At 38.2% G+C, this 57,671-nt stretch carries 55 protein-coding genes and 1 other RNA gene (1 of these 56 running past the window's edge); 28 read left to right on the top strand and 28 right to left on the bottom strand.

All coding sequences use genetic code 11. The annotated features are described in order from the left end of the window. On the bottom strand, window positions 1–406 hold the beginning of the coding sequence (locus ACFSR3_RS14845; protein WP_379822077.1) for a glutaminyl-peptide cyclotransferase. It extends 692 nt beyond the left edge of the window; the window shows 406 of its 1,098 coding nt (coding positions 1–406); the start codon lies at window positions 404–406; its stop codon lies off the left edge, out of view. A gap of 88 nt (window positions 407–494) precedes the next feature. Here ACFSR3_RS14845 and ffs point away from each other — a divergent pair. The 3 genes from ffs to ACFSR3_RS14830 all read left to right on the top strand — a co-directional run bounded on the left by ffs (window position 495) and on the right by ACFSR3_RS14830 (window position 2,163). Beyond that, window positions 495–593: signal recognition particle sRNA small type (gene ffs / locus ACFSR3_RS14840), an RNA gene on the top strand. Window positions 594–695: 102 nt separating this feature from the next. Beyond that, window positions 696–1,673, top strand: coding sequence for a polysaccharide deacetylase family protein (locus tag ACFSR3_RS14835; RefSeq protein ID WP_379822075.1), 978 nt, complete (start codon window positions 696–698; stop codon window positions 1,671–1,673). A gap of 316 nt (window positions 1,674–1,989) precedes the next feature. After that, a complete protein-coding gene (locus ACFSR3_RS14830; protein ID WP_379822074.1) occupies window positions 1,990–2,163 on the top strand; it encodes a DUF1737 domain-containing protein in 174 nt (57 codons plus the stop codon). Between the two features lie 6 nt (window positions 2,164–2,169). Here the strand turns inward: ACFSR3_RS14830 and ACFSR3_RS14825 are convergent, their stop codons facing one another. Beyond that, window positions 2,170–3,072, bottom strand: a complete 903-nt coding sequence (locus ACFSR3_RS14825; RefSeq protein WP_379822073.1) for an alpha/beta hydrolase — start codon at window positions 3,070–3,072, stop codon at window positions 2,170–2,172. A 23-nt stretch (window positions 3,073–3,095) separates the two neighbouring features. Further along, complete coding sequence (locus tag ACFSR3_RS14820) at window positions 3,096–4,808, bottom strand: family 43 glycosylhydrolase (RefSeq protein WP_379822071.1); 1,713 nt, start codon at window positions 4,806–4,808, stop codon at window positions 3,096–3,098. Window positions 4,809–4,934: 126 nt separating this feature from the next. Between ACFSR3_RS14820 and ACFSR3_RS14815 the strand changes: the two genes are divergently transcribed. After that, window positions 4,935–5,738, top strand: coding sequence for an SDR family oxidoreductase (locus ACFSR3_RS14815; protein ID WP_379822070.1), 804 nt, complete (start codon window positions 4,935–4,937; stop codon window positions 5,736–5,738). A gap of 143 nt (window positions 5,739–5,881) precedes the next feature. After that, window positions 5,882–6,538, top strand: coding sequence for a fructose-6-phosphate aldolase (gene fsa, locus ACFSR3_RS14810; RefSeq protein WP_114759291.1), 657 nt, complete (start codon window positions 5,882–5,884; stop codon window positions 6,536–6,538). Window positions 6,539–6,663: 125 nt separating this feature from the next. Here fsa and ACFSR3_RS14805 read toward each other — a convergent pair whose 3' ends face one another. Further along, on the bottom strand, window positions 6,664–8,481 hold the full coding sequence (locus ACFSR3_RS14805) for a chloride channel protein (protein ID WP_379822068.1): 1,818 nt from the start codon (window positions 8,479–8,481) through the stop codon (window positions 6,664–6,666). A gap of 125 nt (window positions 8,482–8,606) precedes the next feature. Beyond that, window positions 8,607–9,194: an acyl carrier protein phosphodiesterase gene (locus ACFSR3_RS14800; RefSeq protein ID WP_379822066.1), complete on the bottom strand. Its 588-nt coding sequence runs from the start codon at window positions 9,192–9,194 to the stop codon at window positions 8,607–8,609. A gap of 138 nt (window positions 9,195–9,332) precedes the next feature. Here ACFSR3_RS14800 and glmM point away from each other — a divergent pair, with 138 nt between their 5' ends. From glmM to ACFSR3_RS14785, 3 genes are all read left to right on the top strand, one after another. After that, the gene (gene glmM, locus ACFSR3_RS14795; RefSeq protein ID WP_379822114.1) at window positions 9,333–10,721 is read left to right on the top strand and encodes a phosphoglucosamine mutase; all 1,389 of its coding nucleotides are present in this window, start codon (window positions 9,333–9,335) and stop codon (window positions 10,719–10,721) included. Between the two features lie 2 nt (window positions 10,722–10,723). Beyond that, window positions 10,724–11,374: a peptide deformylase gene (def, locus tag ACFSR3_RS14790; RefSeq protein ID WP_379822065.1), complete on the top strand. Its 651-nt coding sequence runs from the start codon at window positions 10,724–10,726 to the stop codon at window positions 11,372–11,374. 87 nt (window positions 11,375–11,461) lie between these two features. Beyond that, a complete protein-coding gene (locus tag ACFSR3_RS14785; RefSeq protein ID WP_379822063.1) occupies window positions 11,462–12,064 on the top strand; it encodes a hypothetical protein in 603 nt (200 codons plus the stop codon). 4 nt (window positions 12,065–12,068) lie between these two features. On the opposite strand, the gene ACFSR3_RS14780 is transcribed toward ACFSR3_RS14785, so the two are convergent. Then, a complete protein-coding gene (locus ACFSR3_RS14780; RefSeq protein ID WP_379822060.1) occupies window positions 12,069–12,797 on the bottom strand; it encodes a YdcF family protein in 729 nt (242 codons plus the stop codon). 127 nt (window positions 12,798–12,924) lie between these two features. Beyond that, complete coding sequence (locus ACFSR3_RS14775) at window positions 12,925–16,857, bottom strand: choice-of-anchor I family protein (RefSeq protein ID WP_379822058.1); 3,933 nt, start codon at window positions 16,855–16,857, stop codon at window positions 12,925–12,927. 250 nt (window positions 16,858–17,107) lie between these two features. Between ACFSR3_RS14775 and ACFSR3_RS14770 the strand changes: the two genes are divergently transcribed. Next, window positions 17,108–17,662, top strand: coding sequence for a Crp/Fnr family transcriptional regulator (locus ACFSR3_RS14770; RefSeq protein ID WP_379822056.1), 555 nt, complete (start codon window positions 17,108–17,110; stop codon window positions 17,660–17,662). Window positions 17,663–17,701: 39 nt separating this feature from the next. Here the strand turns inward: ACFSR3_RS14770 and ACFSR3_RS14765 are convergent, their stop codons facing one another. Beyond that, window positions 17,702–18,034, bottom strand: a complete 333-nt coding sequence (locus ACFSR3_RS14765) for a winged helix-turn-helix transcriptional regulator (protein ID WP_379822054.1) — start codon at window positions 18,032–18,034, stop codon at window positions 17,702–17,704. 117 nt (window positions 18,035–18,151) lie between these two features. On the opposite strand from ACFSR3_RS14765, the gene ACFSR3_RS14760 reads away from it, so the two are divergent. Further along, window positions 18,152–18,517 carry a hypothetical protein gene (locus tag ACFSR3_RS14760; RefSeq protein ID WP_379822052.1) on the top strand — a complete coding sequence of 122 codons (366 nt, stop codon included), beginning with the start codon at window positions 18,152–18,154 and terminating at the stop codon, window positions 18,515–18,517. A 48-nt stretch (window positions 18,518–18,565) separates the two neighbouring features. Here the strand turns inward: ACFSR3_RS14760 and tpiA are convergent, their stop codons facing one another. The 5 genes from tpiA to ACFSR3_RS14735 form a co-directional block, all read right to left on the bottom strand. Continuing rightward, on the bottom strand, window positions 18,566–19,318 hold the full coding sequence (gene tpiA, locus ACFSR3_RS14755; RefSeq protein WP_379822051.1) for a triose-phosphate isomerase: 753 nt from the start codon (window positions 19,316–19,318) through the stop codon (window positions 18,566–18,568). Next, window positions 19,318–19,818, bottom strand: coding sequence for a TlpA family protein disulfide reductase (locus tag ACFSR3_RS14750; RefSeq protein WP_379822049.1), 501 nt, complete (start codon window positions 19,816–19,818; stop codon window positions 19,318–19,320). Before ACFSR3_RS14750 ends, tpiA begins: the two co-directional genes overlap by 1 nt. A gap of 219 nt (window positions 19,819–20,037) precedes the next feature. Continuing rightward, on the bottom strand, window positions 20,038–21,114 hold the full coding sequence (locus tag ACFSR3_RS14745) for an ABC transporter permease (protein WP_379822048.1): 1,077 nt from the start codon (window positions 21,112–21,114) through the stop codon (window positions 20,038–20,040). A 93-nt stretch (window positions 21,115–21,207) separates the two neighbouring features. Continuing rightward, window positions 21,208–22,299: a MauE/DoxX family redox-associated membrane protein gene (locus tag ACFSR3_RS14740; RefSeq protein WP_379822047.1), complete on the bottom strand. Its 1,092-nt coding sequence runs from the start codon at window positions 22,297–22,299 to the stop codon at window positions 21,208–21,210. Window positions 22,300–22,357: 58 nt separating this feature from the next. Beyond that, window positions 22,358–22,900 (bottom strand): DUF1599 domain-containing protein, encoded by a 543-nt coding sequence (locus ACFSR3_RS14735; RefSeq protein ID WP_169522043.1) that lies wholly within the window; start codon window positions 22,898–22,900, stop codon window positions 22,358–22,360. Between the two features lie 84 nt (window positions 22,901–22,984). On the opposite strand from ACFSR3_RS14735, the gene folP reads away from it, so the two are divergent. Then, the gene (gene folP, locus ACFSR3_RS14730; protein WP_379822045.1) at window positions 22,985–23,809 is read left to right on the top strand and encodes a dihydropteroate synthase; all 825 of its coding nucleotides are present in this window, start codon (window positions 22,985–22,987) and stop codon (window positions 23,807–23,809) included. A gap of 55 nt (window positions 23,810–23,864) precedes the next feature. Here the strand turns inward: folP and rlmH are convergent, their stop codons facing one another. The 9 genes from rlmH to rpsF all read right to left on the bottom strand — a co-directional run bounded on the left by rlmH (window position 23,865) and on the right by rpsF (window position 31,171). Continuing rightward, a complete protein-coding gene (gene rlmH / locus ACFSR3_RS14725; RefSeq protein ID WP_379822044.1) occupies window positions 23,865–24,338 on the bottom strand; it encodes a 23S rRNA (pseudouridine(1915)-N(3))-methyltransferase RlmH in 474 nt (157 codons plus the stop codon). A gap of 46 nt (window positions 24,339–24,384) precedes the next feature. Then, window positions 24,385–25,392, bottom strand: coding sequence for a hypothetical protein (locus tag ACFSR3_RS14720; protein WP_379822042.1), 1,008 nt, complete (start codon window positions 25,390–25,392; stop codon window positions 24,385–24,387). A gap of 2 nt (window positions 25,393–25,394) precedes the next feature. Further along, complete coding sequence (locus ACFSR3_RS14715; RefSeq protein WP_379822041.1) at window positions 25,395–26,843, bottom strand: MBOAT family O-acyltransferase; 1,449 nt, start codon at window positions 26,841–26,843, stop codon at window positions 25,395–25,397. Window positions 26,844–26,890: 47 nt separating this feature from the next. Further along, window positions 26,891–27,349 (bottom strand): hypothetical protein, encoded by a 459-nt coding sequence (locus tag ACFSR3_RS14710; protein WP_379822040.1) that lies wholly within the window; start codon window positions 27,347–27,349, stop codon window positions 26,891–26,893. Between the two features lie 34 nt (window positions 27,350–27,383). Further along, window positions 27,384–29,387 (bottom strand): NAD-dependent DNA ligase LigA, encoded by a 2,004-nt coding sequence (ligA, locus tag ACFSR3_RS14705; protein WP_379822038.1) that lies wholly within the window; start codon window positions 29,385–29,387, stop codon window positions 27,384–27,386. A gap of 100 nt (window positions 29,388–29,487) precedes the next feature. Beyond that, window positions 29,488–29,955 carry a DUF6495 family protein gene (locus ACFSR3_RS14700; protein WP_379822036.1) on the bottom strand — a complete coding sequence of 156 codons (468 nt, stop codon included), beginning with the start codon at window positions 29,953–29,955 and terminating at the stop codon, window positions 29,488–29,490. Between the two features lie 113 nt (window positions 29,956–30,068). Then, window positions 30,069–30,515, bottom strand: a complete 447-nt coding sequence (gene rplI, locus ACFSR3_RS14695; protein ID WP_114759311.1) for a 50S ribosomal protein L9 — start codon at window positions 30,513–30,515, stop codon at window positions 30,069–30,071. A gap of 15 nt (window positions 30,516–30,530) precedes the next feature. Beyond that, window positions 30,531–30,827, bottom strand: coding sequence for a 30S ribosomal protein S18 (rpsR, locus tag ACFSR3_RS14690; protein ID WP_020211613.1), 297 nt, complete (start codon window positions 30,825–30,827; stop codon window positions 30,531–30,533). Between the two features lie 2 nt (window positions 30,828–30,829). Continuing rightward, window positions 30,830–31,171, bottom strand: a complete 342-nt coding sequence (rpsF, locus tag ACFSR3_RS14685; RefSeq protein WP_114759312.1) for a 30S ribosomal protein S6 — start codon at window positions 31,169–31,171, stop codon at window positions 30,830–30,832. 175 nt (window positions 31,172–31,346) lie between these two features. Between rpsF and ACFSR3_RS14680 the strand changes: the two genes are divergently transcribed. Beyond that, window positions 31,347–32,039, top strand: coding sequence for a LytR/AlgR family response regulator transcription factor (locus tag ACFSR3_RS14680; protein WP_114759313.1), 693 nt, complete (start codon window positions 31,347–31,349; stop codon window positions 32,037–32,039). Window positions 32,040–32,083: 44 nt separating this feature from the next. Here ACFSR3_RS14680 and priA read toward each other — a convergent pair whose 3' ends face one another. The 4 genes from priA to nadC all read right to left on the bottom strand — a co-directional run bounded on the left by priA (window position 32,084) and on the right by nadC (window position 37,049). After that, on the bottom strand, window positions 32,084–34,531 hold the full coding sequence (priA, locus tag ACFSR3_RS14675) for a replication restart helicase PriA (RefSeq protein ID WP_379822033.1): 2,448 nt from the start codon (window positions 34,529–34,531) through the stop codon (window positions 32,084–32,086). A 284-nt stretch (window positions 34,532–34,815) separates the two neighbouring features. Further along, window positions 34,816–35,244, bottom strand: coding sequence for a DUF2147 domain-containing protein (locus ACFSR3_RS14670; RefSeq protein ID WP_114759315.1), 429 nt, complete (start codon window positions 35,242–35,244; stop codon window positions 34,816–34,818). 21 nt (window positions 35,245–35,265) lie between these two features. Next, entirely contained in the window at window positions 35,266–36,192 is a 927-nt protein-coding gene (locus tag ACFSR3_RS14665; protein ID WP_379822032.1) for a YihY/virulence factor BrkB family protein, read from the bottom strand. Continuing rightward, on the bottom strand, window positions 36,192–37,049 hold the full coding sequence (gene nadC / locus ACFSR3_RS14660) for a carboxylating nicotinate-nucleotide diphosphorylase (protein WP_379822029.1): 858 nt from the start codon (window positions 37,047–37,049) through the stop codon (window positions 36,192–36,194). Before nadC ends, ACFSR3_RS14665 begins: the two co-directional genes overlap by 1 nt. Window positions 37,050–37,228: 179 nt before the next feature. On the opposite strand from nadC, the gene ACFSR3_RS14655 reads away from it, so the two are divergent. The 6 genes from ACFSR3_RS14655 to ACFSR3_RS14630 all read left to right on the top strand — a co-directional run bounded on the left by ACFSR3_RS14655 (window position 37,229) and on the right by ACFSR3_RS14630 (window position 40,940). Beyond that, the gene (locus ACFSR3_RS14655; RefSeq protein WP_379822028.1) at window positions 37,229–38,650 is read left to right on the top strand and encodes a hypothetical protein; all 1,422 of its coding nucleotides are present in this window, start codon (window positions 37,229–37,231) and stop codon (window positions 38,648–38,650) included. 222 nt (window positions 38,651–38,872) lie between these two features. Then, window positions 38,873–39,220 (top strand): hypothetical protein, encoded by a 348-nt coding sequence (locus tag ACFSR3_RS14650; RefSeq protein ID WP_379822026.1) that lies wholly within the window; start codon window positions 38,873–38,875, stop codon window positions 39,218–39,220. A gap of 2 nt (window positions 39,221–39,222) precedes the next feature. After that, a complete protein-coding gene (locus ACFSR3_RS14645; protein ID WP_379822023.1) occupies window positions 39,223–39,423 on the top strand; it encodes an ArsR family transcriptional regulator in 201 nt (66 codons plus the stop codon). 44 nt (window positions 39,424–39,467) lie between these two features. Next, entirely contained in the window at window positions 39,468–39,935 is a 468-nt protein-coding gene (locus tag ACFSR3_RS14640; RefSeq protein ID WP_379822021.1) for a hypothetical protein, read from the top strand. Between the two features lie 117 nt (window positions 39,936–40,052). Continuing rightward, window positions 40,053–40,406 carry a hypothetical protein gene (locus tag ACFSR3_RS14635; protein WP_379822019.1) on the top strand — a complete coding sequence of 118 codons (354 nt, stop codon included), beginning with the start codon at window positions 40,053–40,055 and terminating at the stop codon, window positions 40,404–40,406. A 45-nt stretch (window positions 40,407–40,451) separates the two neighbouring features. Beyond that, complete coding sequence (locus ACFSR3_RS14630) at window positions 40,452–40,940, top strand: hypothetical protein (protein WP_379822017.1); 489 nt, start codon at window positions 40,452–40,454, stop codon at window positions 40,938–40,940. Here the strand turns inward: ACFSR3_RS14630 and ACFSR3_RS14625 are convergent. Then, entirely contained in the window at window positions 40,937–41,845 is a 909-nt protein-coding gene (locus ACFSR3_RS14625; RefSeq protein WP_379822016.1) for a bifunctional metallophosphatase/5'-nucleotidase, read from the bottom strand. The two genes, ACFSR3_RS14630 and ACFSR3_RS14625, sit on opposite strands and share 4 nt — an antisense overlap. 2 nt (window positions 41,846–41,847) lie before the next feature. Continuing rightward, complete coding sequence (locus tag ACFSR3_RS14620) at window positions 41,848–42,627, bottom strand: 5'-nucleotidase C-terminal domain-containing protein (protein ID WP_379822014.1); 780 nt, start codon at window positions 42,625–42,627, stop codon at window positions 41,848–41,850. Between the two features lie 50 nt (window positions 42,628–42,677). Between ACFSR3_RS14620 and ACFSR3_RS14615 the strand changes: the two genes are divergently transcribed. The 10 genes from ACFSR3_RS14615 to ACFSR3_RS14570 form a co-directional block, all read left to right on the top strand. After that, window positions 42,678–43,196: a DUF6913 domain-containing protein gene (locus tag ACFSR3_RS14615; RefSeq protein ID WP_379822013.1), complete on the top strand. Its 519-nt coding sequence runs from the start codon at window positions 42,678–42,680 to the stop codon at window positions 43,194–43,196. A 1-nt stretch (window position 43,197) separates the two neighbouring features. Then, the gene (gene dapA / locus ACFSR3_RS14610) at window positions 43,198–44,076 is read left to right on the top strand and encodes a 4-hydroxy-tetrahydrodipicolinate synthase (protein ID WP_114759325.1); all 879 of its coding nucleotides are present in this window, start codon (window positions 43,198–43,200) and stop codon (window positions 44,074–44,076) included. A 33-nt stretch (window positions 44,077–44,109) separates the two neighbouring features. Beyond that, entirely contained in the window at window positions 44,110–44,622 is a 513-nt protein-coding gene (locus ACFSR3_RS14605; protein ID WP_114759326.1) for a ferritin, read from the top strand. A 153-nt stretch (window positions 44,623–44,775) separates the two neighbouring features. Then, entirely contained in the window at window positions 44,776–45,582 is an 807-nt protein-coding gene (locus tag ACFSR3_RS14600) for an outer membrane protein assembly factor BamD (protein ID WP_114759327.1), read from the top strand. Window positions 45,583–45,589: 7 nt separating this feature from the next. Continuing rightward, window positions 45,590–45,907: a DNA-directed RNA polymerase subunit omega gene (locus tag ACFSR3_RS14595; protein ID WP_114759328.1), complete on the top strand. Its 318-nt coding sequence runs from the start codon at window positions 45,590–45,592 to the stop codon at window positions 45,905–45,907. Between the two features lie 7 nt (window positions 45,908–45,914). Continuing rightward, window positions 45,915–47,126, top strand: a complete 1,212-nt coding sequence (gene coaBC, locus ACFSR3_RS14590; RefSeq protein WP_379822012.1) for a bifunctional phosphopantothenoylcysteine decarboxylase/phosphopantothenate--cysteine ligase CoaBC — start codon at window positions 45,915–45,917, stop codon at window positions 47,124–47,126. Next, window positions 47,119–48,009 (top strand): type IX secretion system protein PorD, encoded by an 891-nt coding sequence (gene porD / locus ACFSR3_RS14585; RefSeq protein WP_379822010.1) that lies wholly within the window; start codon window positions 47,119–47,121, stop codon window positions 48,007–48,009. The genes coaBC and porD overlap by 8 nt, the downstream gene beginning before the upstream one ends. Before the next feature lie 120 nt (window positions 48,010–48,129). Further along, the gene (gene recN, locus ACFSR3_RS14580) at window positions 48,130–49,782 is read left to right on the top strand and encodes a DNA repair protein RecN (RefSeq protein ID WP_379822008.1); all 1,653 of its coding nucleotides are present in this window, start codon (window positions 48,130–48,132) and stop codon (window positions 49,780–49,782) included. Between the two features lie 64 nt (window positions 49,783–49,846). Further along, window positions 49,847–51,037, top strand: a complete 1,191-nt coding sequence (gene fabV, locus ACFSR3_RS14575) for an enoyl-ACP reductase FabV (protein WP_379822006.1) — start codon at window positions 49,847–49,849, stop codon at window positions 51,035–51,037. 302 nt (window positions 51,038–51,339) lie between these two features. Then, the coding region (locus tag ACFSR3_RS14570) for an Ig-like domain-containing protein (RefSeq protein ID WP_449267421.1) at window positions 51,340–57,671 on the top strand (6,332 nt) is incomplete at its 3' end.

The following is a 57,671-nucleotide window of genomic DNA, read 5'->3' as shown; positions in this document are numbered from 1 at the left end:
TAACAATATCATATTTTAATAATTTGTAGTCAATACCGCTAACAAGTTCTACGCGGTTACTTACTTCAGCAGTTTCACCTCCGTAGTAAACAAGGGCTTTGATGTTAAGGTAACCCAGTTTTTGATTGTTGAGTGCAAAATCAAACTTCTTATTAGCTGCTGAAGCTCCTGCTTTTTTGTCGTTGATAAAATAAACAACAGAGTCGATTGCTTCTTCTTTTGCGTTAGTAATCTGTAAAGCGAGAGTCTCCTGGGGTTGGTATTGCTGCTTTAAATTAGCGGTATCTATAGCAAATAAGTTGTTTTTATCTTCATTTTTGCCTCCACATGATAAAATTGTTGAGCCAAGGAAGGATAATACTAGTGCACCCAATAAAATGAATACGAATATGTTACGTTTTTTCATGGTTAAAAGAATAATAAAGCCAATATACAATTGTATTTTATATCTCACAATTGCCTTGCGAAAATACAAAAAGATTGTATATTTGCAGCGGCAAGTCCTACACGACCAGCTCCTGTTGACTCCTCCAGGGTGGGAACACAGCAAAGGTAAATGGTTGTAGCGGTGCGATGTAGGTCGCTTGCCATTTTTTATTCTTTTTAGTCGTCTCCTTCGGGAGATTTTTTCGTTTTAAGGCTTCTGTTTATCCTGAGCTTATTAACTTAGTAGAGTTAATTATTACGGTTTTACGATGGCAAAAATCAAAACATTATTTCTTTTAGTTATACTATCATTGAATGGTTTGTGTTCTTTTGCTCAGGAAAAGGTTTCCGACTACGTTGCTTACTACGCATCTGCTAATTATAAAGGAAATGACATTGTTATATTCCGTAAGTTCAGGAAGAATGTCAGGCAGTATTACCTTGTGGTAGATTTAAAAACTCTGAAAACTGCTGTTGTTACTGTATCTGAATTAAAGCCTGTTGAATCTCCAATAGAGCAGCTTTCCAAAACCTATTCAGGAACGCCTTATTTCAAGGCATTGAATTTTGTAAGCAAACAGTCTTTTTCTTTGCAGGATGCAGGTATTATTCATGGTTATCCAAAAGAAAAGGGTATAACATTAACGATCGACCTTTGTCCATCACATAAATCGCTTGACAGGGGTATTTTTACGTCTTTGATAACTGAATTCTCTAAAACAGAACAGCCTGTTCCGGTTGCGCTTTCCATATCGGGGAAATTCATGCTGACTCACAAAGAGGATATCGACTGGCTAAAATCGTTGCAGGAGCAAAAGAAGATTGCGATTACATGGGTTAACCATACTTACAATCATTTTTATGAACCCGGGATTCCACTAACGGAGAACTTTTTGCTTAGTCCGGGAACAAATATCGATTTTGAAGTATTAGCCAATGAACGGCTAATGATTGAAAACGGATTAATTCCATCTGTGTTTTTCAGGTTTCCGGGCTTGATATCAGATAATACAGTGGTTAAAGAAATTACATCTTACGGACTAATTCCTATTGGCAGCGATGCCTGGCTGGCGAAAGGGCAGTCATCAGGGCAGGGGAGTATTGTGCTGATTCATGGTAATGGTAACGAACCTATTGGGGTAAAAGATTTCCTGAAACTATTACAGACCCAAAAACAGGCCGTACTGCAAAAGCAATGGCTGCTGTATGATTTGGGTAGTACAGTGGATAATGAGTTTAAGGATTGATTTTCTGACCACTTCCGATAGCTATCGTGACTCCAAAGGAGAGGAAGATACTTTCATTAAATAAAAATATAATTCTTTTAATGATTACTTTATATAAATTTGGTGTGTTTCAGGAGAATTTGTTCGTAGATTTAGTCTATATATCTAAAAGTAACATTCGGTAAAAAAACTTTTTAGGTATAATCCTATTCAAATAGGTTGGATTGATAAAACTCAGATGTCTTTATATTCTTTCTTAATAAAGGATATTGAAAAGTTACTCCATGAAAAATAAACATATAAGATTTTTAATAGAAACTTTAAAACATAAATAATTATGAAAAAAATGGATGGTTATAAACTGTTAAGTGCAGAAACAATTTATGAACTAGAAATGGAGGTCTCTAAGCTTATTTCTCATGGTTGGTCTGCATTTGAAAGTCCAGTTATTAGCAGAACTAATGATGATAATGTATACTTTTATCAAGCTGTTGTGAGATATTTGGAATAAATGATTCTACAACCACTGATTAGCAATCAGCCAGCTTTTTAAATTTTCCATCCATTTTTCAGAAGTGGTAGGGTTGTTCATGCCATAACCATGACCACCCAATGGGTAAATATGCATTTCGCCATAGATTTTATTTTTCAATAATGCCTGATAGTAAACAATACTGTTATCTACAGGTACGGCGCCATCATCTGCCGAATGGACTAAAAAGGCTTTCGGTGTATCAGGAGTAACCAATAGTTCGTTTGAATATTGGGCAACAAGTTCGGGTGAAGCGTTCTTGCCGATTAGATTTTCACGGCTGCCCATGTGTGTAAGTGCATCTGTGAAACTGATTACAGGGTATATAAGTACAGAAAAATCAGGTCTTAGGGATATATGTTTTGGGTTCTCTATAACTTCTCTTTTATATTGTGTCGATGCCGAAGCTGCCAGATGCCCACCTGCCGAAAAGCCCATTACACCAATTTTCGAAGTATCTATATTCCATTTAGCAGCGTTTTCCCTTACCAGCTGAAAAGCACGCTGTACGTCCTGTAACGGACCTATGGTTTTATCCGGCATAATGTCATCGCCGGGCAGACGATATTTTAATACAAAGGCTGTAATACCCATCTCGTTAAAAGCTTTGGCTACATCAGCACCTTCGTGACCTACTGCCAATACGCCATAGCCTCCGCCCGGACAAATAATCACAGCACTCTTTTGAGCAGATTGTTTCTTGGGCTTATAAATTGTCAGGGTAGGAGTTGTAACATTACTAATGCAGTAAAAGCCATCGTTAGTGATTTTCTCTTTTTTATCTGACGGTTTATTGTTTGGGATTGCTCCGTTGTATAAAGGGAGTACTTCCTGAGCTGACAAGTTCATCATAGCAAACAGGGTAAGAAGTATATATGTTTTTTTCATTGTTTTGTCTCGTTGTGCCTAAATTAATCAATTTTCTTAATGTCAGTTCCTTTGGTGATTCCATTTTCGTTGAAGCTATCTACTACAAAATAGTAATCCCACTGGTTAGAAAGCGAGTTGATCTCAAGTGTGTCTGTACCATATACCTGAAAGTTCTGGAACAGTTCGTCAGGAGTCCTGCCAAAACGGATGTTGTAACCTGTTGCTTTTGTATCGCCTTTCCATTTTAATAGTACCGAGCAACGGTCCTGTGCGTTTCTTTCAATAGTAAGTCCGGTTGCCATAGACGGTTTTTTACCGTTGCCTTTGCCAAACACCCTGAAATCGGAAATTGCAAAAGTACCCGAAGGAGTATGTAGGTTAGTCACTTTCAGGTAGCGTGCTTTAACTGCCTTATCCAATATGCTAAGATCGTGAGGGGCATCGACAGTATTTTTTGATTTATCTACAAGTATTTTCCAGTTTTTGCCATCTTCAGAATACTCAACAATATACTGGTAGTATATACCTTCCTTTCTTCCCTGAATTGTAGTTTTGTTTTCGGCTAAGTTCAATTGCAGGGCATTAATCGTACTCTTTTCGGTAAGGTCTATTGACAGCCATTCCCCTTTGTTGCCTGTCGCAGCACTCCAGTATGTTCTGATGTTTTCGTCGGCTGCCAGTTTTGCTTCATAGCCGTCGGAGTTTGAAGATACAGTTACAGGTTTGTTGTAAGAGAGCAACATCCATTGCGGAACAAAATCAGCTTCTGTTATTCCTTTTTTCTGCGGAATTACCATTGGGTAATCGCCATAGCCGGTATAGGTATATATAGCATCGTTAGTATTAAAGAAAGCAGGGAAAAGGCTTAGCCTGCGTTCAAAATTATGTTTTACAGAGATAGTTGTTGTGGTAATGTGCCAGTAGTTACCGTATTTATCCTTAAACGTAGCACTGTGTCCTGTTCCCGTAGCAAAACCACCAGGTCGGTAAGAGAACGGGTTGTTTTTCATTAGTGTAAATGGACCAAGCGGATTATCGGCAACATACATACCGTCGCTATAGCTTCGGTATTCTGTTCCGGGAGTGGCATATTGCAGGTAATATTTATTGTTGAATTTTGTCATCCATGCTCCTTCGGTCCAGGGTTTATCTTTACTTTTATTAGTGTCACCCGGACGCTCCCATCCATTGTGGTCTGTATCCTCGTTCATGCAGGCTACTGGTTTGCTAATGGGGTTAAGGGTTTTACGGTCAAGTTCAACGCCATAAATAGGATTTATGTTAGAGCAGCCATAGTACATATAGAGCCTTCCGTCATCATCAAGAAAAAGATCTGGGTCCGTTAGTGGGATAGGAAATCCTTCGTTTACTACCTGCCATTTTCCTGACTTTGGATTGGACGATTTGAATATTTTACTGCTGGGTGAATCCTGAGTAGAAGCAAGAAAGTAAATCGCATCATCCATTACTACGGCTGCCGGTGCATAATCTTCAAACGGCAGGTCGGGAGAAGTAATAAAATTCCAATCGGCAAGATTTGTCGAATGCCAGTAGCCGCCCGATTTCGAGGCAAAAATATAGTATTCGTCTTTATAGGTAACTATTACCGGATCGGCAGCTTCGCGGCGTGAAGGAGCATCAAGGCAAAAGCGATAGCTAAGGTTAAGCGGGTTACAGATAACGGGTGTTTTTTGCTGGGCAAAAGCAGTAAGCCCGGCCAATAGTAATGCGGCAAGGTATAATTTATTGGTCATGAGTTATTTGTTTGTTGCGGATGCTAATATAGTCATTTTGACAATAAGTGTGGTTTGAAGCTTAAAAAAGACTAACTTGTTATTCTCTTTCATATACCCTATTTTCGCAATCCAAACATTTTCATAATGAGCAAAGTTATTTTAATTACCGGCGGTTCGTCGGGTATAGGCAAAGCAATAGGCGAATTTCTTCATGACAAAGGTTATACAGTATATGGTACAAGCCGAAAGCCCGAACAGGTTATCCGTTCGGTATTTCCTCTTGTAGCGCTTGACGTACGTAATGCCGAAAGCATTAGTGAAGCTGTTGCAGAGGTTATAGCTAAAGCGGGAACCATAGATGTACTTATAAATAATGCAGGAGTGGGTATTACAGGGCCTTTGGAAGAAATTCCGGCTGATGAAATACGCAATAACTTTGAAACGAACCTGTTTGGTCCTGTTGAGGTTATGAAGGCAGTACTTCCGCAAATGAGAGCTCAAAAAAGTGGTCTTATCATTAATGTAACTTCAATAGCAGGTTACATGGGGCTTCCATATCGTAGTGTTTATTCGGCGAGTAAAGGAGCGCTGGAACTTATCAGTGAGGCTTTGCGTATGGAAGTTAAACAGTTTGGCGTAACCATAACTACGGTTGCTCCCGGGGATTTTGCTACTAATATTGCGGCAGGGCGTTACCATGCTCCTGTTGTAAAAGGATCGGCTTATGAAAAGGTATATGGCGATATTCTTGCTACTATGAATGATCATGTTGATGCCGGTAGCGATCCGGTGCAAATGGCAGAGGCGGTATATGCGATAATGAAGACTCCTAACCCTGAAGTACATTACAAAGTAGGCGCTTTTATGCAGAAGTTTTCAATTGTTCTTAAGCGAATTCTTCCGGGTAAAACCTATGAAAAGATGCTAATGAAACACTATAAGCTTTAATTAATATAGTTGTAAGATAATGAACAGCATAGCCTATTGCTATACTGTTTTTTGTTATATAAAAAACGTTTGAAATTATTGCATCGTGGTTTATAAATTGTAGCTTTGTGCAACTTTTATATCCACAAACAAAAGAGAATACGATGAAATTTTTTATTGACACTGCAAACCTTGCACAGATTAAAGAAGCTCAGGAACTTGGTGTTCTTGATGGGGTAACTACAAACCCTTCGCTTATGGCAAAGGAAGGTATTACAGGTAAGGACAACATCCTGAAACATTATGTCGACATATGCAATATTGTGGATGGTGACGTGAGTGCTGAGGTTAATGCCCTTGATTTTGAAGGAATGGTAAAGGAAGGCGAAGAACTTGCTGATCTTCATGAGCAGATTGTTGTAAAACTGCCTATGACCAAAGACGGCGTTAAGGCTGCTAAATATTTTGCAGACAGAGGTATTAAAACCAATGTAACCCTTGTATTCTCTGCCGGTCAGGCTATACTTGCTGCAAAGGCAGGTGCTACGTATGTATCACCATTTGTTGGTCGCCTTGATGATGTTTCTACAGATGGTCTTGGTCTTATCGAAGAGATTCGAATGATCTATGATAATTATGGGTATGAAACACAAATACTTGCTGCTTCTGTACGTCATACAATGCACATTGTTAACTGTGCAAAAATTGGAGCCGATGTTATGACAGGTCCATTATCTGCAATTACCGGTTTATTGAAACATCCACTTACAGATATCGGACTGGCACAATTCGTTGCCGATTTCGAAAAAGGAAATAAATAATATACTGATCGGTATATTATTTCGACAATATAAAAAACGGGCAGTCATTTTTGACTGCCCGTTTTTTTATGCTTCAAAGAAGCGTATTTTATCTTTTTGAAAAACCAAATTCAGGTAATCTGAAATTACTCAATCAGCATTTCTTTTAATTTAGTCCTGTAAGCCTCCAGTATTTTAGTCTTTGAAATGAAACCGTAATAGCGATCCTCTTTTATAAGTGGAAGATAGTCAGTATTTGATATGTCGAATTTATCCATTATCATTTCAATTGAATCTTCCATACAGGCCACCTCGGCAGGTACTGTCATTAGGTCTGCCAATGGAGTGTATTTCACCTGAAACGCATTGAAAAGTATAGGTCTTACCTTTTCAAAATCTATAACGCCAATTAATTTACGCTTATCATCGATAACAGCGAACTGTGCTTGTGGCGTAGTAGCTATGAGGCTTATCAGGTCTTCAGTTTTCTGATTTAGTGTAAGTGGTTGTACTTCAGTATCAATGACTTTAAGAATATCAATTCCGGATAGTATGTTTTTATCCTTATCAGAGGTAAATACCTGACCCTTAGCTGCTAAATGTTTAACGTCCATAGAGTGTTTTTCGAATTGTTTTGATACTGCAAAACTAACCGACGAAACGATCATAAGAGGAACCATAAGCCCATAACCACCTGTAATTTCACCAATCAGGAACATAGCAGTTAATGGTGCATGGAATAGCCCGCTCAATATTCCGGCCATACCAACAATAGTAAAGTTGGCTACCGGTATATTCTCAAACCCTAAGAGAGTGAAGAACTTAGCGACTAAAAAACCAAGGTAAGAGCCTACGAAAAGCGATGGGGCAAAGTTTCCACCGTTACCACCACTGGCCAGGGTAAGTCCTGTTGCATAAGCTTTTACAAGCATCGTAGCGCCAACAAATAGCAATAAAACCCAACCATTATCCCTGAACTGTTCCAGAATGGTATTGTCAAGAAGTTCCTGGGGGGTGTCATTGGCAAGTGTCTTAATGGTTTCATATCCCTCCCCAAAAAGCATAGGGAATACAAATATTAGTCCGGCAAGAGGTAGTGCTCCATAAAGTGCTTTCCGGTAGCCTTTTATGCGGAGCTTTTCAAAATGAGCCTCTACTTTTTGGAAAGTACGTGCATGATATAGTGATACAAATCCTGCCAGCAATCCGATAAGTACATAGTAGGGTATATTGTGGTAATCGAATTCATATTGGTCTTTAAATGATAGTAGTACCTCTTCGTTGATTACAATGTTAGATACAAGAGCACCTGTTGCTGCAGATATCATAATAGGGATAAAAGCTGTAATGGCTACGTCAGTGAGCACTACTTCAATTGCGAATAGCACTCCTGCAATCGGGGCATTAAAGGCAGCTGCAATACCGGCAGCTACTCCACAGGCTAACAACAGGATACGATCTTTTTGTGAGAGTTTATAGTTTTGAGCAAAGTTAGACCCGAATGCCGCTCCCGTAATGGTTATGGGAGACTCAAGTCCTGCAGATCCTCCCAAGCCGACAGTAAGTGAGCTTGTTATGATCTGAGAATACATTTGTTTACGTGGCATGATTCCGCCTTTTTTGGCAACGGCATAAAGTATGCGCGAGCTACCCTTTTCAATTTTGCCATCCAGCAGGCGTTTCACTACCCATACTGTAAGCAAGATACCCACAACAGGCAGTATACTGTTTATGTAAGGTAATTTAAGATATTTGTTTACATAAGTAGCCAACAGAAAAACGTTGTGGGCAAAACTTTTTAGGATAATTACAGCAAATGCCGTAGAAATAGCAACTACTACACACGAAAGGTACATAAAATGCCTTTCAGAAAGTAGATTTTTAAGTATAAAGAACAGGGTTTCAAGGCGGCGCAGGCTATTACGGAAAAATAATCTGACCTTTGAAACTTTACGGTTTTGCATGTTTTGTGACTAAAATGTTGGGGATTTTTTAAAAATGCTAAGTTAAGCCATTCGTTAAAAAATACCTAAGCATTATATGTTTTTTAAGGCTAAAATCGTGATAGGGTAGCTTATAATGCCTATGCTCACTTATTTATTTCATCAAATTTTTCTTTGACATGGACTTTCATATCCTCAAAAAAAGCAGTAAACTCAGTTTCATATTCTTTGTAGAATTCCAGTAACTCATCTACTGAAGTCCGCATACCGGATTTGTTTTTGGTGCGGTTATCCATTTGGGTCAGTATGCGGGCAATACCTTCAACAGTGGCATAGCTGACAAGCCAGTTGTATTGAACCATATACGGCATAAGGCCTTTGGTTTTTTCGGTCAGGATTTCATAATTGTCTTCCAGCGATTTGTAAAATGCTAGTGTATAATCTAAAAGAGGCTGATTATGATAGTCTGACCAGTTCTTTGCCAGAAAATGATCGTAAAAAATATCCATGATAACACCTGCGTAATGGTGGTAGCGGGCATGCAGGCGTTTAGTACCCTGTCTGAAAACAGGGTGAGCGTCGGTATAAGTGTCAATGGCACGGTGCAGCATAATTCCTTTCTGCACATCGGCGGGAAAGTTTTCGGGTTTTCCGTGAATGCCATCAGCCATGAAATTACCAATTTTAATAAGGTCGTTATCGCCTGAAAGGTATATGTGAGCAAGAAAGTTCATAGGTACAATATAGCGAAAAGTTTCGTAGTTTCAAATGCTTTGTAACTTTCATTTTCCCGGTTGATAAATTCCCACGTAAACTAAATGGAAAAAGAAGGGCTATCGCTTATATTTGCCTTACTAAAATTTGTAACCAAAATGACATTAATCAAATCTATATCAGGTATCAGAGGTACAATCGGTGGTCAAACCGGAGATAACCTGACACCACTTGATGCTGTAAAATTTGCCGCTGCTTATGGCACATGGCTGAAAAACCATACTAAAAGAGATAAACTTACCGTAGTTATAGGACGTGATGCACGTATATCGGGGCCAATGATACAAAGCCTTGTAGTTAATACATTAGTTGGTCTGGGTATCGATGTTATCGATCTTGACCTTTCTACAACCCCTACGGTTGAGGTAGCTGTTCCGCTTGAGAAAGCCGATGGAGGTATCATCCTTACAGCAAGTCACAACCCAAAACAATGGAATGCACTGAAGCTGCTTAACGAAAAAGGAGAGTTCCTTAGCGGTGCCGATGGCGCTAAAATATTAGAAATCGCTGAAAGCGAAGCTTTCGATTTTGCCGATGTAGACAGCCTTGGAGAAGTAACCCGCAACGATGCGTATATGGACATCCATATCGATGAGGTGCTGGAACTACCTTTAGTAGATGCTGAAATCGTAAAACAAGCCGGCTTTAAAGTAGTTGTTGATGGTGTTAACTCGTCAGGAGGTATCATTATTCCTAAATTGCTTGAGCAGATGGGAGTTGAGGTAGTACGTTTATATTGTACACCTGACGGACATTTTCCACACAATCCAGAACCACTTAAGGAACACCTTGGCGATATCTGTAAGCTGGTGGTGGAAGAGAAAGCACATTTTGGTATCGTAGTCGATCCGGATGTTGACCGTTTGGCATTTATATCTGACGATGGTGAGATGTTTGGTGAAGAATACACCCTTGTTGCTGTTGCTGATTATGTATTAAGCAAAACACCCGGTAATACAGTTTCTAATATGTCGTCTTCACGTGCACTACGTGATATCACCCAAAAACATGGCGGAACTTACGAAGCCAGTGCAGTAGGGGAGGTGAACGTTGTGGAAATGATGAAAAAGAATAACGCTATCATAGGCGGCGAAGGTAATGGTGGTATCATTTATCCTGAGCTTCACTATGGTCGTGATTCACTGGTGGGAGTGGCTTTGTTCCTGACGTATCTTGCTGAAAAGAAAATGAGCGTGGCTGCTCTTAGAGCATCTTACCCTCAGTACTACATGAGCAAAAATAAGATTGAGCTTACACCACAAATTGATGTAGATTCCATCCTTGTGGCTATGGCAGATAAATATAAAAACGAACAGGTGAGCACTGTTGATGGTGTGAAAGTTGATTTTGCCGAAGATTGGGTGCACCTGAGAAAATCGAATACTGAGCCTATCATCAGGATCTATACTGAAGCTCATACACAGCAAAAAGCCGATGAGCTTGCGGTAAGGATTATCGATGAGATCAAAGCAGTAGCGGGAATCTAATCATGAAAAAAGCGGTATTAACCTCATTATTCCTGATGCTGGTGGTTTCGGTTGAAGCCCAAAAGCTTTCTGAAACCGAGCGTAGCATTATTTCTTCTGGCGGTAAGAAAGATATGATGCGTGTGCTTCAGATTACCGATCCGGCCGATGCTAAGATACTTAAAGGAGCATCTATAGATATCGGACTGAAGGAAGAATTGCTGCCATTGCTACTGGATCGTATGCTGGCAACTGTAAATGACCCTGCCAATACCGGCGTGGGTATTGCTGCGCCACAGATTGGCATTAACCGTAATGTGATATTGGTTCAGCGTTTTGATAAGCCCGGTGAACCGTTTGAGGCATATATCAACCCTAAAATAAAATGGAGGTCGGCATTGCTGCGAAAGGGAACCGAAGGTTGCCTCTCAATAGCAGACATAAGGGGAGATGTGTTACGTCATTATACCGTCGAACTTGCTTACTATGACCGCAATGGGCAGCATCATGAAGAGATAATTGAGGGCTTTACAGCGGTTATCTTTCAGCATGAGACCGATCACCTGATGGGGATTCTGTTTACCGACAGGTTGGAACAGCAAAAAGCTATTGAATATTCCCTGATTAATGGTGAAGTCAATCTTTACCTTGAAAACAGACTGAAAAGACAGTAATTGATTATTTCTGTCGTTATTGATATAATTTACCCCTGACAAAGTCAGGGGTATTTTTTTATATATTTATCAGATAATTCCAACACCATGAAAAACATATTCGGATTATTTTTATTGTTGTTACTGTCATTAGGTCACGGATCATTTGCTCAAACTTATAAATGCGGCTGGTATGGTAAGAAAACCATAGAGGAGAGAAATAAGATATTTCCGTTCGATAAAGCGGTAAAAATTAGTCTCATATCTTTTCACGGAAGGATGCATGGAATTGTAAATGAAGAGGATAATAAAAATTCAAATGTTTCGATAAAAATTTTGAAAACCCAAGGTATTCTTTTAGATACTGTTGACTGGTCATATAAAATAGTAGAAGAGATTCTGCTTGATAAAAAAAGTATAAATGCACTGAGTAATATACTTATTAATTATACGCTTAAGAAAATACCCAGAGGAAATTTTCCTGTAGAAATAGCTAACTGCTATACACCGAGAAACGCAATTCTTTTTTTTGATGAAAAAAATGAAGTACTCTGTTATTATGAAATGTGTTTTGAATGTGGAGGAACTGTTATGAAACCTGATCCTGCAGGTTTGGATAAATATTCTGATATACGTGAATGTCAGGAAAGATTAAATGTCCTTAAAGATTTTTTCAGAAAAAGAGGAATAAAGTATGGTGTTGATTATTGAAAAATCATTTAAACCATTTATAATACAATTGTGCACTATATTCATACATAGCTGCTTCTGTATAAAATAATTTCATAGAGGATGGCCACCAGTTGTATACTGACTCTTTCGTACCTTCTTTTATTAAAAATCCTGTAGGTGCTGCTATGGGCTTCATACCTAATTTTTCGAAAACTGCCATTGCACGGGGCATATGTGTAGCACTGGTAACTAGTATGAATTTGTTTTTGGTTCCAAAACGTTTTTTATAGACTAATGCTTCTTCATAAGTATTTCGCGGTGCGGGTAAGATAATTGTATCCTTTGGCGATACACCAAGGCTTACTGCCGCTTCACTACCTACTTTGCCTGTTGATATTTTATCATTTACTGCAAAACCCGAAAATGTGATAGGGCAGGAGGATTGTAGCTTATAGATACGAACTCCTTCAGTAACTCTTTGTAACGATTGTGCCGATAGTTTCTGGCTTGGGTAAAGGGAAGTGTCATCGGCGTGGTAATTACCCAATACAAGTACAGGAAGTCTTTCATTACCCGATGGTTTATATACCGGATAGTGCTGCTCTAAGTTATGGATAAGCCAGACAGGTAATGGAGTTACCGTAGACAGGAATAAGCAGGTAATAGTAATGATGAAGACTATTTTAGAGGTTTTCTTTTTCCTGAGTTTATGCAGTATAAATGCCGTGAGGATAAACATCCAGAAAATTGAGATTGGATTTAGATAGGTCATGGTTGGGATATTTATAGTACAAAGTACTTAAATATATTGATACAGGAAAAGCCTTAAATGTAAAAATCCTGCCTTTTTAGGGGCAGGACTTTCAATTGAAAAAATTAAAAAACACGAAACTAACACTCTATTTAACGAGTAGCTTTTTCACGATACCTTCAGATGTTTTTACCAGGTACATACCTGCTGCCATCTTAGATGTATCTATTGTAAGGGCTTGTTTAGCCGATAAGATCAGTTTTCCGCTGTAGTCATATACTTCGATATCTGCAGCACGGTTAAAGTAAGCAACACCATTTACCGATGGGTTAGGGAATACCACGAACGTTTTAGGCTCAGGGTTGAATTCTCCACCACCAAGGGTTGTAGTATCAACTTCGAAAATAGTAAGCGTACCGCTTATTTCGTTTGCTACGATAATGTAGTCTTTTCCGTCAGGGCTGTCAGCAGCCTTAATATGTGTGATGCCTTCCGGACCGTGGTCACCTGCATAAGCAGAAACACTACGGCTGTTTTTATAGTCAACAAACTTAACATCAGTTGGGTCTGTTACATCATATACCATTACACCACCAATACGCTCAAGACCTATAAAGGCAAAAGTTTTACCACCAAGTTCAGCTATGGTTACACCTTCCGGTTCCGGACCTTTAGCACGGCTACGGCTTTTTGGTGAGTTGTCTTCGTGGTCAGAGTTGAATAATGCATTGATAGAAGGTGTAAGGGCTGTATACATTTCAAAATCATCACCACTGTCAAATACGATTTCTTTAGTATCTGCATTGAAGATCGAGAACGAACGTGAACCTAAAGCGTAAATCTCTTCATAAGCAGTACCTGCTTCGTTTTTACCATCAAAAGCAGTAACTCTGAAACGACCTGCGTTGAATGATTTTTTAAGCATATCAGCATGAGGGAATGCAGTAGGATCAAGAGTGTAAGAAGAAGCTCCTATAGTTGTCCTTTCAACAAATCCTGTGTATTCTTTTTCATCACCTTCGTTAGCTGTCACTAAATAGTTAGTACCATTTACATTGTAGGTAGCTACACCATCCGGCATATAGTATGCTTTTATTGGCCAGTTGGCAATAAGTATCTCATTGTTGTTGTCAGATATATCAAAGCCGTTACCCATTGTACTTACGTCTTTAGTACCAAGAGCCCAGATGTCTGTTATACTGTTGTTGGTAAGGTTGATCTCAGCGATGGCATTGTTTTCCTGTAGAGTAACCCATGCTTTCTCAGAGTTAGCAGCTGTAGTGATATATTCCGGTTCAAAATCCTGCGACAGGGTACTCTCTTGCTTCAGTTTCCTCACACCAGAAGCAATAAGAGTTGATTCCTGCGCATTATATGCAGTAAAATATAATGTAGTAACGTTTGATTGCGTAAGGTTAGCTGCACCACCTGTAATGTCGATGATACTTACCGAACCTTCCGGGTCAATAGAATAGTCGCTGTTTGGCTGGCCTTCATTAGCAGTAAGTACTTTTGTTCCGTCAGGAGTAAAAGAGATATTGTCAGGAAGTGCACCTACAGTAACCTGATTAATGAATGTACCGTTAGTATCAAAGAATACTACCGATCCGTCAAGGTGTTCAGGGTTAGCCGGTGAAGCAACTGCAACAAGTCCGTTTTTAACCGCAACGCTGGTAACACCACCATAAACATTCATATCGATTGAAGATACTTCAGCAGGAGCGGTTGGATCAGAGAAGTTTACAATGTCAAGGTAACCTGCTACTGCACTGGTAGTGAATAGCCTTTGGCTTACAGGGTCATAAACTACAATTTCACAAGTACTGGAGTTCGCTCCTGAAGGGTCAAAGCTTCCGATATAGTTAAGCTCAATTTCCTGATTAGGAACAGGAGCTGTTCTGTCGTTATCTTTAATGTAGATAGTAGCAAATGTTTCGCCTTCGATAGCAACACCGTTAGCATTTTCAAGACTCAGTACAAAGTACTCAGCGTGTTGCTCGGCAGTCGCATCGTCAAGAATGGGAATAGCGATTGTATGTGTAAGCGGGCTTGAACCTGTAAAGGTAAGTGTCTGTGTAGCAAACGTAAAGTCTTCACCAGCTGTAGCAGTGCTAAACGGAGCAGGTTTAAGAACCACGTCTACCGATCCTGCCGCAGGGCTTTCAAGGTTGATGATGAAGTTTAACGTACCGTGATCTTCGTTCACTACGATAAAATCGTCAGCAAGTGATATTGTTGATGTATAATCGAAAGTAAAACTGTAAGAGCAAGCCATTTCAAGACCTGAAGCATCCATTACATTGTCTACTACCAGTGTGTTTTCAGAACCTGCAGCAAACGGAATAGTAAATGTAAGTGTTACAGTATTTTCGTTAAGTGTAGCTGAACCTAATCCTGCAACACCTGTATAGTTAGCCACATTGGTAGCCGATGCTGCCTCAAGTGCATTATTGAATGTAAGAACGATAGTAGTAGCTGAAGTTACAGTTGCGCTCTGTACTGTTGGAGCACCAGGGAATGCCCATGTTGGCCATGTTTGCGGAGCTGTACCACCCGCAACACCAGTCCAGTTTGCTGGGTTAAGGATAGTAGCTTTAAGGTTTGCAGGAGCACCGGTTTGAGTTCCGCTGTAGAAAGCATTAACCGTGTTTCCGTTTACGTTTGCAGCGTTAGTACTGTTGTTAAAAGCAGTAGCGCCATCAGTAAGCGCAGACGGTTTCATAGAAAGGCTTCCACCACAGTCAGTATTAGCAGTAACCCATCCGTTCGAGGTAAGAGCTGTAATATAGTTAGGATTTGCAGCAGTACCTGTATAAACAATCACCTGATCACCATTTGAGCTAAGGCCAAAGCCTGAACCTGTAAGTGTACCTGTGCTCGCTATCATTGCTGATGTCTGGATAGTGATAACTGAACCTGCAGGAACGCAGTCAGTAGCTGTCCAAATAAGACCGTTAGCACATTGTGGAGTCGCGTTCGTTGTGTATTTAGAATCGGTAATTGTAACGAAAGTACCCGGAGCGATATTTACAAATGTAAGAAGCGCTATTTCATCTTCTGTACCTGTAGCGTTCATTCTGTAAGCTGTAAAAGCCATGTCGCCTGCAACGATTGGCGACTGAACAGCGATAGTATTGAATGTAGCTGATTTTGTTTCATCTATACCGTTGTCAGCCATGTCTTCTACCGTGTTTGCTAAAAGTGCAATGTAGTATTGCTGAGCGTTAAGCAGGGCAGTTGTTGGTACAATTGTAATTGTATTGTTGGCATATGTTGCGTCAAACGGAACGATTGTTCCTGCCGCATCGTTAAGACGTAATTCTACAACAGCGTCTATGTTTGTATTGTTTATAGCAGAATTGTCGGCAAGACGGATAGGTTCATTAAAAGTAATAGTAGGATTTACCGATACTTCAATGTTCATATCATTGTTAGCTGGAGCAAAAACCGCTATGGGAGCAGCAATATCGCCACCACCTACAACATCACCGTGTACGGTAAAGTTGTCAAAACGGTTATTACCTGCTGCACCTCCGGGAAGTTGTGAGAATTCTACCTTAAGCTTAAGGTTAGCATTATTGTCTGCTGTTGTAATAGCAGTTAGATCCAGAGTAGCAAGTGTAGGATCGCCATCAACGGGTAATATTGTAGTAAGCACTATATAAGTAGCACCACCATCAGTTGAGTACGACCATGTTTGTGTACCGGCTCCTGAACCTGAACGACGGGTTGTGAAACGTGCAATGATATTTTCGTATCCTGTAGAAGGGATGGTGAATTCAAGTATACCACCTATAGGTGTATTAAAACGTAAGTGAGCCCCGGCAACATCGCCATTTTGAGCATTTAGCGTTCCAAAATTTTGTCCTGTACCCCCAGCAAAGTCGATAATACTATTATTAGGACCCGCAGTAGCAGTAATTGCAGCACCACCATTAGTTATAGTAGGTGTTGTAATAGCCGCTATTGACGCATTGTCGTTAAAGTTCCAGTAATGGAGTAGGGACTGCGCATCTGCAAACTGAACCGTAAGGCTGAATCCGGCAAGCAGCAATCCTTTTTTAATGTAGTTGTTTAGCATGGTTTTTTTTGGTTTTTTAATAGTGCTACAAAACTCTACGATATAGTTTATATTCTTATTAATAGAATAACAAGCTATTATTAAGATGACAGGAATTGAAGTTGCTTAATGGTAAATTTAAAGTTAACTGCTTAACGGTATGGTAACAATTATCCTGATAAAATAGTAACCTTTATTATATCTAAAGAAAAGTTAAAGGAGATTTTATTCTCATTAATTGTGAGTAAATTAGTTATAAAACAATTGAGCTATGCAAAAATTAATTACTTACCTGAATTCATTAGTGAGGTTTACTCCTGAAAGTTGGGAATTGATTAAACCGGTAATTATCAGGCGGACTTTTGAAAAGGGTGAATTATTATCGCAGCCTGAAGCTACAAATGACGCTCTGTATTTTGTAGAGCAAGGATACCTGCGCACTTTCGCTATTGAAGAGAGTGTTGAGGTTAATAAAGGACTTTATTTTGAAGGAGAGCTTGTAGCGGCTATTCAAGGAATAGCTATTGAGGCTTGTGAGTCTGTTACTGTATTGGTACTCGATAAAAGTACTTTTTTTGGAGATTTTGAGCTTATACCACAGCTTACCGTTTTATGGAAAAACTGCCTTAGCTTTGTAACTTCAAAAATTGAAGCGCATAACGATTTCTTTACATTGTATACGCCTTCTGAGCGTTATGAATATATCATAAAAAACAAGCCGGAACTTTTAGAAAGGGTTCAGCCGCACATATTAGCTTCGTATCTTGGAGTGCCAAACGAGACATTAAACCGTATTAAGCGAAGACGATTGCAGCTTAGTATGTAATACATAAGAAAAACGGAGCCAATCAGGTTCCGTTTTTTATTATCCGATTACTTCTTTGCGATGCTGTTTGCCCCATTTCGATAATGATTCCAGTACATTGTCTAGTGATTTTCCATGAGCAGTAATGGAATATTCAACAGTGGGCGGAAACGTATCGTATACATCCCTTTTTATCAATTTATTCGTCTCGAGAGTTTTTAGTTCTTTCGAAAGCATCTTGTCGGTAATGCCTATCTCTCTTGCAATTTCCTTAAAACGTTTGTTTCCGTTAACTAATGATACCATAATAAGGAGTTTCCATCTTCCTTCAAGTGCATCTAAGGCATCTTTAATAGCTAATATATTCTCCGGGCATCCTTCTCTTGTAAGCATTTGATCTCATTTTTACGTTACTATCTTTCAGGATAGTGCTATCCAACGGGATAGTACTATATATTGGATAGCAAATGTAAATACTTTTACCACAATTAATAATCAAAAAATATAAAGATGGTTTCAAAAACAAAACGTATAGTTTCTATTGTACTTACTTCCTTGATTGGGGTAATGCTTGTAATTGGGGGAGTAATGAAAATACTCAGGGCAGAACCCGAATCTATATTAGATCAGCTTGCTAAATATGGTTATATAGATTACCTGCCATATATTGGGGTAGGATCTTTACTTGCAGGAGGACTATTGCTATATCCAAAGACCTCTAATGTAGGTTTTCTGTTAGGTAGTTGTTATTTTGCAGGTGCAACAGCCCTGGAAATATCGGGTAAACAACCTTTGGTAGCACCGGTTTTGATTATGATATTATGGATAGGCATGTTCCTTAGAAATAAAGAAATGTTCGTGAATTCAGGAAAATAAAAAAAGCGGAACCAACTGGTTCCGCTTCTCATTTATATCTGTATCTGATTAAATAGCATTTACAATGGCAAGGAAATCATCTGCTTTAAGCGATGCTCCACCGATTAGTCCGCCGTCAACATCCGGTTTTCCGAATATCTCACGGGCGTTGTCAGCCTTAACACTACCTCCGTAAAGGATAGAAATATTTTTTGCTACGGTTTCGCTTACGTTGGTAGCGATAAGGTTACGGATGAACGCGTGCATTTCCTGAGCCTGCTCAGGTGAAGCCGTTTCTCCTGTACCGATTGCCCATACCGGCTCATAGGCCAATACGATATTACTCCAGTCGCTTTCGCTGATGTGGAATAATGCTTCTCTTAACTGAGATTCTACAAGGTTGAAGTGGTTGCCTGACTGTCTGTCAGCAAGTTCTTCACCGAAGCAGAATATAATGGTAAGATTGTGTTTAAGTGCTGTATTTACTTTTTCGGCAAGTAGGGCATTGGTTTCACCAAAATAAGCCCTTCTTTCAGAGTGGCCAAGGATAACCGTATTTACATGGATACCTTTAAGCATGCCTACAGAGATCTCTCCTGTATAAGCACCGCTTTCTGCCTGGTGCATATTTTGAGCAGCAACAATAATTCCTGTACCGTTAGTTTGTTGTACCGCAGCCTGCAGGTTAACAAAAGTAGGGGCAACTACCACTTTAGCAATGCCACCTTCCTGTTTTTTAGCGATAATTTCAGCAAGCAATGCCTGTGTCTGGGCACTGTCATTATTCATCTTCCAGTTTCCTGCAACGATTTGTTTTCTCATTATTTAAGTTTTTTTAGAATAGCGATAAGATTAGCATCGTCAGCTTCAATAGCTTTAAACAATGCAATTTTTCCATTTTTGTCAACTACCATGTAGCGTGGTATCCAGTCTAGTTTTAAGTCTCGGGCAAAGTCACCTTCTTTCATGCTTTTGCCAACGTGGTAGTTATCACCTTTAACGGCATATTTTTCAATCCCTTCTTTCCACTTTTCATCAACTCTGTCATATGAAAGGAATACATAATCAACATTTGGGAATTGTTTTTGAAGGTCGTGCACTTTCGGCATGCCTTTAATACAGTCAGGACACCATGAAGCCCAAACATCTATTACAACAGTTTTGCCTTTGTGTTTTGCAAGGACATCTTTAAAAGAAACTTCTTTTCCGTCAAGTGAAGTCATTTTAGAATCCAGGGCAGCTTTGGTAAAAGCTGTTTCCTGTGCCTGTGAGCATGAAATCATGCTGAACAGAACTATAGGTAGTAAAAGCAGTTTTTTCATTTTTATTTATTAAAGAGTAACAAATTTACAATATCACATCCAACAAATATGTGGCCAAAACGAAATATTTGCAATGCAATTATCATTAAAAGTTATTATATCGTTTTCGTATTAAGGTGAACCAGAAGGCACACAAAGTTTTATCACTATTCCGATAGCTTCGGGACACAAAGCTTTGTGTTATTAGTGTTTACATAGTGAACTTTGTGGTTAAAAAAATTATGATAATCTAATCCTCGGATCAAGATACGCATAGATAAGGTCTACAAGGATGTTTATAATTACAAAAGTAGCCGCAATCACCAGTACCGATCCCATGATAACAGGAAGGTCAAGCGTATTCAGTGCCTCCACAACTTCTTTCCCCAATCCATTCCATCCAAAGATATATTCTACAAACACTGCCCCGGCAAGCATTGAGGCAAACCATCCTGAGATAGCAGTCACAACCGGATTGAGGGCATTTTTTAACGCATGTTTACGGATAATACGAAGTTCGCTAAGTCCTTTTGCCCTTGCCGTACGAATATAATCCTGATTCAATACTTCTAGTAAAGAGTTACGCATTAGCTGTATCACAACCCCAAGGGGACGTATACCTAATACTATGGCAGGTAGTATGATATTCTTCCATTTGATGTAAGAACCCTCACCAAAATCATCAACTTCATATAAGCTGCCTGTCATATCGAGTCCGGTAACTTTATGAAGTACAAACCCGAAAACCCAGGCAAACAATATAGCCGCAAAGAACGATGGAAGGCTCATGCCCAGTGTACTTACTAATGCAATTGTTCTGTCAATCCAGGTGTCTTTATATAAAGCGGAAATGATTCCGAATATAATGCCAATTACTATAGCTATTACAATCGCAAATATGGCAAGCACTATGGTGTTAGGTAAAGTATCGCCTATAACCTGTGTTACCTTTTTACCACTTTTCTGAAAACTTTCACGCAGGTAAGGAGTTTTGATAACGGTAGTCGTACTGCCAATGGTAAACAATTTTAGCGCACTGTATTTTCCCTCTGACAAATAGGTATAATCATCAGCATTGGTACTATGAAAAGAAACAGGTGAGAGGTCGTTCAGGTAATACAGGTATTGTGTAGAAACAGGCTGATCAAAACCATACTTCTTTTTTATGAGTGCCAACTGTTCTGAATTTTCATTCTGATCCAGCATCATACGTGCCGGATCACCCGGCAGTACTGTAAACAAAAAGAATATGACAGTGATTACACCAAAAAGCGTAAGCAAAGCATATCCTGTTTTATGTAGAAAGTATCGAATCAATTTATAAAGATTTGAAAATTAATTGATTTTAAAATTTGAAAATGTTTGTTCAAAGCATCTATTATCTCAAATCTAACATCTCAGTTCTCAATACTATTTTTTAATTTCTGAATATGGCTTTTTATAAACTTTCATAAGTTCTGAAGCAACGAATTTCTTCTCATTGATGCCATCCCATTCTTTAATCTTGTTACCATTCCACAAGTAAACAATTCCAGGGGTGTCTTTGCTGTTGCCAAGTACTTTCCAAAAAGAAATGATATCAATTACCTTATATGGATATTGAGTACCTGCAAATTTGAAGAAGTCAGGTATTTTCTCTGCTTCCTCATCCATAAAGATAATTTGTACTTCAGGGAAGTCTTTATTTTTAGCTTTCATTTCTGTCAGTTGTTTTGCTGTATCCATACAGTGCTCACACCCCGGTGCAAATAATGCAACAATTTTTTTACCCTTATCTACATTTGAAAAATATGATGCATATCCCGATTTTGCAGGTTTGGGTTCATCAACAGTAACCACTTCTTTAACATCCTTCGCAGTTTCAGTAGCGACTGGTGTTTCTATTTGTGCAGGAGCCAGAGAAATTGTGTCTGTTGGAGTTTCTTCAGTAGATTCTGTTACTTCAATTGCTTCAGTACTTGGCTCAATAGCAATGTTCTGTACAGGTTTTATAGGTGCCACCATAAATATTCCTAAAATACATGCTAATGTAACTGTTGTTAGCACCCAGAAATTATTTCGGTCTGAACCTGCAGGTAACAGTTTGTATAACCAAACCAATAGTCCTACAGCGATTATGTTTTTAATAATAGCTTCAACAGGTGTCATAGGCAGCAGTTCACCAAAACAACCACAATTGCCTGCATTACCGCTGCTTAATGTTTGAATAGTAAGGTGGGTTATAAAAACTAACAAAAGCGCTATAGTTGCAGGTATTACAAAACGTTTAAGCCAGTGTGGCTGAAGTAACAGCAATCCCAAAGCGAATTCAATACCTATAAGTGTTCTTGAGAATAGAGGAGCGAAACCTTCAGAGAATCCCATCGTGTACAATTGCTTTACCTCAAATGTAGAGATTGCAAAATAGGGGGAGGGGTACATTTTGGCTACAGCCGAAATGATGAATAAAAAGGCTACAACAATGCGTATTGCTAAAGGAATATATTTTTTAAAATTGTCCATTGGTAAGAGTTTTTTCTCAAATTTAAGGCTTATGCCAATTCGATTTGTTAATGACTTGTTATTGACCGAATTTCATCAATATCAAAGCAAAAACAGCATAGTTTATCATGTCTTGGTAATTGGCATCAATACCCTCTGATACAAGGGTCTTACCTTTGTTATCTTCAATTTGCTTTACACGAAGTATCTTTTGCAGGATAAGATCAGTTAGTGAGCTCACACGCATATCCCTCCATGCTTCACCATAGTCATGGTTTTTAGCTTCCATAAGGGTTTTGGTAAGTCCCAGTTTTTCGTCATACAGTTTTGTTGCTTCTTCAACATCAAGATCCGGCTGATCGGCAACACCTCTTTCAAGGCTAATGAGGGCCATGATAGAGTAGTTGATGATACCTATGAATTCTCCGGTTTCATCTTCATCTACTTTACGTACTTCATTTTCCTGTAGACTGCGTATGCGTTGTGCTTTTATGAATATCTGATCGGTAAGCGATGGCAGGCGTAGTATGCGCCATGCACTTCCGTAATCTTTCATTTTGTTGATGTATAGTTGTCTGCAGATTGCAATTACCTTGTCGTATTCCTGGGAAGTATTACTCATTTAAGTAGTATCTTTGTATGTGAAATTTTTTCAAATGTAATAAAAAAGCCCCCTAAAGGCAAGGGTGATTTAAAAATAGAAGCTATGTTCATTAACTGTAAAGGTAAGCTTGTCGATTTATCACAACCCAAAGTAATGGGTATTCTTAACTGTACTCCCGATTCTTTTTTTGACGGTGGAAATTATAACAGCGACAGCAAATTTTTGAACCAGGCCGAAAAGTTGCTTGCCGATGGAGTCGATTTTATTGACATAGGCGCTTATTCATCAAAGCCTAATGCTGAATTCGTTTCGGAAGAGGAGGAAATAGCCCGTATGGTTCCGGCGGTAGAGTTGGTAATTAAGCATTTTCCCGATGCGCTTATCTCTGTTGATACTTTCCGTGGAGCTGTAGCTAAAGCTGCAGTAGAAAGCGGTGCAGCCATTGTAAATGATATTGCGGCAGGAATGCTGGATGATAAGATGCTGGAAACTGTAGGTCAGCTAAAAGTGCCTTATATTATGATGCATATGCGTGGTAACCCACAAACAATGGTAAAGCTGACACAGTATGAGGATATAGTGGGAGAGATGCTGTTGTATTTTTCCGAAAGGGTTGATGTGGCCCGTAAACATGGTATAGACGATATCATTATCGATCCCGGGTTTGGTTTTGCTAAGACATTGGAACAAAACTACGAAGTACTCAATAAAATGGAGCTTTTCAATATGACAGAGTTGCCTGTTTTAGCAGGTATGTCTCGAAAATCCATGATTTATAAACTACTGGATATAGCTCCTCAGGAGGCGCTTAATGGTACGACTGTTCTTAATACCATTGCTTTACAAAAAGGAGCTAAAATACTAAGGGTTCATGATGTTAAAGAAGCAGTAGAAACTGTAAAAATTGTTAATATGCTGATGCGTTGATTTGTTTATTCTTCTTGAATTTCAAATCAACAAATAACCAAATCCATAAATCAGCTTACTGATGGTGGTATGGTTCGTTTCTTAATATTGTAAATGCCCTGTATACCTGTTCTATAAAGAATAAACGCACCATTTGATGAGAGAATGTCATCGCTGAAAGTGATATTTTTCCCTGCGCTTTGCTGTATACTTCCGGACTAAATCCATAAGGTCCGCCGATAACATATACGAGTGTCTTGATACCTGAGTTCATTTTCTTTTGCAACTCTTCCGAAAACCCAACACTACTGAAGTTTTTTCCATTTTCATCTAGTAATATTAACTGATCGGTAGGAGAGAGTTTGGATAGTATCAGTTCGCCTTCCTTGTCTTTCTGCTGTGCTTCACTAAGATTTTTTACGTTCTTGATATCAGGAATTATTTCCAGTTCAAACTTTACATAAAAAGAAAGACGCTTAGTATAATCGTCAATTAATTGCTGAAGCGCTTTGTTGTCGGTTTTGCCTATGGCAAGGAGTTTAATGTTCATTTTCTTTATTGCAAAGCTGCAAAGGTAAAGAGTTTTGATATAAAACTTACTGTGTGTAAATTTCGCTCATGATTTTTGTGGCAACCTGTGGTCTGTAGTGTGACGATTCGTAATAATTTCTGTAATCATTCGTAATGTCATTAATTCCTGAAAAATCATAAACAGTTTCTTTTCCAAATAATTTTATCAGATATGCTATGTCATCTTCATTGAGTTTCTTTTGGTCATAAAGAGGGTTGATTATGATCTTATAATTTGTGCCTTGTTTCTTAAATATCGTGGCTATAGTATTAAGTAGTTCTTTTTGTCTTTCTTTAATTACCTGAGGAGCATAATTTTGAACTGTATCTCTCTTATAAAACACTTTCATGCGCTCGGGTGTATAGAATTTACCTTCTTCAATTTCTTTGTCTACAATTGTATAACGCATTTCGTTAGTGCGTTTGTCATATAAGAAATGCTCTTCATCCAGAGTAGCTTTAGTCATGTAAGGTTTAATTTTTCCTGTTATTGTGTATTCAATGTATCCCGGGAAGAATTTATAGTTATAAAAAGTTTTTAAGAACTGTAGATGAAAATTAGCGGTATTCTCATAGGAAGTTAATTGAGGAGAGATAACAAAAAGGTGTCCGTCAAGGCTTTCGCCTCTATTTAATATCATGTGATCCACAATCAATAGGACATTATTTAACTTTTCTCCTTTTGAATCAATGTATTCTATCTTTTTACAAATGCCATATATAGTTTCGGCAGAAGCATCAAAATGATAAGCTTTGCTCTCTACCGGTATATATTTTTTCCATTCATCGATGCCATAAATTATAGAGCGCGAGTTTCCGAATATAAAAGAATCATAATGCTCCGTCTTATACTGGTTGTCATATGTAGTGGTGCTTACATAATCCTTATTTAGAGGAAAACTGATTTTTTTTTCAGAGTCATAAAAGCTATCATAATGCCATATCACTTTAAACGGATCCTTCCAAACATAAAAAAGCAGCACAGCCAGCAAAGGTGTGATAAATTTGAGAAATAAGATTAATAGCTTTTTCATGATTAAAACTGAAAATATATGAATTGTTGTTCTTTGCCGCCATATAAAACGATTGCAGCAATAAGGACATAATAAAATGTCCATCGGGCCGGACGTTTCCAGTTAAGTCCAAAAGTTTTAAGAGCATGAGGTTGTTCCCTTCCAATCCATTCAATAAACAAGAAAACCAGTGTTACACCAATCAAAAGCATGGCGATCTTTTTTTCTTCAAAATCAGGCGCCAGGAAAAGAGAGCTGGAAAACAATTTTCCGATGTAGCTAAAGGCATGCGTTATGTTTTCCGACCTGAAAAATATTCTTGAAAAGGCTGTTAAACCAAATGTAATCACAATACCTGTGAACTCACGGAAAGTAGGCATTAATTTGCCTTTGGCAACTACTTCAATGTTCTTTCTATGTGTGTTTGTAAGAATGAGCGGCAAAAAGTATATAGCATTGAGCGTTCCCCAGGCTATAAATGTCCAGTTGGCTCCATGCCAAAAACCACTCAGAATGAAAACGATAAAAATATTTCGTATCATTTTAGGAGTATTGGTTTTGCTACCGCCAAGCGGAATATAAACATAGTCCCTTAACCAGCTGGATAATGAAATATGCCATCTCCTGTAAAATTCTGCGATGTCCCGGGAGAAATATGGATAAGCAAAATTGCGTAACAGATCTACTCCAAAAAGACGCGCTGTACCAATTGCAATATCCGAATAGCCTGAAAAATCGCCATACATCTGGAATGTAAAGAATAATGCTCCAAAAGCAAGACTGCTGCCATTCAGTTCGTCAGAATTATTAAATATCTGATTGGCATACTGAGCGCACTGATCGGCGATTACAACTTTTTTGAATAACCCCCAGAGTATCTGGCGGAGGCCGTCTTTCATGTTATCCAGATTAAAAACGCGTTCGCGTTTTAGCTGAGGTAGTAAGTGGGTAGCACGTTCAATAGGTCCTGCCACCAGCAAAGGGAAGAAACTCACAAAAAGTGCATAGTCTATAAAGTTTTTTTCTGCGGTAATTCTGCCTTTGTATATGTCTATAACATAGGATAATCCGTGAAAAGTATAAAATGAAATACCTACAGGCAAAATAATATTAAGAATGGTAGGATGAACCGTTAGTCCAAAGTTGGCAACTGCCTGTGCAAAGCTTTCTACAAAAAAGTTATAATATTTAAAAACTCCAAGGAACCCCAGGTTTATGAGGATGCTGAGCCAAAACCAGAATTTTTTATTTTTCAGGCTTTTGCAGTTTTCCATTTTCAATCCTGTGAAGTAATCTAATAGTGTAGAAAACATCAGTAGGAAAAGAAAACGCCAATCCCAGCACGCATAAAAAAAGTAGCTGGCTACAAAAAGAAGTATATTTTGCTTGCGAAGATTTTTAGGGCCTATCCACCAATAGAGTAAAAAAACTAATGGCAGGAAAACAGCAAATTGTATGGAGTTAAAGAGCATTTCTTTTAAAGGTTCTGAGGGTCTTAGTTTTGATATTAATGTTTTTATTATTGCTTTACAAGTGTAATGTATTTTGGTTCACATTCACCTAGTTTTACATACTCATTCATGCTATTACCATAAACCTGAATTGTTAATGTATCATTTAGAAGAATTCCACCAACATTAGGACGATCATTGTAACGCTCATCATAACTATCGTATTGCAAGCCAATAAATTCTAGCACTAACTCTTTTGGAGTTGAATTTTCCTGAAAAATTTTCACTTGACCTTTTACATTTCTTTGATTACTTGTTAAGTAATATTTGTATTCTTTTCCGGATTTAACTATATCTATATGTAAATTACATGAGGGTATTACTTCATTTTGAAATGAAATAATATTATAACTGCCTGAAATAGAATCGTTGTTTACTTTATTACTTTCCATAGCAGTTAGTTGTGGAGTTGTTTTTCCACATGAGGCTAACATTAATGATAATATAATCTTTATGTAGTCCTTCATTCCAGTTTATTTTTTGCCTCAGTATCTAAGATTCTCAGTTACTAAGCATCTCTAGAAAATCATCTTCACTGATAATCGCTACACCAAGTTGCGTTGCTTTCTCTAGTTTTGCAGGCCCCATATTATCGCCGGCTACTACATAATGTGTTTTAGAAGAAATAGAACTTCCTACTTTACCGCCGTTGTCTTCAATTGCTTTTTTAAGATCGTCACGGGAGAATTTCTCAAACACTCCTGATACCACAAAGGTTTTTCCGGCAAGTTTGTCACTCACGCTGGTATTATTATCAGCCGATTTTTCCAACTGAACACCATAACCTTTAAGGCGCTCAACGATTTTGCGGTTCTCTTCATTTTCAAAGAAAGCGATAACGCTTTGCGCTATACGTTCGCCAATCTCATCCACGAGGATAAGATCCATCAAGGATGCATTCGCCAGATTATCAATAGACTTATAATGTTTTGCCAGTTTTTTGGCTACGGTTTCACCAACATAACGGATACCTAATGCATATAGCACGCGCTCAAACGGTACTTGTTTTGATTTCTCAATACCGTCAATAAGATTCTGCGCCGACTTGTCAGCCATACGCTCTAACGGAACCACCTGTTCTTTTTTCAGGTCATATAGGTCGGCATAATTGTGAACGAGGTCAGCATTATACAGTAGGGCAACGGTTTCTCCACCAAGACCTTCAATATCCATTGCTTTACGCGAAATATAGTGTTGTGTTCGCCCGATAATTTGTGGCGGACAACCATAGAAGTTAGGGCAGTAGTGCTGCGCTTCGCCTTCTTTGCGTTCTAAAGGTGTATCGCACTCAGGGCATTTATCAATATAAATTGTCGGTGTTGAATCTTCCTGACGTTTGGTAAAATCTACAGCAATAATTTTAGGTATGATCTCACCGCCTTTTTCTACGAATACTTCATCACCAACACGAACATCGAGTTTCTCTATTTGGTCGGCATTGTGAAGCGATGCGCGTTTTACAATAGTTCCGGCAAGTTGTACCGGTTCAAGGTTGGCAACAGGTGTTATTGCTCCTGTTCTTCCTACCTGATAAGATATTGAGTTAAGGCGTGTGGTAACACGTTCTGCTTTAAATTTATAGGCAATGGCCCAACGTGGTGATTTGGCAGTGTAGCCAAGCTCATCCTGTTGGTGCAGGTCATTTACTTTGATAACTACGCCATCAGTTTCATAAGGGAGGTCATGGCGGTGTGTATCCCAATGATCTATGAATGCAAAAACATCATCCATGCTTTTGGCAAGTTCTGATTGCTTAGGTACTTTAAAACCCCATTGGCGCGCTTTCTCAAGTCCTTCAAATTGTGTTTCAAATGGCAGGTTGTTACCTACCACAAAATATAGTAAACAGTCAAGAGGGCGTTTCGCAACTTCGGCACTGTCCTGAAGTTTTAAGCTGCCCGATGCTGTATTTCTAGGGTTAGAATATGGCGTTTCACCAATTTCTATCAGCTCCTGGTTCATTTTAGCAAATCCCTCTAATGGAAGGATTATCTCGCCGCGTATTTCAAATTTTTCAGGATAATTGTTGCCTTTCAGTTTTAAAGGAACAGCTTTAATAGTTTTGATGTTGGTAGTAACCTCGTCACCCTGAAAACCGTCACCTCGGGTTACGGCTTTAGAAAGCACTCCATTTTCATAAGTAATGCTTATAGAAGCACCATCATATTTTAATTCGCAAACATATTCTACCTTATGGGTACCCAAACCTTTCTGTACGCGTTTTTCCCATTCCAGCAGTTCATCTTTAGAATAACCATTGTCAAGAGAGTACATTCGTCTTTCGTGAACAATAGTGTTGAAGTTTTTGGTTATAGCACCGCCAACACGCTGGGTAGGGGAGTTCTCGTCAAAATATTCAGGGTACTTAGCTTCAAGGATCTGTAACTCTTTGAGCTTCATATCAAACTCAAGGTCACTTATGGTAGGATTGTCTAATACGTAGTAATTATGATTGTGTTGATTAAGCTCTTCGCGCAGTGCCTGAATGGTTTCAAGGATATCCATGTATCAAATGTTTGTTTGCCCTGCTAATTTAACCAACTTTCCGAAAATCACTAGTATTATAAATGATGAATTTAAATAAAAAATCGCCCTAAGGCGATTTTTAAAACATATCTTCTATTTGTCCGTACAGTACACCGTCACTCAGTATGGCACCCTGTTCTATCAGACTGAATATTTCTGCTTTTCGGTCTTCGCCAAAGGCTTTTTTACCGCGTGTAAGATGTACTTCATCTGAGAAAATATTCTCGTTAAGCCATATCAGTCCGCTTTCGGTCATAAAGTCGGCAGGAGTGTTGTGTGCGTGTATAACGATGCTTTCCATTCCTTCCTGATCAAGTTTAAAAAGAAATATATGGTTTTTGGAATAATGCTCCAGCCATTCTGCTTTTTCCAGAACGCTGTCCCATATCATATCTGAGAAAACATCGATTTCCTGTTCGGCTACTTCGGGCTTTTCTTCTTTCAGCTTGTCCCATTCTGTTTTATCGATCTGCTGAGAAGCCAGAAAACGTACAAATTCAGGATGAAGTTCTTCCAGTTGTTGTTTGGTAAGTCTTGCGTATTTCATAGTGTAAGTTGCAAAGTTTCAAAGCGGCAAAGTTACAAAGTTCATTGTGGCTTTGAAATATGTATAAATAAAAAAGCCTTCCAAAAGGAAGGCTTTTCATATAATTCTGAAAATTACTGTTGTGCTTCAGCAACGATTTCGTAAGCAAGCTCAACGATAACATCACGGTGAAGTCTTACGTTAGCAGTATATTTACCTGTACGTTTAACTATTCCGCTAGTGATGTATTTTTTCTCGATTGGCTGACCAGCTTTCTCAAGAGCTTCAGCGATATCAGCATTGGTTACAGAACCAAATAGTTTCTCGCCACCTGCTTTAGCAGTAATTTTTATTTCAAGGGCTTTAAGAGCTTCAGCAGTTTTCTTAGCGTCATCTACTAATTTTTGCTCTTTAAAAGCACGTTGTTTTAAGTTTTCAGCTAGTATTTTTTTAGCTGTTGGAGTTGCCATAGTAGCAAATCCTTGAGGTATTAGGTAGTTACGGCCATATCCGGCTTTAACTGTAACTACATCGTCCTTAAATCCTAGATTTTGAACGTCTTGCTTAAGTATAAGTTCCATTACAATGACTCGTTTTTATTTTAATAAATCAGCCACATATGGCATTAATGCTAAATGACGTGCTCTTTTTACTGCTACAGAAACTTTTCTCTGGTATTTTAGAGAAGTACCTGTTAAACGACGAGGAAGGATTTTACCTTGCTCGTTAACGAATTTCAATAGGAAATCAGGATCTTTATAATCAACATATTTGATTCCTGATTTTTTGAAACGACAATACTTTTTAGTTTTGTTTGTCTCTATGTTTAGAGGCGTAAGATATCTGATATCTCCGTCTTTTTTGCCTTTAGCTGATTGCTCTATTGTAGACATAATTAGTTTGCTTTAGATTTTAGTTTTTCCCTTCTTCTTTCTGCCCAAGATACAGCGTGTTTGTCAAGAGCAACAGTTAAGAAACGCATAACTCTCTCGTCACGACGGAACTCAGTTTCAAATCCGATTAGGATATCAGCCGGAGCTTCAAATTGGAAAAGCGTGTAGAATCCGCTTTTTTTGTTTTGGATTTCATAAGCCAGTTTTTTAAGGCCCCAATCCTCTTTTGATACCATTTTGGCTCCACGTGAAGTAAGGTAATCTTCAAACTTACTTACTGTTTCCTTTACCTGAGTTTCAGATAAAACGGGATTCAAAATGAAAACAGTTTCATAGTGATTCATAATACAAAGTATTTATTTGTTATAAAATTGGGTGCAAAAATAGTAATTTATATTTAATGTGCAATCATAAAATTTGATTTTCCTTGTGTTAAAAAAACGGTTTTTTTTATTTATATTTGTATTCTTCCAGCCCAAAAAGAAAAAATTTACTGAACATTCTAATTAATAAAAGCCAATGAAACTAAACTGTGTTGTTGTCGATGATAGTACAATACATAGGATAACCATCGCTAAACTGGTTAATGAACACCCAGACCTTACTCTTGTGGGAGATTTTTCCAATGCGTCGGAAACCAGGAGCTGCATCCTTAATAAGAATGTAGACTTGCTTTTTCTTGATATAGAGATGCCGGTACAGAGTGGATTTGACCTGTTAGACGGCCTTAAGACAAGGCCCCAGATTATCTTTGTGTCTGCGAAATCAGATTATGCTTTAAAGGCTTTTGATTATGCAGCAGTTGATTATTTGCATAAACCTATTACAAAAGACCGCTTTAATAAAGCCGTTCAAAAGGCTATTGAAGCTGCGCAACGCAAAAAAGAAACGGTTGAAGATGATGGTGATTTTATCTTTATAAAAAGTAACCTTAAGAACTTTAAGATTTTTATATCAAAAATAAAATGGATTGAAGCTTTTGGTGACTATGTAAAGTTAAACACTGAAGATGAAACCCACCTTGTATTGTCTACTATGAAATCTTTTGAAAGTGAATTGCCTTCAGAGAAATTTTTAAGAGTACATAAATCGTTTATTATTAATATAGATAAGGTTGATCGTTTCAATAGCAAATTTGCTGAGATTGGTAATACTAAAATACCGCTCAGCCGAAATAAAAAAGAAGATTTGGCGAAAGCTCTGAATAAATAAAATAAAAAAACCGAAGTTAAATGCTTCGGTTTTTTTTATGTCTTCTAATATGGGTCTACATTTATGGTTACTCTTACAGGTCTGTACTGTGGCACGGCTTCAAAGCTGGAAAGTGTTCTTTCAATATTCTTTTTAGTATTACCCAACGGCATACCTCCGGGAATTTTTATCATTATAGTGCGGATGTATTCATTCCTTATCCTGTTAATGCCGGGTTCTTCCGGGCCCAGTACCGGAACACCAATATTCTGAGTAAGCACATTATAGAGCCATAACGCACTGTCTTTTAATTTTTCATAATCCTTATGACGTAAAGTGATTCTTATAAGTCTGTAAAAAGGAGGGTATTTAAAGTTGTGTCTTTCGTATACCTGTTCTTTGTACATCGCTGTATAGTCATTGGTGGTAACCTGCTGAATGATATTGTGCAAAGGATTATACGTCTGGATGTAAACTTTTCCTCTGACGTCTTTTCGTCCTGCACGTCCTGCAACCTGTACCATCATCTGATAGGCGCGTTCAAACGCCCGGAAATCAGGTTGGTATAGCATATTGTCGGCATTCATGATGCCGACCATGCCAACGTTGTCAAAATGCAGTCCTTTGGCAAGCATCTGTGTACCGACCAATATATCTATCTCACGGTTTTTAAAAGAGTCTATTATCTTTTCATAGCCATGCTTGCCCCGGGTAGTGTCCTGATCCATTCGCCACGAATTCTTATTCGGGAAAAGTGACTTCAGTTCCAGTTCAATTTGTTCGGTTCCAAAACCTTTGGTGTTAAGGTCGGTGGAATGACATTTATGGCAATTGGTAGGATTGGCAATATTGTAACCGCAATAATGGCATCGCAGCGCATTCTTGTATTTGTAGTAGGTAAGACTTACGTCGCATTGTGGACATTGCGGAACGTGGCCACATGTCATACATTCTACCCACGGAGAAAATCCTCTGCGGTTCTGGAATAGTATGACTTGTTTTCCATTATATAGGGTTTCGGCAATCGCATCGATCATCTCATCACTGAAATGTCCGGTCATGCGTTTGCGTTTGTATTTATCTTTAAGATCTATTAATATAATTTCAGGAGGCATTACGTTGCCAAAACGTTCCCTTATTTCAACATAACCGTACTTGCCATGCGAGGCATTGTAATAGGTTTCTATACCCGGAGTTGCCGAGCCCAGCAATACTTTTGCCTGAAGGGCGTTGGCTAAAACTATTGCCGCATCGCGGGCATGGTATCGTGGAGCAGGGTCAACCTGTTTAAAGGTTTGTTCGTGCTCTTCATCAATAATAATAAGTCCTAAATCAGAGAAAGGCAGGAATAAAGCTGATCGCGCTCCGATTACAACTTTAGCTTTCTCCGATCCCGCTAATACCTGTTGCCAGGTTTCCACACGTTCGTTGTTAGTATATTTAGAATGGAAGACCGCTACCTCATTGCCAAAATAAGCGGTTAACCTTACGACTAACTGGGTGGTAAGGGCGATCTCGGGTAACAGGTAAAGTACCTGTTTTCCGGTGGCAATGTATTCTTCTATTAGTTTTATATAAATTTCTGTCTTACCGCTGGAGGTAACTCCGTGTAATAGTGTGACATCCTTTTGCGTAAAACTCGTTTTTATTTCTTCAAAAGCCTGCTGTTGTTTCGGGCTTAGAGCAAAGCCAGCTTCGTTAGACCCTTCAAATTGAACGCGGTCTTCTTCGAGGTGATATTCTTCAAAAATGCCTTTGTCAATCAGGGACTTTATTACTGCTGCAGTTGTACCGGCTTCGGTAAGCATTTTAACTGAGATTGCTTTCTTCTCGGTAGCCTGTAGCTGAAAGAACTGCATAACGGCCTCACGTTGTTTTTGGGCACGTGAGAGTAACTCCATGAGTTCGCTTAGCTGCTCCTGTTGCATGAACTCTTCCTGCAAACGGATGTAGCGAATGGTCTTAGGTTTGTATTTTTCATTTATTTCCTCCTGAAGCGATACGGCATTTTTTGCAATCATCCTGTTAAGGACCGGTAATACCGTTTTTTTATTGAGTATCGAAACCACCTCCTGCACTTTTAGTGCCGATTGCTTTTGCAATGCTTCGTAAATAAGGTATTCGTCATCTGATAGCTCTTCATCCTGAACATTGAAGTCGGGGCGTGAAGAGATGATGGTTTCGCTTTCCAGAAGGAAGCTACTGGGCATGGCACTTTTGTACACTTCACCAATATTGCACATGTAGTAAGAGGCGATCCATTGCCAGTGGTCAATCTGTTTTTGGGTAACCAAAGGGTAGTCATCCAGTATTTGATGGATGTCTTTTGCTTCATAAAGTTGTGGAGGAGTCTGGTGTTTTGTGAGTACCAGTGCTGTATATATTTTGTTTCTTCCAAAAGGAACTGCTACGCGCATACCTGTCTGTAAAAAGGCATATTCAGCCTCATTAACGGAGTAGGTAAAAGATTTGGCAAGTGCCAGTGGCAGTACAACTTCTATGAAAAAAGGCATATACAGGATTTGAACTACAAATATAAGATTTTTTGTGGTTGTCAGTTGTTAGTTTTCGGTTGTCGGGCTGATTGGTTTCCCTTCCCTCGGAGGGGTGCCCGCAGGGTGGAGTGGTTGATTTTAATAACTTGATAAATCCCACCCCGGCTTTCAGCTACCCCTCCGGAGGAGGGGAATGCTCACTCTTGTGCATAAAAAAACACCTCCGTAAGGAAGTGTTTATATATTCTGTATGATTTCCGGCTGAGTGGTAACTCGAAACTCTAAACCCGGAACTCAGTAACTTATTTAACTCTGTGCCACGTTTGAGAACGACCAAGCAGGGAAATACCCATATAACCGCGTACGCTAAGTTTGTCTTTACCGTCCAGTTTTATGGTACAGCTGTATAGTTTACCTTTGTTAGGGTCAAGGATGTCACCATCGGTGTATTCGTCACCATCTTTGGTAAGTCCTTTGATTATTATAAGATTAAGAATTGGCTTTCCTTTATCGGAGCCTGAACATTTATCGCATTTAGCGTCTTTTTTGGCAGGATTAAGGATCTCAACTACTTTACCGTAGATTTTCCCGTTCTGCTCGTAGATCTCTACAATAGATTTTTCTTTTCCGGTTTCGTCGTCAATGGTCTTCCATCGGCCTGTAACCTGCGCACTAACAGACATAATGCCTGCTACAACAACGAATAAGAATGTAAAAATTGCTCGTTTCATAAAAATGCTTTTTAGTTTTTGTTAAATATATAAATTTTTTCGTTTTAATTTATGAATAAGCGCGTTTAATTCGAAGCCTAACAACAGAATAAAACAGTTTATCCATATATAAAGCATTAATACAAGGAGCGTGCCAATAGATCCGTAAAGCTGGTTGTATTTGGCAAAGCGTAAAACGTAAATTCCAAATCCATAGGAGGTTAATCCGAATAATACCGTGCTTAAAACCGACCCATAACTAAAGAAAGCAGCGGTACGGGTTTCCTTTGCTGCGTATTTGAACAATAGAGAGGTTATGGTAAGCACCATTAATATAAGGATCGCGTAACGGCCAAATTTCAGCAGGTAAACATCATCACTTAAAAAGCCCCTGGATATTAAACTATGAATAACAACCTCGATGGTTACAATAGACGCTACAGTAACTATTAGCAGTACAGCAAAGAAAAGGGACAGCCCTATAGCGACAGCATATTGTCTGAAGTAAGTTCGTTTTATGGTAATATGAAGGCTGCTCTGAAAGCCACTTAATATGGCATTCATACCGTTGCTCATAAGGAGTATGGCAAAAAGGATACCGAAGGATAACAATCCGCTCTGACTGTTACTAAGGATATCTTTAAGGATGCCTTCAATCGCGCCATAGGTGTTGGGAGGAACATTGTCGGCTACAAATTCCATGAAATCAGCCTCAAAACCTTCAAGAGGAATGTATGGAATAAGATTCAGCAGGAAAAGCGCAAATGGAAACAGCGACATAAAAAAGCTGAATGCAATTGCTCCGGCACGATAAGAGATATCCCCTTTGATGATGCCGGTTATGTACAGCTCCAGAAGATGGTAAAGGGTAAGCCCTTCGCCAAACGGGATCTTGATGCTTTTGCCGAAACGTACAATATGCTTAACAACGGGAATCCGCTCGAGTTTATGTTCCAGTTCTATTGACATTAAAATGCTTTTAGGCTAAGGTCCATATTGTAGATAGAATGCGTCAGTGCGCCCGAAGAGATGTAATCAACACCGCACTCGGCATAGTGGCGCATTGTCTGCTCGTTAATACCTCCCGATGATTCCGTTTGGCAGTAATCACCAATAAGTGCAACAGCTTCGCGGGTCTGATTGTAATCAAAATTATCAAGCAATATGCGGTACACACCCGGATTCGAAATGATTTCACGTACTTCCTCCAGATCACGCGCCTCAACAATGATCTTAAGGTCAAGGTTGTTCACTTTAAGGTATTCCTGAGTTTTTTGTATGGCAGGAGTAATACCTCCGGCAAAGTCGATATGGTTGTCTTTAAGCATTACCATGTCGTAAAGCGCAAAACGATGGTTTTCACCGCCGCCAATTTTCACGGCCCATTTCTCGATCGCACGGATGCCCGGCGTGGTCTTGCGGGTATCAAGCACTTTAGTGCCTGTGCCTTCCAGTAGTTTTACATAGCTGGCAGTTTTGGTAGCAATAGCGCTCATACGTTGCATGGCGTTAAGTACCAGCCTTTCGGCTTTAAGTATGCTTTGCGACGACCCCGAAACGTGAAACGCCACGTCGCCGTGGGTTACCGGAGTACCGTCGTGTATAAAAACTTCTATTTGTAATTGTGGATCTACATAGTTAAAAACCTGTTGGGCAAAAGTTACCCCGGCAAGGATACCGGTGTCTTTAACCAGCAGTTTTGCTCTTCCTGTAGCCGAAGCCGGTATACAGGCCAGTGAGCTGTAATCGCCGGGGCCTACGTCTTCACGGATGGCATTGACGATAATAAGCTGTAATTCGTGCTGAAATTGGGTTTCAGAAATCATTGTAATTATTTAGTAGGGCTAAAATAAGGTTTTTTTTGGAAATGGGGTTTTATTTAACGGAGAGGTTTTGAGAGAGAAATATACCTATTGATAGGGATGTTTTCGTGTTAAATTTTTGTTTATGTTTCGAACAAATTTCTTTTGAATGTATTGTTTGTTACTAATTTAAAATTGAAATAATGGAAAATAAAGACGATAATGTTATACAGCCAAATTTTAGAGCTGAAATAAATACTTTTATAAAACACATAGAGGCACAAGCTGATATTGTTCCGTTGGTTATGAAACTTTTGAGTGTCAAAAGAGTTCAGGAATCCAAACATGTTCAAAAATTTATAAAAGAAAATGGCTTAATAGAAGAAGGTAGTTTAGAAGATGAAGATGATAACGATCCTGAAAATAGCAAATCGGAGAAAACAGTTAAGCTTGTTATACCTCCCGAAAAAATTAAAGTTTTTCTTGAATTGACCGATGTAGTTGAAACTACTAATTTAGCATATAGTCTTCTACCTATAAATTTTGTAGTTTCATTTGTGAGTCAGTATGATTCTTATTTAGGAGGCTTAATAAGAACTATGTTTGTGGCACAACCTGAATTGTTAAATTATTCAGAAAAAAATATTCTATTTTCCGAATTAATTAAGTTTACTTCAATCAATGAAGCTAGGGAATTTATTGTTGAAAAAGAGGTTGAGTCTGTGCTCCGTGAGAGTCATTTGAAACAATTTAAATGGTTAGAAAATAAATTAAATATTCCTCTCAGGAAAGATTTACCAAGTTTTAGCGATTTCATTGAGGTTACAGAAAGACGAAATCTTTTTGTGCATTGTAATGGGATTGTTTCGAGGCAGTATTTAGAAGTCTGTAGGGAAAATGGTGTTGTAAATTCTGAGAAAAATGTTATTGGTGAAAAGTTAACTGCGGAACCAGATTATTTTTCTAAATGTTATGAAGTGTTATTTGAAATCGGTGTAAAATTAGGGCATGTTATTTGGAGAAAATTACGTCCTGATGATTTATTAGAAGCAGATGTTCATTTAAATGAAGTATGTTATCAGCTTTTAAATAAAGGGCACTATACATTGGCAATAAATCTGTTAAAATTTGCCACTGACACTTTGAGAAAACATCATGATCAAGAAATAGTTTGTGTGTTTACAGTTAATAAAGCGTTAGCTTATTATTTGTCTGATAATAGGGAAGAATGTACAAAAGTTTTAAATGCACACGATTGGTCTGCAACAAATGATAAATTCAAATTAGCAATTCATATTTTGAGAGAAAATTATGAATCTGTATTAGATACAATGAGGTCTATAGGTGATAGCAATAAACATATAACCAAAGATTCGTATAGAGAATGGCCTCTTTTTAGTAAACTCCGTAAAAGGGATGATTTTAAAGAAGTTTATAAAGATATTTTTAAGGAAGACTTTATTTATTTAGAATCTAAACCAAATACTTTAGAGGATATTTTATCGGAAATGAATAAATCAAATCATGAAGAAAAGATACAAAAGGTAAATAAAATTTCAAATGAGGTAAAAAAAGCAACTCCTTTAAAAAAAGCAACTCCTGTGAAAAAACCGAGATCGGCCTAATATAATTTTATGTTGCTGCCTTTTCTTATGACTATCTTCCATTCTCTTAGCCGGCGCGAGCATCCTGCTCGTGCCCACAATAAAAGACACGAGCGTGACGCTCGCGCTAGCTTGTTGTTTTGTTTAACTGATAGATTTTGGTAGGGGATGTTTTGGTGTAAAAAAATGTTTAAATTGCTTTTAGAATTATTGAAAACTAAATATTACTTAATAACTTTTTTTATGGAAATAAATGAAAGAATAAGGCTTAATCAATCTTTTTTGATTGCTGAAGATGGCAAATTTTTAGGAAAGTTGTCATTAAGCAAATATGATTTAGAATCTATATCTAATGATTATGGTCTATATGGTAGTAGATATTCATTGTCTTCAATAAAGAATCCCTATGGTTTGTATGGTAGTATATATGGTTTACAAAGTCCTAATAATCCTTATTCTTTATCACCTCCTCATATATATTTAAGAGGAGTTAAATGTGGGTATTTGACAAAGAATAAATATAAATTAGGAAATAATCTTGATCCCGATTCACTTGATAGTTGGATGAAAAGAAATAATCTTAATTATTGAACATGTCCACATCTCATAAACCTGCAAAAATCTGTTATTCGCATCTGGGCGGTAAGCTTGGTACATTGCTTTTGGAACAGTTTATAGAAAAGCAATGGATAGCTAAAGAAAAGCCCGGCGATAAACACTATTATATTACACCACTTGGTGAAAAGGAGTTTGCTAAACTGGGTATTGATTTGTCACAGATTAAGGAAGAATAGATTCTCATTCTTCGAAATGACGGAGAAATCTCTATATTTACCCCATGCAAGATTTACTCAAAGAAGAAGAATTTATAAAACCCAAATACAATCCGTGGCGATTGTTTGTAAAGTTTTACGGTATAGCCATTGTGCAGGTCATGTTGTTGCAGGTTATAACATCTTTTTGGCTGACTAATCTTAATGGTGTTGTATTGTTTCTGGTTTTTCTGCTGCTGCCATTGCTTATGGCGGTAGTTATGTTTACGTCTGACAGCAATAACTTTTTTATTGAGCGAAAAGTAAAGATACTGGCTTTAACAGGGTTTGCTTTAAGCTATACTATACCTAACCTTGTTATAAACATGGTTAAGATTGTTTTTGTACGGCCATCTTTTTCATCTATTGATCTCTATGCGTTGTTGTGGTCCTGTGTTGTGTATTTTGTAATTGAGCTTTTATTTTCCTTTGGAGTTATTTACATGGCTTCTGCTTTAATAAAGCGAAGGAGTAAGGTTAATGTGAAAGAATAATTCGACTTATTAACAATATTAACAGCTTTATTGTTCATAACTGTCATTAAATTGTTAATAACGGTTGTTTGTTAAGATTTTATTAGTATTTTAGAGCACCATTAAAATCGTTACACTATGAGGAACTACTACTTTATTGTATTGCAGCTCCCGGAAAGTTGTAAGTCGGGATTTGAAGATGTACTGAAGGAAACTGAAAACTTTTTGGCAAAGGCGGCTCAAAGCGTCGCAGAAAAAGAAGCAAAATTGCTAAGTATGCGCTGCGGCGATACAGGCTCCTGCGAAGACCTTCGCAACCACTTAGAAACCACTACTGATTTTAACACCTATCTGCTGCTCGAGATCCCTCTTGAGGAATATGAAGTACACGAAGCTATTATTTTTGAGAAAGCAGCAGAGATTCTTTATACCGGTACCGAAGCTGAACTTATTGATAAAGACGAAAGGTTTGAACTGATTACTGCGGCATAGTATTTTCAAATTTACACTATCGAAGCAAACTATTATATTTGTTTCATGGAAGATCTATTAAAAGAAGAAGAATTTTTAGTTCAAAAAGACAATTATAATCCGTGGAAGGGGTTTGTAGTGTTTTATGTTATCACTATCTTTTTATTTCCTTCTTTATATGTATTTAATAAGTATGTAAGTAATATAAAAACAGATAATATACAATTTGTATTGTTTTTTTTTGTTGCTCCTGTTTTGCTTGTCTTAGGATTATTTTTTAGCAATCGTAAAGTTATATTGTTGCCTTTTAAAATTGTAGTTTTGGCTATTGAACTATTGATGCTTGCTTATTTTTGTTCGTATTTTTTAAGTATAATTATTGATAAAGGATACGTTGCGGCAATGCAGGATAAAGGCGATTTAATCGCGGCATTGATTTTTCTTGGAATTTTTTTTGTAGAAGGATTAGTTATATCATTATTACTATCTCCTATTATTAAAATATTTAAAAAGAGAAGATCTGCTATTGACATTAAAAAGCATGATAATCTTTAAACCACAATCGTCTTCCCTTTAGATGACATTTTTCCTTCTTCAAAATAAAAGTCTATCCTGCCAAGGTTAAGTCCGTAACAGCCTACCTGGTTTACCAAGACTTCTTTGCCTTCGGTATTTTTTTCGATATAAGGCTTGGTAAGGAAAGTGTGGGTATGTCCTCCAATGATAAGGTCAATATCTTTGGTGTTGCGTGCCAGGGTAAGGTCGGATATTTTAGAGGTTTCGTCCTTATACATAAATCCAAGATGAGACAGGCATATCACTAAATCGCATTTTTCATGATGGCGAAGCGTACGTGCCATATCCTGCGCTACACCAAGCGGATCGTTATAAACGGTTTCCTGATAGTTTTTCTTTTCTACAAGTCCGAACAGTTCAATACCTAATCCGAATACGCCTATCTTAATACCGTCTTTTATAAAGATCTTATAAGGTTTTACCAATCCGTCGAGAATGGTATTCTTAAAATCATAATTTGCTGATACGAAGTCAAACTTTGCGTGAGGTAATTGTTTTTTAAAACCTTCAAGGCCGTTGTCAAAATCATGGTTGCCCATTGTTGCCAGGTCGTACTGCATCATGCTCATGAGTTTGAACTCAAGCTCTCCACCATAAAAATTAAAGTAGGGTGTACCCTGAAAAATATCTCCGGCATCTAAAAGCAGGGTATTGGGGTTTTCCTGCCTGATTTGTTGTATTACCGCCGATCTTCTTGCTGCACCGCCTAAATTAGCATATTTAGGATCATCGGCAGGGAAGGGGTCAATATGGCTGTGCACGTCATTGGTATGCAGTATCGTTATTTTTTTTACAGTAGGCGCGGCAAAACTGCTCAGTGATAATCCGCCCATAGCCAATGCTGAAGCAGCAGCTGTTTTTTGTATAAAGTCCCTTCTGTTCATGGCTATTTGATTATTATATGTTGGGTGGTTATTACCGGCAGGGTATCAGTCTCTTTAAAATAATCTATATATAGGTCACGCAATTTATAATTAAGGTCGTAGATACCTTCATTGGTTGCGAAAAACTGCATATTGTCGCCACCGCTTATCAGGTAATCTATTGAAGCGATATAGTAGGTTTGCTCATTTTCTAAAGGTTTGCCCTGTATGGCTATCGCGGTAACCTGATTCTCTGAGTTAAGGGTTATGGTTATCCCTGCCAATGGATGTGGCCTGCCTTCACGGGCGATATAGGCGGCCATCTCACGAATTTGCATTCCTTTCAGGGCTACAACTTTCAGGCTGTTTTCGAAAGGCATGATTTCGTAAGCGGTTTGTTGTGTTACGGGACCTTTTGGTATGATGGAACGGATGCCTCCATGATTGAGCATACAGGCGTCTATGTGTTTTTTTTCTGTAGCATAGAATAATTTGTCGGCTCTTTTAAAAGTTGCTTCAGCAAGCATATTGCCAATTGTTGTATTCCACTTACCTTTGCTTTTGTCAAATGTTTCGGGAGCGTAAGAAATGACTGCGCTTAAAGCCTTTGTGATAGTGTCTCTATAGGGAGAAATGTAATTTTCTATGGTATTATCCTGCGATAATGTTGCATTTATGCTTGTTTTTGATGCTTCTACACGGGTATTATACAGTCCGGCAGTGCTACAGGCTATAAATAGTGGTATTGTTAAAAATAAAACAAACCTCTGAAAGGCTGTGTTATACTTTCTTGCTAATGTCATTGTGATGACCGTTATTTGAATTAATTTTGTAATCGACAAGTAAAAGTACTATGTTTTTAAAGTTTATTAAAGATTTTGCCCTTAAAAAGATAATTAAGAAAAGTTTAAGCGGGTATAAACCCGTTGCAGATTCAGAGATTATTAATTCGGTCGGGATCCTTATAGATGAAAGTTATTTTTCTGATAGAGAAAGTCTTATATCCGATTTGGTTGCCAACGGTATAAATGAAGAAAATATTAAGACGCTTAGTTTTAAAGAGCGTGTAAAGAAGAAGGAAGTAATAGAGTATTGTCATTATACTCGCAGGGATATATCGGCATCCGGTGTGTTTACAAAAGAAGATGTGGCGGAATTTATAAATAAGCCGTTTGATATGCTTATCAGCTACTATGATATTGAAAAAGCACCTTTGCTGCTGGCAACAATAAAATCGAAAGCGAAATTTAAAGTAGGTTTTGCCAGTGTAGACAAACGCCTGAATAACTTTATGATAAGCAGTCAGGTAGAAAAACATGCTGAGTTTATCTCAGAATTAATTAAGTATTTAAAAATCCTAAATAAAATTTAACATGCAGTCATTAACAGGAACGGGCGTTGCGCTAATTACTCCGTTTAAAAAAGACTTTTCAGTAGATGTTGAGGCACTGGAAAGAATCGTGAACTATCAGGTAGATGGTGGTATAGACTATCTTGTGGTATTAGGTACTACAGCAGAAGCTGCCACTCTTACCAAAGATGAGAAGGAACTTGTTATAAAGACCGTGTTAAAGGCAAATGCTGGCAGGCTGCCTGTGGTGCTTGGTGTTGGCGGAAACAACACTGCTGAAGTTGTTGAAGAACTTAAAACGCGTGATCTTTCAGCTTTTGCTGCTATACTTTCGGTTTCTCCTTATTATAATAAGCCAACACAGGAAGGGATTTACCAGCATTTTAAAGCAGTTGCCGAAGCATCTCCGATTCCTGTAATCTTATATAATGTTCCGGGACGAACAGCAAGCAATATGCTTCCTGCTACGGTTATCCGTCTTGCAAACGATTTTAAAAATGTTGTGGCAATTAAAGAAGCAGCTGGAGACATTGTTCAGGCCATGAAACTAATTCAGGGATGTCCAAAAGACTTTCTTGTAATCTCAGGTGATGACATGGTTACGCTTCCAATGGTTCTTGCCGGTGGAGCAGGGGTAATTTCTGTAATTGCAGAAGGCTTTCCTAAAGATTTCTCTGATATGGTACGTCTTGGGCGTGAAAGAAAAGTTGATGAAGCGTACAAACTACATTATAAACTAGCCGATGCTATCGATATGATTTTTGAGCAGGGTAACCCGGCGGGCATTAAATCGGTATTCAGTCATTTAGGACTTTGTGAGGATGTTGTAAGGCTTCCTTTAGTAACTGTTAACGAAGATTTAGCAGGCAGATTGGGTGATTTTGTTAAAAAAATCAGTTAATTTGTATAGATAACAACACTAAAACAGTTTACTATGCTATCGGATAAAATGCAGGCAGCGCTCAATGAGCAGATTAGAATGGAAGCAGAGTCTTCCCAGATTTATTTAGCTATGGCTTCATGGGCTGAGATTAAAGGTTTTGAAGGTATTGCACTTTTCATGTTCAGACAGTCTGACGAAGAAAGATTGCATATGCTTAAACTTTTGAAATATGTAAACCAACGCGGAGGTGAAGCTGTTATTTCTGCTCTTGAAGAACCAAAACTGGATTATTCTTCAATCAGGGCGCTATTCAGGCAACTTTACGAACACGAAGTAAAAGTTTCGGCAAGTATTAATGAACTTGTTGATATTGCACTTACAAGCAAGGATTATGCTACGCATAATTTCCTTCAATGGTATGTCTCTGAGCAGATTGAAGAAGAAGCAAGTGCTAAGGTAATTCTGGATAAAATTGATCTTATCGGAGATGATAAAGGAGGTCTTTATCTGTTTGATAATGATATGAAAAATTTTACAGCTACATCGCACGATATTGTGCAATAAATAGCATAAAAATAAGTTTTAAGGAAGATGCCTGTTAAAGGCATCTTTTTTTATGGTCATTAGACTGTAAAAAAGATTTTGTATTCAATAATTATTAACTAATTTTGCAGTTGCTTTTAAAACAGCCGCTGCTTTGCAGCATAACTAACTAATATGACAAGATATTTTTATATACTTTTTTTTGCATTAGCACTTACATCGTGTAGTGAGTTTCAGACAGCCCTTAAGAAAGACGATGTTAAGATGAAATATGAAGTAGCTGAAAAGCTGTATGAAAAAGGTAAATATACTAAAGCTATACGCCTTTTTGAACAGATAGCTCCTTCATACCGAGGTAAGCCTCAGGCAGAAAAAATGTTTTATATGTATTCTCAGGCATTGTACAAGACAAAGCAGTATTATACAGCAGGTTATCAGTTTGAAAGTTTTACGGCTGGATATCCAAGAAGTGAGAAAGTAGAAGAAGCGGCATTTTTAGGTGCTAAAAGCTATTATATGCTTTCACCTGTATATTCTTTGGATCAGGTTGATACTTATAAAGCTTTGGATAAACTTCAGAGTTTTGTAGATAATTATCCTAATTCGCAATACATGGCAGAAGCTAATGCACTTGTAAAAGAATTGAGAGATAAGCTTGATAAAAAAGCTTTTGAGATTGCAAAACAGTACAATACGATTTCGGATTATAATGGAGATCATAATGCTGCGATTAAAGCGCTGGATAATTTTATTATAGATCATCCGGGAACTATATACAAAGAAGACGCTTTGTTTTACAAATTTGATTCTTCTTACCGTTTGGCAATAAACAGTATATGGACAAAAATGGCTGAACGTTTGGAAGCAGCGAAAGTTAATTACAATGCGTTGGTTAAATTTAACCCGCAAACAAAATACAAAGATCAGGCAGATAAGATGCTTGCCAGAATAGATACTGAATTACAAAAATTTTCTAAATAAACGAGTCATGGATTTAAAGAAAACAACTGCTCCGGTTAACACAATTACCTATAACAAGAATGTAATTGAAGAGCCTACAGGTAACGTGTACGAAGCAATTACCATTATCGCGAGAAGAGCTAACCAGATCAATACTGAAATCAAAAAAGAATTGATAGAGAAGCTTGAGGAATTTGCGACTTACAATGATAGCCTTGAGGAAATTTTTGAAAACAAAGAACAGATAGAGGTTTCTAAGTTTTACGAAAAACTTCCAAAGCCCCATGCTTTGGCTGTTCAGGAATGGCTAGAGGATAAAATATCTTACAGAAGAGAAAATAAATAATTACAGTATGTCTGTTTTAAGCGGTAAAAAAATTTTACTCGGCATTTCCGGGGGTATTGCCGCATACAAAACAGCCTCGCTGGTAAGGCTTTTTATAAAAGCAGGCGCTCAGGTGCAAGTCATTATGACGCCTGCTTCTAAAGACTTTGTTACACCCCTTACATTGTCTACTCTTTCCAAAAATCCGGTTCATTCTTCTTTCTTTAATGAAGAAGATGAAAATGCGGTATGGAATAACCACGTAGATCTGGCACTTTGGGCCGATCTTTTTCTAATTGCTCCGGCTACAGCCAACACACTTTCTAAAATGGTTTCGGGCAACTCGGACAATCTTTTACTTGCAACATATCTTTCGGCTAAATGTCAGGTTTATTTTGCCCCGGCAATGGATCTTGATATGTACAAACATCCGTCTACTTTATCTAGTTTCAATGCTTTACAGTCATTTGGGAATATCATGATTCCGGCTGAAAGCGGAGAACTTGCCAGTGGTCTTTCGGGTGAGGGCAGAATGGCGGAACCTGAAAATATTGTTGCCTTTTTAGAAGCTGATCTTGAAAGTAAATTACCTTTGCGAGGAAAAAAAATACTGGTAACTGCTGGTCCGACATACGAACCGATAGATCCCGTACGTTTTATAGGTAATCATTCTACCGGTAAAATGGGGTTTGATATTGCTAAAGCGGCCGCCGACGAAGGGGCTGAGGTTATTTTGGTTACGGGGCCTACTCATTTAAAGATGTCACATTCATCTGTAAAAGTGGTTAATGTAACATCTTCGGAAGAGATGTATCATGCCTGCCATGAATATTTTGCCGATATGGATACTGCCGTTGCAGCAGCTGCAGTTGCTGATTACAGGCCTAAATATGTAGCTCCGCAAAAAATTAAAAAGAGTGACAGTAACCTTACTTTAGAGTTAGAGAAAACAAAGGATATACTTTCTTCGCTTGGTGAAAAGAAAAAAAATCAGTTTTTAATTGGTTTTGCTCTTGAAACTGAAAATGAAATTGAGAATGCAAAACTGAAGATTAAGAAAAAAAACTTAGATTTGATTGTTTTAAATTCTCTTAATGATGAAGGAGCAGGTTTTGGTAAACCTACTAATAAAGTAACCTTCATAGATAAGGATTTTAACGAAGAGCCTTTGGAACTTAAAACGAAAGAAGAAGTTGCGCAGGATATTATAAATAAGATTAAAACGCATTATAATGTATAAATGGCTAGTGGCGGTATTATTTATGTTTGGCTCAGTGGCAAATGCCCAGGAGTTGAACTGTACTGTTAAGATTAATTATGATCGTGTTACTGATGCTAATACGCAGATTTTTAAAACACTTGAACGTGCACTGACTGATTTTGTAAACAATACACGTTGGACCTCAAGAAATTTTGAAACAAATGAGCGTATTGAGTGCTCAATGATTATCAATGTTTCGGGTTATGATGCGCCTGGTTTTACAGCTACGTTACAGGTTCAGTCTTCAAGACCGGTTTATAATTCTACTTATTCTTCTCCTATCTTTAACTTTAACGACAAGGATTTTAATTTTAGGTATAACGAAGGAGATAATCTTATTTATAATCCAAACAGCGTTGATAGCAATAACCTTGTTGGTGTAATTGGTTTCTATGCTAATATAATTATTGGTTTAGATGCAGATTCTTTCCAAAAAGGAGGCGGCACTGAATACTATAAGGCAGCCCAAAATCTTGCTAGTCTTGGCGCCGGTAGCGGTTATAAAGGATGGGGGCAACAAGAAGGAACTAACCAAAACAGGTATTTTCTTGTAAATGATCTTTTATCAAATACATTTACACCTTTCAGAGATACTTTGTATGAGTATCATTTTTTAGCTCTTGATAAAATGGCAGACGACCATAAAAAAGCAAAGGAAGAAGTGATAGCTTCTTTAAAAACTTTAGCCAAAGTACAAAGTGTTCGTCCAAATGCTTTTTTGACCAGGGTGTTTTTTGATGCAAAGTCAGACGAAATTGTTTCTATGTTTTCAGGAGGGCCTACAGTAACTTTAACTGAACTTTTAGAGAACTTAAATAAACTCTCGCCTACCAATGGTTCTAAATGGAGCCAAATACGATAGATTATATGTGAGAGTCGTCCTAAATATATAGCCTGCACTTATTGCAGGCTTTTTTATTTGCATAGCTTTTATTCTTATTTATTGTTAAATGTTATATTTGTATAGTATTATGTAAACAACATGTTGCAAACACTCCATATTAAAAACTTTGCTCTTATTGAGCATCTTCATATCGATTTTCCGGATAAGCTGTCTACTATTACTGGTGAAACCGGTGCTGGTAAATCTATTTTATTGGGCGCATTAGGTCTCGTATTGGGTAATAGGGCAGATCTTTCATCGTTAAAAGATAAAGAGCAAAAATGTGTGATAGAAGCACATTTTGGTATTGCCGACTATAATTTACGAGAATTCTTCGAGGAGAATGATATGGATTATGAAGAGGTTACTATAATTCGAAGAGAAATTTTACCATCAGGTAAATCACGTGCCTTTGTAAATGATAGCCCGGTTAATCTTCAGGAACTTCAGGAGCTTGGTGGTTATCTTATAGATATTCATTCACAACAGCAAACACGTGAACTTTCTGACGAGCAATACCAGATACAAATAATAGATGCGATAGCGGGTAATACCGTACTTCTTGAAGTTTATAAAAAGCAGTTGGCAGCTTACAAATCAATTAAGTCGCAATTAAAAAAACTTCAAGAGCAAAAAGAGGCTTTGTCTAAGGAACAGGACTACAATTCATTTCTCTTACAAGAATTACTTTCTGCAAATCTTAAAGACGGAGAGCAAACAGAACTGGAAGCCGAGTTGGAGAAACTAAACAATGTTGAGTTTATTAAAGAATCGTTAGGGAAGGCGTTAGCTATAGCTAATGAAGAACAGATAGGTGTAATTCAGAACCTTAAAGAGATTAAAGCTGCTTTGCAAAAGATCAGTGGCCTTTCACCAGAATATTCGGGGTTCTTCGAAAGAATTAATAGTCTGCTTATCGAGTTTGATGATATCGCAGACGGACTTTCGGAAACTTTTGAAAAACTAACAGATGATCCTGAAAGACTTGAGTTGGTTAATCAAAAACTCCAACTGATATATACATTAGGGAAAAAGCATCAGGTGTCAACTGTTGATGAGCTGCTTGCTATACAGGAATCTCTGGATGGTAAGGTTGTTCTTGCTGATGAACTGGATGGAACTATTGATAAACTGAATGGGGAAGCTGAAGTGATAAAAGGGCAAATTGATGAGACGGCTATAAATATACATGAAAAACGTAAGTCGGCCATTCCGGTACTCACAGAGAGTATAACAGCTATATTAGCTCAGTTAGGCATGCCAAATGCACGTTTTAATTTTGAAGTGAGCCTGTCGGAAACTTACCATAACAATGGCAAGGATGCTGTTAGCCTCCTGTTTTCAGCAAATAAGGGGACTGATTTCGGTTTGCTTAAAAAAGTAGCTTCAGGTGGTGAGATGTCAAGAATCATGCTAGCAGTAAAAGCGGTTTTAGCATCTTATTCTAAACTGCCTACTATTATTTTTGATGAGATTGATACAGGTGTTTCCGGAGAGATAGCGCATAAAATGGGTGATATCATGAAAGCTATGAGTAATGGAATGCAGGTAATGGCCATTACCCACTTGCCTCAGATTGCGGCAAAGGGTAATCAGCATTATAAAGTGTTTAAGTCAACTCAGGGTGAAACTACGGTATCGGAACTTAAAAAATTAAGCCATGAAGAGAGGGTAAGAGAGATAGCAGAAATGCTTTCAGGAAAGGATATATCAGAATCAGCCTTAAAGCATGCAGAAGCGTTGCTCAACTAAAAAAACGCTTTATCTTTGCGTTCCACAATAAAACAAACTAATAGATAATAATACCATTACAGATATGATTATTGAACCAAGAATGAGAGGATTCATTTGCCTCACTGCCCATCCTGAGGGAGCTGCGCAAAATGTAAAACAACAAATAGCATATGTAAAGTCTAAAGGAGAAATAAACGGGGCTAAAAAAGTACTTGTTATAGGTGCTTCTACCGGTTTTGGACTTTCATCAAGAATTACCAGTGCTTTTGGTAGCAACGCAGCTACTATAGGTGTATTTTTTGAGAAGCCTGCTTCTGAAGGAAAAACAGCTTCACCGGGTTGGTATAACTCTGCTGCTTTTGAAAAAGAAGCACATGCTGCCGGACTGTATGCTAAAAGTATTAATGGTGATGCCTTCTCTAAAGAAGTAAAACAAGAAGTAATCGATCTTATAAAAGCGGACCTTGGTCAGGTTGATCTGATTGTTTATAGTCTTGCTTCACCTGTTCGTATGCATCCTGAAACAGGTGTTTTACACCGTTCGGCATTGAAACCTATCGGACAAACGTTCTCTAATAAAACAGTAGATTTCCATACTGGTAAAGTTTCTGAAGTTTCTATTGCTCCGGCAGTTGAAGAGGATATCGAGAATACTGTGACGGTAATGGGAGGTGAAGACTGGGCAATGTGGATTGATGCTCTTAAAGCAGCAGGTGTACTTGCTGATGGAGCACTTACAGTTGCTTATTCTTACATTGGGCCTTCATTAACTGAGGCTGTTTATAGAAAAGGGACTATTGGAAGAGCTAAAGACCATCTTGAGGCAACGGCTTTTGAGATTACTGATAAACTAAAAGATATTCATGGTAAAGCCTATGTTTCTGTAAACAAGGCTTTGGTAACTCAGGCTAGCTCTGCTATACCGGTTATTCCTTTATACATTTCGTTATTGTACAAAACAATGAAAGAAATGGGGCTTCACGAAGGTACTATTGAGCAAATTCAGCGATTATATGCTGAAAGGCTTTATACCGGAGGTGATGTGCCATTAGATGATAAAGGAAGAATAAGAATTGATGATTGGGAAATGCGTGATGACGTTCAGGCTAAAGTAGCTGAACTTTGGAAAGAGGCTGATACCGATAATCTTGCTCAGATTGGTGATCTTGAGGGGTATAGAAAAGATTTTTATAACCTTTTTGGTTTTGATTATTCAAATGTTGATTACAAGGCTGATACTAATGAAATGGTAAATGTTGAGAGTATTAAATAATGCTTGTTAAAAAAAAATAAAAAATATTGATATTCTGACAAAAAAAGCCCTTAAATAGGGCTTTTTTTTATTTATCTATATAATTGTCTAGTGGTCAGATAGACTTTTGTTATAAATTTAACTTTAAAACCTTAATTAATTGTCAATTAATTAATGCTAACCTGAAATTATCTTGAATAAAATGTAATAATTTATTGGTATTGTATATTTTTTTTTAAAAATATCACTAGTTGTTGTGTTTCTGTTATATGTGTAACTAATTTGGCTATTTTTATTGACTTTTAATTAATTAATCATTTTTTATGAAAAAAATTACTTTACTAATCGCTTTTATGCTGTCGTTAGTCACGATGGGATATGGGCAGACAGTACTGATTAACCCTGCGGGCGATGGTGGTTTTGCCAATGGTACCACATTTGCAGCAAACGGTTGGACAGCAGCAAACTCTGCCAATAATCCATGGGTAATTGGCACAGCAGCTGCTACTGGTTCCATAACCGGAAATGCAGCTTATGTTTCAAATTCAGCAGGTGCAACGGTTAACTACACTACTTCTACGCCGGCACTTAACTATTTTTACAGGGATATAACTATTCCTGCTGGAGAAACTAAAATTATATTAACTTTTAATTGGACAGCTACCGGTGAATCTGACTGGGACAATTGGCAGGTTTTAACAGCTCCAACTTCAGTAACACCAGTGAGTTCAACTGCCATTACTGGCAGTTTTAGTAGCACTCCTATACCAAGTGGTATTACCGGTGCTGCTTCTGTTGGTTTTGGTTCTCCTCAAACAGGGGTTCAAACAGCAACACTTATATTGCCAACTTCATTGGCAGGAACAACTTTCAGATTAATATTTTCTTGGAGGAACGATGATTCTTTTGGTTCTTCGCCAGCAGCAGCTATTGATAATATATCATTGACTTCAGCTGTGCCGGGCAACTTTATTTCAATAGCTTCAGGTAACTGGTCTTCTCCATCTACTTGGAATCTCAATTCAGTTCCTACAAATCAGGACATAAGCGTAACTATTGCAGCAGGTCACACGGTAACTTCTGATGCTTCTGCTCAAACTGCACCGACTACAACAGTAAATGGTACACTTACATATGGATCTTCTTCTGCATCCTTAGCGATTACTGGTAACCTTACCGTAAATTCAGGAGGTATCGTAAATGCTTATAATGGGACAACAGGAAAAGCATTAACTGTTTCCGGAAACCTTGTTAATAACGGATCAATGGATTTTTCTATTGGTTCAACATCAGCGGGTAACCTTACGCTTAATGGATCTGCGGTGCAGACAGTTTCGGGTACTGGTTCATTCGTAAATAACATGATAAGGAATCTTGTGTTTAGTAATACAAACACAACTATTCCGAATATTAACTGGCAGTTTAACAATATTAGCGTTGACTACAACCTTAATATTACTAACGCCAAGATTAACTTAGGTGCTAATAAGCTTACTTTCGGTACAAGTGCTACATCTGCTGGTAATACCTTTACTGTAACAAATGGTGGTTTTATGCCAGGAGGTAAATTTGCAAGATGGTGGAGTTCTTCAGCAACGGGTTATACTACTTCAGGACCTTCTTCTATAGCGACAGGTTCAGGAGGAAGATATCCATTTTATACGCCGGAAGGATTACAAAGAATTTTCTATATAGGAAGAACTACTCCAACTGCTGGAGGTGTGTATGCCGTTACATTTAACAATGTAGCTGGATTAACTACTGGTTTATCTATAGTAGATGGAACTTATACGGTTACTGACAGAACAAACAGTAATTTTGTTGTAACAACTGAAGGAAATGCTCCTGCTGAGGCTTCTGCATGGGTAACAATTTTTGCTCCGGATGCTTATTATCCTATTAATGGTAATAGCCGTTTAGTAGGGCAATCTGCTGCATTAAGCGGAACAAATGTTGCAACAACTGTACTTCCTGCTGTACAGCGCAGCGGTGTTAGTAGTGCTGATTTGACTGCTGCAACAGGATTATACATGGGAGTTAATACTGCTGATATTGCTGTTACAGCTATAGCAAGTGGTAACTGGGATTCACCTTCTACCTGGAATAAAGGGGCAGTGCCTGTATGTACAGATTTGGTAAGTATTGCCTCAGGGGTAAATGTTACAGTAAACTCAGCGGGTAACGTTGCTAAAAACGTTACGATAGGTTCTATGGGAACATTGACTGTTGCTTCCGGTGATCTTACAGTAGGTTGTACACTTAAAAATAACAACTTTACAAACAATGGTACTTTAACAGTATCAGGTGGAACTTTAAACATTAACGGTAATATGGCTCACACCGCGGGTTCTACTTTTAACCAAAGCGGCGGTGATATTAATGTAGATGGTAATGATGGCGGTGCTACTGCAACATCAGTTGCATCAGGAACAGCAATTGTACAAGTTAGTACAAACCTTATTAACTGGACTGGAGGTAACTTAACAATAGTTGACCCTCACGCAAATTCAACAAGCACTTATTCTTTCCAATATAGTGGTGCTAATGTTGATGTTACTTCAGGTACACATACACTTAGATTTGGTAATGGTACTTCAACCGATGCAGGGGGAAGCGCAACATATGGTTTCCGTTACTATGTTTTCCAGGGTTCTGGAAGATTAACATTTAACAATATTGTAGTTAATGGTGGTGCCGGAACAAATCGTTTTGTTTCTAACGGTGGCTCACATGGTATAAATGGAGATTTAACCATAAATGCAGGTTCAGAATTCAGAGATACAGGAAATACTATATATTTGTCTAAAAACCTTGTTAATAATGGAACTTATATAAGTACAGGAACTTTATATGCAGGTTCATTGCTTAATGGTACTGCCGGAGTAAGTTCAAATGCACAAACAATCTCAGGGACAGGTACGTTTGCAAATAATGCTACTCCAGCATCTGTTACAGCTAACCTAAGCTCAATGAATGTTAACAACACAAATGCTACAGGTGTAACACTAAGTTTGCCATTGTCATTAAGTGGAACTCTAACTTTAACAGCAGGTAAGGTAAATACAACTACAGCAAATTTACTTACTGTAGGTACTACTACTGCAGCGGGAACAGTTACAGGAGGTAGTGCTACTGCTTATGTTAGTGGTCCGTTAGCAAGAACAATTGCTTCAGCAAATGCTAATACTAACTACATTGCATTCCCGGTAGGAAAAGCAGCTTATGCACCTATTTCACTTGCGCCGGCTACAACTGCGGTAACTGTTATGAAAGCTGAAGCTTTTGATACTAATGCAGGTACGATGGATCCTTCAATTATCAATCTTGCTGCTAACAGAAGATGGGAAGCTCCGGTTGTGTCAGGAACAGTTACTAATCTTAATGTTAGACTAGGTGATGCTAATATTACTGCAACTAAAATACCGGTGCAGGCAACAACTGCTGCCGGTGCTTATGCGGCTGCTTTTGGAAGTGTAGCAACTTATACTGCTGGTACACCTAATACCACAACTTCTAATACAGTTATTACTACTGCTAATTATACAGGATTCCTTTCTTTTGCAGATTCTAATTCATGTTCAGGTACACCTACTCCGGGTAATACTATTGCTTCTGCAACGAATATCTGTCAGGGAACTACAGTTAATTTCTCAGTTCAGAATGGTACTTCTGGTTCAGGTGTAACATATCAGTGGCAAACGTCTCCTGATAATGGTACTTATACTGATATTTCAGGTGCAACTTCAACTACATATTCTGCTGCGCCTACTGCATCATTATATTACAGGTTAAAAGTTACTTGTGCTTCAGGACCTTCTATAGGTTATTCAACTCCGGTGCAAATTACTTTCCCTAATAGTGTAACTGCTTCTACAGGAGCTACAAGATGTGGTGTTGGATCTGCTGCAATATCAGCTACTCCTAGTGCAGGAGCATCAATTACATGGTTTGATAGTGCTACAGGTTCTAATATTATAGGTGCAGGAAACAATCTTACTACCCCTGTAGTAACGGCTACTACATCTTTTTATGCGGCTGCTGAAACTACATCTGCAGGAAATATTACAATTGGAAGTGCAACTACTCTTACAACTGATACGCAACAACCAACAGCGTTCTGTAACCGTTGGGGTGGATATAGAATGCAGATTTTATATTCAGCCGCTGAGCTTTATGCTATGGGCTTAAGAGCTGGTAACATTACCTCAATTACATTTAATACCACTACTGCTGGTGATGGTTTAACAAATGATAACTTTACAGTTAGTATGGGAGCTGCTACAGGTTCTGCTATTGGAAGCACTACATTTGTTACTAGCGGACTTAATGTAGTATATGGTCCTGTAACACATACTCATACAGCTTCTGGATTACAGACTATTACTTTCAGTACTCCATATTCTTGGAACGGAACTTCTGGAATATTATTAGAAGTAAGCCACAATGGAGCTAACTTAACTAATAATGCTCGTACATATTATACAGCAACAACTGGTAATACAATTCTTTATGCAACATCATTAACAGCTACTACTGGTACATTGAGTACAAGCAGACTGAATGTGATATTTGCTGGTCAGGTAGGATGTTCTTCGGCAAGAGTTCCGGTTACTGTTACTGTAAACCCAGCTCCGGCATTAACATTAAGTGGTAATCCGGCTGTGATTTGTGAAGGTAATACAACTGCGCCGGTTACAATAACATCGGGTGCAGCTAGTTATGATACATATACATGGTCTCCTTCTACAGGGGTTTCAGGTTCTGCTGCAACAGGCTGGACATTCAACCCAACTGCTACCACTACTTATGTTTTGACTGCTACACAGTCTGGAGGAACTATGTGTGCGGCTGATCCTATATCAGTTCTTGTATCTGTTAATTTAAAGCCTTCAGCTGCAATTTCTCTTCCTTCTGCACTTACTGCTTGTCAGCAATCGCCTCAGGCAATTGTGCTTACAAATGCAGTAGGTTCTCTAAATGCTGCTTTGGGTAATGGAACAACAGCACCCGATACTACATCATATCCTAATCCATTCAGTGCTTTCTATGGCGGTACTAAAACTCAAATTTTATTTACAGCCGAGGAATTGAGTGCACAGGGGTTAATGCCTGGATCAACTATTAATACATTATCATTTGACTTCAATGCTTCAGTAGCATCAGCCCTTAATGATTTCAGGATTAAAATAGGTACAACTACTAACACTACTACAACTGCTGGTTTTGTAGCATCAAGTTCTCTAACTACGGTTTATAATGCGTCTTATACTCCTACAGCAGGTACAGTTGGTTTAGTACCATTTGCATTAACTACACCTTATATCTGGAATGGAGGTAATCTTATTGTAGAAGTAGCTCATAATCAGGGTAACTTTGGTAATGGATCAGGAACTACTACTAATACTACAACAACTTCTTTTAACAGTGTTTACACAGGTGCTAGTGATAGTGTTACCCCAGCAGGTATGACCAGTTTTGATGCTCTTACAAGCTGGAGTATTAGTTCTGCTTCTACTTCAAGGCCAAATGTAGTGTTTGGATATAATCCTAATAACACAGTTGTATGGTCTCCGGTAACTAATCTTTATACAGATGCAGCAGCAACAATTGCTTATTCTGGACAAAGTGTAGGTACAGTATATACTAAACTTAATAGTAATGCAACATATACAGCAACGGTTACTAACTCTTTAGGTTGTTCAAGAGTTAAAACAGTTGATGTAACTGTAAGTATTGTTGCTGCTCCGACAGTTCCTGCCGCTACTCAGGATATATGTAATGCAGGTACAGTGGCTGATCTTGTTGCAACCGGAACAGCAATTAAATGGTATGCTGCTGCAACAGGTGGTACGGCTTTAGCTTCTACAACCGCTCTTGTTAATGGTACTACTTATTACGCATCACAAACTGTAAGCGGATGTGAAAGCTTAGCAAGAACAGCACGTACAGCCAACATAACTGTTGTTGCTGCACCAACTATCGCTAATGCTAACCAAACATTCTGTAATGCAGGTACAGTGGCTGATCTTATGCCAAATGATGCTTCAATCAAATGGTATGCTGCTGCTACAGGTGGTACAGCGCTAACTTCAACTACAGCTCTTGCAAATGGAACTACTTATTATGCTTCTCAAACCGTTGGTGGTTGCGAAGGCCTTTCAAGAGGTGCTGTAACAGCAACTGTAAATGTTATTGCTGCACCAGCAATATCTAACGATGATCAGGTATTCTGTAACAATGCAACTATTGCTGACTTATTACCAAATGGAGCTGAGATCAAATGGTACAATGTTGCTACCGGTGGTACAGCATTAGTTTCTACAGATGCCCTTGTAAGCGGAACTACTTATTATGCTTCTCAAACCGTAAACGGATGTGAAGGTTTACTAAGAGGTACTGTAACAGCTACAGTACTTGTAACACCGGCTCCGATTGTTGATAATACTGCTCAGGTATTCTGTAATACAGCTACAGTCGCTGACCTTATGCCAAATGATGCTTCTATCAAGTGGTATGCTGCCACTACCGGAGGAACTCCATTACTGGCTACTGAAGCGCTTGTAAGCGGAACGTCTTACTTTGCTTCTCAAACCATTGATGGTTGTGAGGGTCTTATCAGGACTGAAGTTACAGCTACAATAAATGTAACTGCTGA

Source organism: Flavobacterium suzhouense (assembly GCF_042684765.1).
In the GTDB taxonomy this organism is placed as follows: domain Bacteria; phylum Bacteroidota; class Bacteroidia; order Flavobacteriales; family Flavobacteriaceae; genus Flavobacterium; species Flavobacterium suzhouense.
This window is presented reverse-complemented; position numbering and strand designations above follow the sequence as displayed.

Excerpts from the sequence above, each read along its gene's own strand:
- ACFSR3_RS14680 (WP_114759313.1), top strand. The coding sequence starts at position 31,347 with ATGAAACTAAACTGTGTTGTTGTCGATGATAGTACAATACATAGGATA.
- ACFSR3_RS14820 (WP_379822071.1), bottom strand. The coding sequence starts at position 4,808 with ATGACCAATAAATTATACCTTGCCGCATTACTATTGGCCGGGCTTACT.
- rpsR (WP_020211613.1), bottom strand. The coding sequence starts at position 30,827 with ATGTCTACAATAGAGCAATCAGCTAAAGGCAAAAAAGACGGAGATATC.
- ACFSR3_RS14635 (WP_379822019.1), top strand. The coding sequence starts at position 40,053 with ATGAGGAACTACTACTTTATTGTATTGCAGCTCCCGGAAAGTTGTAAG.
- ACFSR3_RS14780 (WP_379822060.1), bottom strand. The coding sequence starts at position 12,797 with ATGACCTATCTAAATCCAATCTCAATTTTCTGGATGTTTATCCTCACG.
- rplI (WP_114759311.1), bottom strand. The coding sequence starts at position 30,515 with ATGGAACTTATACTTAAGCAAGACGTTCAAAATCTAGGATTTAAGGAC.
- priA (WP_379822033.1), bottom strand. The coding sequence starts at position 34,531 with ATGCCTTTTTTCATAGAAGTTGTACTGCCACTGGCACTTGCCAAATCT.
- recN (WP_379822008.1), top strand. The coding sequence starts at position 48,130 with ATGTTGCAAACACTCCATATTAAAAACTTTGCTCTTATTGAGCATCTT.
- glmM (WP_379822114.1), top strand. The coding sequence starts at position 9,333 with ATGACATTAATCAAATCTATATCAGGTATCAGAGGTACAATCGGTGGT.
- ACFSR3_RS14750 (WP_379822049.1), bottom strand. The coding sequence starts at position 19,818 with ATGAAAAAACTGCTTTTACTACCTATAGTTCTGTTCAGCATGATTTCA.
- ACFSR3_RS14825 (WP_379822073.1), bottom strand. The coding sequence starts at position 3,072 with ATGAAAAAAACATATATACTTCTTACCCTGTTTGCTATGATGAACTTG.
- ACFSR3_RS14620 (WP_379822014.1), bottom strand. The coding sequence starts at position 42,627 with ATGACATTAGCAAGAAAGTATAACACAGCCTTTCAGAGGTTTGTTTTA.
- ACFSR3_RS14785 (WP_379822063.1), top strand. The coding sequence starts at position 11,462 with ATGAAAAACATATTCGGATTATTTTTATTGTTGTTACTGTCATTAGGT.
- ACFSR3_RS14595 (WP_114759328.1), top strand. The coding sequence starts at position 45,590 with ATGGATTTAAAGAAAACAACTGCTCCGGTTAACACAATTACCTATAAC.
- ACFSR3_RS14625 (WP_379822016.1), bottom strand. The coding sequence starts at position 41,845 with ATGAACAGAAGGGACTTTATACAAAAAACAGCTGCTGCTTCAGCATTG.
- ACFSR3_RS14805 (WP_379822068.1), bottom strand. The coding sequence starts at position 8,481 with ATGCAAAACCGTAAAGTTTCAAAGGTCAGATTATTTTTCCGTAATAGC.
- ACFSR3_RS14600 (WP_114759327.1), top strand. The coding sequence starts at position 44,776 with ATGACAAGATATTTTTATATACTTTTTTTTGCATTAGCACTTACATCG.
- coaBC (WP_379822012.1), top strand. The coding sequence starts at position 45,915 with ATGTCTGTTTTAAGCGGTAAAAAAATTTTACTCGGCATTTCCGGGGGT.
- ACFSR3_RS14720 (WP_379822042.1), bottom strand. The coding sequence starts at position 25,392 with ATGAAAAAGCTATTAATCTTATTTCTCAAATTTATCACACCTTTGCTG.
- ACFSR3_RS14800 (WP_379822066.1), bottom strand. The coding sequence starts at position 9,194 with ATGAACTTTCTTGCTCACATATACCTTTCAGGCGATAACGACCTTATT.
- ACFSR3_RS14665 (WP_379822032.1), bottom strand. The coding sequence starts at position 36,192 with ATGTCAATAGAACTGGAACATAAACTCGAGCGGATTCCCGTTGTTAAG.
- def (WP_379822065.1), top strand. The coding sequence starts at position 10,724 with ATGAAAAAAGCGGTATTAACCTCATTATTCCTGATGCTGGTGGTTTCG.
- tpiA (WP_379822051.1), bottom strand. The coding sequence starts at position 19,318 with ATGAGAAAACAAATCGTTGCAGGAAACTGGAAGATGAATAATGACAGT.
- ACFSR3_RS14615 (WP_379822013.1), top strand. The coding sequence starts at position 42,678 with ATGTTTTTAAAGTTTATTAAAGATTTTGCCCTTAAAAAGATAATTAAG.
- ACFSR3_RS14645 (WP_379822023.1), top strand. The coding sequence starts at position 39,223 with ATGTCCACATCTCATAAACCTGCAAAAATCTGTTATTCGCATCTGGGC.
- ACFSR3_RS14835 (WP_379822075.1), top strand. The coding sequence starts at position 696 with ATGGCAAAAATCAAAACATTATTTCTTTTAGTTATACTATCATTGAAT.
- ACFSR3_RS14710 (WP_379822040.1), bottom strand. The coding sequence starts at position 27,349 with ATGAAGGACTACATAAAGATTATATTATCATTAATGTTAGCCTCATGT.
- ACFSR3_RS14715 (WP_379822041.1), bottom strand. The coding sequence starts at position 26,843 with ATGCTCTTTAACTCCATACAATTTGCTGTTTTCCTGCCATTAGTTTTT.
- dapA (WP_114759325.1), top strand. The coding sequence starts at position 43,198 with ATGCAGTCATTAACAGGAACGGGCGTTGCGCTAATTACTCCGTTTAAA.
- fabV (WP_379822006.1), top strand. The coding sequence starts at position 49,847 with ATGATTATTGAACCAAGAATGAGAGGATTCATTTGCCTCACTGCCCAT.
- ACFSR3_RS14740 (WP_379822047.1), bottom strand. The coding sequence starts at position 22,299 with ATGGACAATTTTAAAAAATATATTCCTTTAGCAATACGCATTGTTGTA.
- ACFSR3_RS14670 (WP_114759315.1), bottom strand. The coding sequence starts at position 35,244 with ATGAAACGAGCAATTTTTACATTCTTATTCGTTGTTGTAGCAGGCATT.
- ACFSR3_RS14765 (WP_379822054.1), bottom strand. The coding sequence starts at position 18,034 with ATGCTTACAAGAGAAGGATGCCCGGAGAATATATTAGCTATTAAAGAT.
- rpsF (WP_114759312.1), bottom strand. The coding sequence starts at position 31,171 with ATGAATCACTATGAAACTGTTTTCATTTTGAATCCCGTTTTATCTGAA.
- folP (WP_379822045.1), top strand. The coding sequence starts at position 22,985 with ATGTTCATTAACTGTAAAGGTAAGCTTGTCGATTTATCACAACCCAAA.
- ACFSR3_RS14830 (WP_379822074.1), top strand. The coding sequence starts at position 1,990 with ATGAAAAAAATGGATGGTTATAAACTGTTAAGTGCAGAAACAATTTAT.
- fsa (WP_114759291.1), top strand. The coding sequence starts at position 5,882 with ATGAAATTTTTTATTGACACTGCAAACCTTGCACAGATTAAAGAAGCT.
- ACFSR3_RS14655 (WP_379822028.1), top strand. The coding sequence starts at position 37,229 with ATGGAAAATAAAGACGATAATGTTATACAGCCAAATTTTAGAGCTGAA.
- ACFSR3_RS14650 (WP_379822026.1), top strand. The coding sequence starts at position 38,873 with ATGGAAATAAATGAAAGAATAAGGCTTAATCAATCTTTTTTGATTGCT.
- ACFSR3_RS14815 (WP_379822070.1), top strand. The coding sequence starts at position 4,935 with ATGAGCAAAGTTATTTTAATTACCGGCGGTTCGTCGGGTATAGGCAAA.
- ACFSR3_RS14760 (WP_379822052.1), top strand. The coding sequence starts at position 18,152 with ATGGTTTCAAAAACAAAACGTATAGTTTCTATTGTACTTACTTCCTTG.
- ACFSR3_RS14775 (WP_379822058.1), bottom strand. The coding sequence starts at position 16,857 with ATGCTAAACAACTACATTAAAAAAGGATTGCTGCTTGCCGGATTCAGC.
- rlmH (WP_379822044.1), bottom strand. The coding sequence starts at position 24,338 with ATGAACATTAAACTCCTTGCCATAGGCAAAACCGACAACAAAGCGCTT.
- ACFSR3_RS14735 (WP_169522043.1), bottom strand. The coding sequence starts at position 22,900 with ATGAGTAATACTTCCCAGGAATACGACAAGGTAATTGCAATCTGCAGA.
- ACFSR3_RS14640 (WP_379822021.1), top strand. The coding sequence starts at position 39,468 with ATGCAAGATTTACTCAAAGAAGAAGAATTTATAAAACCCAAATACAAT.
- ACFSR3_RS14700 (WP_379822036.1), bottom strand. The coding sequence starts at position 29,955 with ATGAAATACGCAAGACTTACCAAACAACAACTGGAAGAACTTCATCCT.
- ACFSR3_RS14630 (WP_379822017.1), top strand. The coding sequence starts at position 40,452 with ATGGAAGATCTATTAAAAGAAGAAGAATTTTTAGTTCAAAAAGACAAT.
- ACFSR3_RS14770 (WP_379822056.1), top strand. The coding sequence starts at position 17,108 with ATGCAAAAATTAATTACTTACCTGAATTCATTAGTGAGGTTTACTCCT.
- ligA (WP_379822038.1), bottom strand. The coding sequence starts at position 29,387 with ATGGATATCCTTGAAACCATTCAGGCACTGCGCGAAGAGCTTAATCAA.
- nadC (WP_379822029.1), bottom strand. The coding sequence starts at position 37,049 with ATGATTTCTGAAACCCAATTTCAGCACGAATTACAGCTTATTATCGTC.
- ACFSR3_RS14605 (WP_114759326.1), top strand. The coding sequence starts at position 44,110 with ATGCTATCGGATAAAATGCAGGCAGCGCTCAATGAGCAGATTAGAATG.
- porD (WP_379822010.1), top strand. The coding sequence starts at position 47,119 with ATGTATAAATGGCTAGTGGCGGTATTATTTATGTTTGGCTCAGTGGCA.